Source organism: Micromonospora sp. NPDC049679 (assembly GCF_040659735.1).
In the GTDB taxonomy this organism is placed as follows: Bacteria; Actinomycetota; Actinomycetes; order Mycobacteriales; family Micromonosporaceae; genus Micromonospora_I.
This window is the reverse complement of the sequence record NZ_JBFANZ010000028.1, coordinates 1-57,325: the sequence shown is the minus strand read 5'-3', so window position 1 is coordinate 57,325 and position 57,325 is coordinate 1. Positions and strand designations below refer to the sequence as shown.

The window sequence follows — 57,325 nt, the reverse complement described above, 5'->3', positions numbered from 1 at the left end:
CCGAGAGCCGTCGATCGACCTGGCCACGATCACCGCCGACGACCTGCTGCTCGACGCGCTCGCGGCGGGTGCCCTCCACCCCGGCGACGACGCGCCAGCCGGCGATGACATGACGGCGATGCTGGCGGCGTGGCGTGCCGAGATCAGCGCCGACGAACCGTCCGCGGAACGCGACGCGGAGCTGATCCGGGCGGCCATCGCCGTCGCCGAAGAGACGCGGCTGCCCGCGCGGCCCCAGTCCGTCCGGATCGGACGGCGACTCCTCGGGGCCGCCGCCGCGGTGGTCATCGCCGCCGGACTCGCGCTCGGCGGCAACCATGCCGGACCGACCAGCCCACTGTGGCCGATCGCCAAGGTGGTGAATCCGCAGCAGGCCGAGGTACGCGCCGCCGAGTACGCGATCGAGCAGGCCCGTGCGGCCGCGCTGGCGGGACGGCTCGACGCGGCCCGGCGCCTGCTCGACGAGGCGCGGACGCACGTGACCCGGGTCAGGGACCCCGCCGTGGCGACCCGGCTCCGCACCGATATGGAGTCCGTGCTGCGCGACGTGCCCGGCATGACGCCGCCATTGCCCGTCGCCACACCGCCGGCGCCCGTCGCCACACCGGCGCCACCCGCGGGCCCGGTCGGCACGCTGCCCCCCGGGGCCGTGCCGCCACCCGTACCCGGCGGCGCCCCCGCGACCACCAGGATCACCCCCGCACCGGAGGCGCCCGCCCCCGATCGGCGGGTGAACCCGGAGAACGGGCCCGCGCTGCCCGTTCCCACGCTGCTGCCCGCACCGGAGCCGTCGTCGTTGCTGTCCTCGCTGCCGGACCTGCCGCTGCCGACCCGCCTGCTCGGATAGCGCGCCGGTCCGGCGCACCCGGGTCGCAGCACGCCGGCGATCGCGACGAGCCCGGCTCGGCCTGTCCGGCGGGCCTCTTCGCGATCACCCGCGACCGGTGGCCCTACCGGGCGACCAGCGCGGCGACCGCGTCAGGGACCGGCACGTCCGCGGGCAGGAGATCCACCGCCGCGACGGCGGCGACCGGCAGCGCCCCGTAGATGTGCGGGAAGAGGGCGCCGCCCCGCGACTCCTCCCAGCGCAACTCCTCCCCCAGCCGGTCCGGGTCGACCGTGAGCAGCACCAGTCCGGTCTCCCCGGCGAAGTGTCGGGCGGCGGTCTCCACCACCTGCTCCCGCCCCGAGAGATGGATGAACCCGTCCCGCCGGTCCACCGCGGACCCCTCGTAGCCACCGGCCGCCTCCGCCGCGGACCACTCGGTCGCCGGCAACAGCTTGTAGATCATGTGGTGTCACTACCGGCCGTCTTCGCGGCCCGGCGCGCCATCCGATCACGCGACACGCATCCGCTCCCCGTCCACCGTGACCACGTCGCCGCGGCGCAACTGCCGCCCACGCCGCACATCCACCTCGCCGTTGATCAGGATCTCGCCGGCCGCGATCCGCGTCTTGGCCTCGCCACCGGACTCCATCACCCCGATCAGCTTGAGGAACTGCCCGAGCCGGATCGAGTCCCCGTCGATGATGACCTCTCTCATGAGCTCATCATGCCGGTACGGCCGCCGACCCCCACGGCCGGCGGCTGACGCGCGGCACGCGGCGCGTACTCCCGCAAGCGACCCCGCTGCCGACCCCGGACGCCGACGCGGGCCGCTTCCGCCGAGTTTCGCCCGCTCCGCCACCCGGGCGACCGTGACGGCCTACGCTGTGTACCGCACCCCCGTGTACGAGGAGGACGGGTGCGCCAACCACGACCGTTACGCGGCACCGCCACCGATGAGCCGTGGTTGATCATCGATCACGAGGTCCTCCGTGGGGTGTCGTTCGCCGGCGCGAAACTACTGACCTTCACCGCGGTCGGGTCGCGCTTCGACAACTGCGTGTTCGAGGGCGTCAGCGTCGACGACGCGGAACTGGCCGCCGGCGCCGACCGCTCGGAATACACGGACTGCGTGTTCGAGGGGGTCCGACTGGGCCGGATCCACGCCGGGGTCGCGCGTTTCATCCGCTGCTCGTTCCGGAACGTGCGGCTGCGCAACTGGCGATGGGGGGCGGTGGACCTCATCGACTGCACCTTCAGCGGCGTGCTGCGCAGTTCACTGATCTCGGGGCGGGTGCCCGACGAGCATCGCAGCGCCGTCGGTCGGGACAGCACCGTCATCAGCGGCAACGACTTCCGTAGGCTGACGATGCCGGGGGTGGAGTTCGTGGGCGGCGTCGACCTCTCCCGGCAGCGGATGCCCCGATCCTCTGCCTACCTCTACCTCCGTGACGCCGCATCGGCCCTGTCGATAGCCGAGACCGCGCTGCAGGGGTGCCCCGCGGAGCTCCGCGACGGGGTGGGGCTTCGGCTGCGCCGGATCAGGAACCTGCTCGACGGGGGCCAGCGACAGGTGTGGATCACGAGTAAGCGGTTCTTCGGCGGGCGACCGGACGCGGCCCGGTGGTTGGTCGGCCTCTGGCACGCGGCAGGGCAACTGCCGGACCCGCCGGACGAGCCGGCATACGGGCGGCCCCGGTCCGCCGTGCCGATGCATCTCATGAGCTGACGCGCGGACGCTCACACCCCGCGCCATGGTGGGACCGTCTCCGGCTGCGACCGGGCGCCCCGACTGGCTGCCGTGGCCCGACCATTACCCCTCCGCCCGAAGGGGGCGACGGAGATGCGCCGCAGTCCGGGGCACGACACGCATGCCGGGCACGACCCGGAGATGTTCCGGCGGCGGTTCTGGCTGTGCCTGGCGCTGACGCTGCCGATCGTGGCCACCAGTCACATGGTGATGGACCGGCTGGGTTACTCGCTGCGCTTTCCCGGCATGTCCTGGATCGGACCGGGCCTCGGTTCCGTCGTGTTCTTCTACGGTGGCCGGCCGTTCCTGGTCGGCGGTGTACGGGAGCTGCGCGATCGGGCGCCGGGCATGATGCTGCTCATCGGCATGGCGATCTCGGTGGCCTACCTCGCCTCCCTCGCCACCACGTTCCGGGTTTTCCAGCTGGATTTCTGGTGGGAGCTCGCCGCCCTGGTCACCATCATGCTGCTCGGACACTGGCAGGAGATGAAGGCGATCGGTCAGGCGCAGGGCGCGCTGGCGGCGCTCGCCGCGCTCCTGCCCGACGAGGCCGAACGCGTCACCCCGGGCGGTGGGGTGGAGCGGGTCCAGGTGAGCGGCCTGCACGTCGGTGACGTGGTTCTGGTCCGTCCCGGCGCCCGGGTGCCGGCGGACGGCCACCTCGTCGAGGGCGCCGCGGAGCTCGACCAATCGATGATCACGGGGGAATCGCGTCCGGTCGCCCGGGGCGTCGGCGATCGCGTCGTCACCGGCAGCGTGGCGACGGATTCGGCGATCCGCCTTCAGGTCGACGCGGTCGGTGAGGACACCGCTCTGGCCGGCATCCAACGGCTCGTCGCCCAGGCGCAGCAGTCCCGGGGGCGCGCCCAGCTCCTCGCCGACCGGTTCGCCGCCGTGCTGTTCTACGTCGCCACCGCGACCGCTGTGGTCACCTTCGTGGTCTGGTCGGCGCTCGGCGACCTCAACCAGGCCGTCGTCCGTACCGTGACGGTGCTGGTGATCGCCTGCCCGCACGCCCTCGGTCTGGCCATCCCACTGGTGGTCGCGCTCTCCACCGCCGTGGCCGCCAGGGCCGGCGTCCTGATCCGGGACCGGACCGCGCTGGAACGGATGCGCACGATCGACGCCGTGCTCTTCGACAAGACCGGCACCCTCACCAAGGGGTCCCACAGGGTGACCGCCGTCGCGCCCGCCACCGGTACCGCCGAGGACGAGCTGTTGCGGCTGGCCGGCGCGGTGGAGGGCGACAGTGAGCATCCGCTCGCGCGGGCGATCGTGACCGCCGCCGGGGAGCCCGGGCGCGAACCGGGGGCGACCGACTTCCGGTCGTTGCCGGGGCGCGGGGTTCAGGCGAGGGTCGACGGCGCCGGCTACGCGGTCGGCGGTCCGTCCCTCCTGCGTGACCTGCGCGCCGAGTGCCCTGACGAGCTCACGACGCGCGCGCACGAGTGGTCGGCGCGCGGTGCGGCGGTGCTCTACCTGGTGCGGCTGGACGAAAACGGCCCGGCACGGGTGCTCGGCGCGATCGCGCTGGAGGACGAGGTACGGCCGGAAGCGGCACAGGCGATCGCGCAGCTGCGTCAGCAGGGGGTGCGGAAGATCGCGATGATCACCGGTGACGCCCGGCCGGTCGCCGAGGCGGTCGCCGCCCAGCTGGGCTTCCGGCCGGGCGTGGACGAGGTGTTCGCCGAGGTGCTGCCGGCGGACAAGGACGACACCGTCGCGGAGCTGCAGGCCCGCGGCCAGCTCGTGGCAATGGTCGGCGACGGGGTGAACGACGCTCCGGCCCTGGCCCGGGCCACCGTCGGGATCGCGATCGGCGCCGGCACCGACGTCGCCATGGAGTCCGCCGGGGTGGTCCTGGCCTCGTCCGACCCGCGCGGCGTCACCGCGATCATCCGCCTGTCCCGGGCCGCCTACCGCAAGATGATCCAGAATCTGGCCTGGGCCGCGGGATACAACGTCGTCGCGCTCCCGCTCGCCGCCGGGGTGCTGGCCCGGGCTGAAATCGCACTCAGTCCGGCGGCCGCCGCCGTGCTGATGTCCGCCTCGACCATCGTGGTGGCGCTCAACGCTCAACTGCTGCGCCGGGTCCAGCTCGCGCCGACCGAGCAGGAGCCCGGGTTTGCGGGCCGTCACGGCGGGTAGGCGGGGCGTCTCCGGCGACGGGCGCAGGGAAGAGGGCAGCAGAGATGCAACCTGACGAGTTCGAGGCGTTCCAGGACCGTCGGGAGGCCGGACGAGCCCTCGCCCGGCAGGTCGCCGCCCGTCTCGAGGAGGTCGACGGCGCGGGCCGGCCGCTGGTGCTGGCGCTCCCACGCGGTGGTCTGCCGATCGGGCAGGAGATCGCGACGCGGGTGGACGGCGAGCTGGACATCGCCGTGGCACGCAAGATCGGGCTGCCGGACCAGCCGGAGTTCGGGATCGGGGCGGTGACCGCCGACGGACCGCCGCTGTTCAACGAGGCGGTGCTGCGGCAGGTCGGCCTGACGGAGTCGGATCTGGTTCCGCACGTGGCGCGCGAGCGGGAGGAGGCGCGGCGCCGCCTACGGCGTTACCGCCACGATCGTGAGCTGCCGCGGATCGCGGACCGCACCGTCATCGTCGCCGACGACGGACTCGCCACGGGGGTCACCGCGATGGCCGCGCTGCGCGAGGTACGCGCCAAGGGGCCGAGACAGTTGATGTTCGCCGCTCCGGTCTGCGCCAGGGAGGCCACCCAGCTGCTGTTGCGCGAGGCGGACACGGTGCTCTGCGTGCACGTACCCGAGCGGTTCTCCGCCGTCGGCGCCTGGTACCACGACTTCGAGCAGCTCAGCGACGACGAGGTCGAGGCGGCGCTGGCGGAGGCGTAAATCGGGGCGCCCGGTGGCGTCGAGCCGCGACGCGGTCATTGGCGTCCGTGCCGACACGGCAGCTTCAGCGACGGCTCCCCCGCGCGGCGTACGCGAGGATGCCCACCGTCGCGCGCCGGAGTAATTCAGGTCATAACGCGGATCCGTCGGGCGGCGGGTGGTCACCGGGCGGGGCCGTGGGCGAGACCGACGGGCGGGGCGTGCCGCGCAGCATCCGGAACGTGATCGAGTACCGCAGGTCGGTGACGGCCGGGATGCTGTGCTGCCACGTGGAGCGCGACGCGCCGCCGAGCACGTACGCCGAGCGGGGGGCGAGGGGCAGCTCGTAGACCCGGCGTTCCTCGCCCATCCGGCGCTGGAAGCGCAGCAGACACGGGGACCCGAGGGAAAGCCCGACGACGGTCGGGCCGAAGGCCGGCGCGTCGCGGTGCCAACCGATGACCGCTCCGGGCGGGTACCGGGTGACCAGCGCCTGGGCGAGCAGCTCGGCCTCGATCGCGACGAGCGTGGCGCACCGCTCGCGCACCCATTCCAGGGTCGGCGGGAGGGCATCGGCGCGGGTGAGCTGGAACGATCCGTAGTCGTAGTCGAAGCCGAAGTGCCGGACCGTGCGGCGGGCCACCTGCCCGTGCATCTCCACGTCGCGCAGTTCGAGCGCGGTGAGGACCGCGAGCAGGGCGCGCTCTTCGTCCGCGTCGATCAGATCCGGCTGATAGACCAGGCCTGCCGGCCGCTCCTGGACGCCGCGCATCCGTCCCATCACGCCGAGCGTAAACGCGATCCCCGGCCGGTGCGCCGCAAACGGCGGCCAGGGCGCCACACGGCGCTGACCTGCCACTGGATCAACTGGCGCAGCACGTCGGAGGTCGCCACGGCGGACGGGGACCACCCGGCGGGCTGATCGATATTGATAATCATCACCATATCGTGATGCGCTGGATTGGTCACCGAGCGCCACCTCCGGCGGTGGCGATATCGACTCCGATCCGAGGAGGACCGTGTCTCTCACCGTCCCCACCGCGCTGCTGGAGGCCGCCGAACGCGGTTCCGTCGACCACGAGGCGTTCATCGCGTGCGTCCGCGATTCGCTGCCCTACGCCTGGCAGACCGGAGCCAGGTGGTCACCGAGCTCGACTCGGCCGATGGCGACTTCGCCGACAACCTCATCCCGCCGCCGACCGAGGCCGAGCGCGGCCAACTGCTGCGCGCGCTGGCCAGCGACGCCATCCGGACCGGGCTGGAGCGGCACTTCGGCGTGAAGCTGGCCTTCCAGAACTGCCACCGCGTCGCCGCCTTCCGCCCCGCCGCCGTCGACACCGACGCCTACCGCCGCTTCATCTCGCCGCGTGGACAACTGCTCAACCAGTCCCCCGAGCTGCGTGACTGCTGACGTCGACGCGGAACCCCGGCGGGCGGAACGGGTGGCGGTGCACCTCTTCCTGCTCGCCGGGCAGTTCCCCGGCGCGACCCCCGCGCAGGCCCTCGCCGCCGCGCACGAATACGGGCTCGCCGCCGAAGCCGCCGGGTTCGCCGGCGTCTCTCCCATGGCCGCCTCGCGCTCGGGGTCGCCCGCGGCGGCCCCTGGGTGGACCTGGAAGTCTTCGGCACCGGCCTCGACCGCTACGCCGTCCCGCACGCGAGCGCGCACCTCGCCTACGTCACCGAGACGGATGAGGCGGCGACGGACGCATGACCCCCTCCATCGTTGAAGACCGACGAGGTCAGGCGATGTCCACCGGGTGCTCGGAGTGCCACGACGGGCCGGCCCCGCGCCCAGCCACGGCGGGTAGGGTTCGCTACCGGACGTGAAGGGATGACGCTGTGCACTTCGTGGAGACCTGGCTCGCGACGCTTCCGCCGGTCAACATCTATCTGCTCGTCGGACTGGTGATCGGGGTCGAGAGCATGGGCATCCCGCTGCCCGGCGAGATCGTCCTGGTCAGCGCCGCCCTGCTCGCCTCGACCGGGATGATCGCTCCGGAGTGGGTGGCCGGCGTTGCCGCCGCGGGCGCGATCGTCGGCGACTCGATCGGCTACATCGTGGGCCGACGCGGCGGACGTCCGCTGCTGGAACGCCTCGGTCGTCGCTTTCCCCGCCACCTCGGCCCCGCCCACCTCACCCGCGCCGAGCAGATGTTCGCCCGCTGGGGCGTCTGGGCGGTGTTCTTCGGGCGGTTCGTCGCGCTGCTGCGCATTCTCGCCGGGCCGCTCGCGGGCGCGCTGCGGGTGCCGTACCGGAAGTTTCTGATCGCCAACGCCGCCGGCGGCGTCGTCTGGGCGTTCGGCACCACCTACCTGCTCTTCTACGTGGGCCGCGCCGCGGAGCGCTGGCTCAAGGACCTCTCCTGGGCGGCCCTCGCGGTGGCGGTCCTCTGCGGCATCGGCAGCACCCTGTGGCTGCGTCGCCGCGCCCGACAGGCGACCGCGGACCTCGAGCCGGACGGCGAGCTGGAGAAGGTCGGGCTCTCGGGGTCGGAGAGATAGCTGCTCCCGGCGGGGCTGGGGGCCAACCGAGGATGGGCTTTTTCGGTCGGCCGGCGGGACGCGCGCGGTAGTTTTGGAGAGCCGGACCGCTAGCGCGACGACGAACCCACTGGCCAGCCCGAGCGCGAGGGAGTGCGGGTATGCCCGAGTTCTCCGTACCTGCGGTCGTCACCGTAGGCGACACGGCCAACCTCACCAATCCCGTATGGGAAAACGCCGAGCACGCGCCCGACACCGTGCAGTTCCTCCGGCACCCTCCCGGCGACAGTCCCCCGGACGGCGGCAAGGGTGACAGCGCGGGGTGGACGCATGTGACGTGCCGGCAGTTCCGCGACGACGTGGTCGGAGCGGCTCGCGGCCTGATCGCCGCCGGTATCGAGCCGGGCACCCGGATCGGGCTGATGAGCAGGACGCGCTACGAGTGGACGGTGCTCGACTACGCGATCTTGTCGACGGGCGCGGTGACCGTGCCGATCTACGAGACCGCGAGCGCCGACCAGACGGCCTGGATTCTCTCCGATTCCGGCGCGACGGCATGCGTCGTCGAAACAAAGGACCACGCCGGGCTGCTGGACGGCATCCGCGGCGGCCTGCCAGCCCTGACGCGGATCTGGCAGATCGAGGCGGGCGACCTCGATCGGCTGGCCACCGACGGCAGCCAGGTCGATCCGGCCGAACTCGAGGCGCGACGCCGCGCGATCAAGGGCGGCGATCTCGCCACGATCATCTACACCAGCGGCACGACCGGGCGGCCCAAGGGATGCATGCTCACCCACCGCAACCTGCAATCCGACGTGACCAACGCGATCCCGGCGCTGCCCGACCTCTTCAACGAGGAAGCCTCCACCCTGCTCTTCCTGCCGCTGGCGCACGCGTTCGCGCGGCTGATCCAGCTCGGCGCGGTCCAGACCCGCGCCACCTTGGGGCACAGCGCCGACATGGAGAAGCTGACCGAGGAGCTACAGGCGTTCCGGCCGACGTTCGTGCTCGCGGTGCCCCGCGTCTTCGAGAAGATCCACAGCGGGGCGGTGCAGAAGGCCCGCGCGGACGGCCGGGAGGAGACCTTCGAGCGGGCCGAGCGGGTCGCGACGGCCTACAGCGAGGCGCTGGAGCGGCGCGGCGGACCGGGCCTGCGCCTGCGGCTGGAGCACCTGCTCTTCGACCGGTTGGTCTACCGCAAGCTCCGCGCCGGCCTCGGCAACCGCTGTCGCACCGCGATGGCCGGCGGGGCCCCGCTGAACGCACAACTCGGTCACTTCTTCCGCGGCGCCGGGGTCACCATCTACGAGGGGTACGGGCTGACCGAGACCTCTCCCGCCGTCACCGCGAACCAACCGAGCGGCACCCGCATCGGCACGGTCGGACGTCCCCTGCCCGGAGTGACGATCCGCGTCGACGACGACGGCGAGATCCTCATCAAGGGTGATGTGGTGTTCCCGGGCTACTGGAACAACCCGGACGCGACCGCCGAAGCGCTCAGCGACGGCTGGTTCCGCAGCGGGGACCTCGGCGAACTCGACGGCGACGGGTTCCTGAAGGTCACCGGCCGGAAGAAGGAGATCATCGTGACGGCGGCCGGCAAGCACGTCGCGCCGGCGATGCTGGAGGAACGGATCCGGGCGCACCCGCTGGTCAGCCAGGTTGTCGTGCTCGGCGATCGGCGGCCGTTCATCTCCGCCCTCGTCACGATCGACCAAGCGGCCTGGCCCAAGTGGCTGGCCGAACATGGCCATCCACCGATGACCACCGTCGATGACCTGCGCGACGACCCACCGTTGCGAGCCGAGATCCAGGCCGCTATCGACGACGCCAACCGCACGGTCTCGCACCCCGAGCAGATCAAGACCTTCCGGATCCTGCCGGACGACTTCACGGAAGCCAAGAACGAGCTGACCCCCACGTTCAAGGTCAAGCGCGATGTCGCCCAGCAGACCAGGGCGCCGGAGATCGCCGCCATCTACGGGAGCTGACAGCTCTCGCAGGAGAGCACGACCTGGAGTTCGTGGCGGCGCCGGGCGGCGAGATCCGCCAGTAGCGCCGGGGCCTCGTCGAACGGGACGACCGCGGAGACCAGATGCTCACGGACCGTCCGGCCGTACGTGGTCAGCAGCTCCACGGTCTCCGCCGAGAGCCGGTCCCGGTCCCACAGGGGCGACAGGCCGCGCGGCACCCGGCCGATCTGCGCGCACCGCACCGTCAGGCCGTTGTGGTGGAACTCCTCACCGAGGCGGACCGCGTCCGCCCCGTCCTGGTAGAACGCCAGATCCACGACGGTCCCCTGCGGACGTAGCAGCCGTAACGCCAGGTGCAGCGCCGACGCCTGTCCCCGGCACTGGAACACCACGTCGGCGCCCCGGTCGTCGGCCCCGTGCCGCCAGCGGCTCTTCAGCACGACCGCCGGGTCCTCCGCGTTCGGGTCGAGCGTGTCGAGGCCGAGCGCGGACGCGACCGCACGCCGCTGCGGCGTCGGATCGAGAACCACCACCGAGGCGGCCCCGTGGTGACGCGCGAACAGGGCCGTCAGCAGGGCGACCACTCCCGCGCCGGTGACCGCGACCCGCCGTCCCCGTACCCCGTCGCCGAGCCCACGCACGTCCGTGCCGTGCACGTCGGCGGCGGCGTGCAGCAGTCCGTTGGCGCAGATCGGGCCCATATGCGCGACGAAGACGCCGAGCAGCGGATCGAACCCGGAAGGGAGCGGAACGATCCGGTCGACCAGCGGATCCGCGGAATATCCCGTGCGGTGGCCGTACGCCATCGCCACCGTGACGCCCTCGGCGACCACCGGGCTGCGGCTCTGCACGACCTGCCCCGCCTCCATGTAACCGAGACGTTCCAGCGGATAGCGCGTGGAGGGCTCCCCGTCGCGGAAGAGACCGAGTTCGGTGTCGAAGCGCGCCGCGAGATAGGGGTTGGTGCCCTTGACGTAGCTGAGTTCGGTGCCGGCGGAGATGCCGCTGTAGAGGGTGCGGACCCGGAACTGCCGCTCGCCCAGCGGCGCCGGGTTCTCTTCCCGGATCGCCACGTCGCCCGGGCCCCGCAGCACCACCACGCGGTCAGGCATGCGCCGTCGCCGCCAACGCGACCGGGCGCCCGGCCCCGGCCGACGCCGCGACGGCGCAGGCCAGCCGGTGCGTACGCAGGGCCTCGCCATACGGCGCGCGGATGTCCGCGCCGATCCCGCGCACCGCGTCGATGAACGCCCGGTCCACCGCCACCCGCCCGGCCTCCGGGTCGCCCGCCACCGCCTGCTGCCGGTCGCCTTCCCGCACCACCAGCGCGTCCTCGCCGATCCCGATCGCCAGTCCGTCGGCGTACACCTCCAGGCCGGCCCGGTGCTTCCACCCCAGTACGCACGCGGACGCGAGGGTGCCCACCGCGCCACTGGCGAAGCGCAACGTGGCCGCGGTGACCGCGTCGATGTCGGCTTCCTCCACCGCCGGCGGGGAACCGTCGCCGACCGCGCAGACCTCCGTCACCTCCCCGGCCAGCAACCGGATGAGGTCGAGCACGTGCGCCGTCTGCTCGATCACGGGCCCACCGGACCGGTCCCGGCGTACCCACCAGGCCACCGGCGGCACCTTGTCCAGCCAGGCACCGCTCACCAACCGCACCTGACGACCGTCGAGCACCTCCCGCGCCCGCGTCACGATCTCCAGGTACCGCCAGTGATGCCCGACCGAGGTGAGCACCCCGCCGCGCGCCACCCGGTCGGCGATCCGCTCCGCGGTGGCCAGATCCGCCGCCAGCGGCTTCTCCACGAACATCGGCAGCCCCGCGGCGACCAGCGCCTCCTCGACCGGCCCGTGCGCGAACGGTGGGACGCACACGTACACGGCGTCCGGTTCGGCGGCGAGCAGCGCGGCATGATCGGGGAAGACCGGGGCGTCGTGCGTCTCGGCGAGCTTCCGCGCCGCCTCGGGGAGAACGTCGGTCACCCCGACGATCCGTACGTCGTCGAAGCCGGCCAGCACGCGGGCGTGCCGTTGGGCCACATTTCCCGCCCCGACCAGCGCCACCCGGCAACTGCCCATGACCGCCGTCCCCCGTTCGGTTTGACGCGCTCCACACACCAGTGCCACGGCAAGGGCCGGTCAAACGTTGATCCGGGCGTTTAGCGGGGGCGCGGATCGCGTGATCAGGAGCGCCGGCGGCAGCGGTTGAACGCCGGCTGGCAGGGAAATCTCGGTCGGTCCGGCCTTATCAGATCGCATCGGGGGGGTACGACTGTGGGGCACTCGCCAACGCCTGTTTCACCCGTCGTCGAAGCCTGGTCGACCTATCGCACCAGCTCGGCCGAGAACTGGACACCGCGCCGGCTGGTGGCGGCGAAGGGCACCAGCACGGTGAGCGTGGTGCTGCCCGCCCGCGACGAGGAGGCGACGGTCGGTGCGATCGTCGGGACCATCCGGGAGCACCTGATGGATCGGCTGCCGCTGGTGGACGAGCTGATCGTGGTGGATTCGCGGTCCACTGACGCGACAGCCGCGGTGGCGGCCGCCGCCGGCGCCCGCGTCGTGAGTCAGGACGACATGACGCGGAGCATGCCGCGCCTGGAGGGGAAGGGCGACGCGCTCTGGTCCGGCCTGCTCGCGGCCTCCGGCGACGTGGTGGCCTTCCTCGACGCCGACCTGCGCGAGTTCGGCCCGCACTTCGTCACCGGCCTGCTGGGCCCGCTGCTCACCGATCCGTCGGTCGGATTCGTCAAGGGCTTCTACCACCGTCCGCTGACCTGCGCCTCGGGCGTGGAGCCGGACAGTGGCGGACGGGTGACCGAGCTGGTCGCCCGCCCCCTGCTCAACCTCTTCTGGCCGGAGTTGGCTGGTTTCGTGCAGCCACTCGCCGGCGAGTACGCCGGCCGGCGGGCGATCCTCGATCAGCTGCCGTTCGTGTCGGGCTACGGCGTGGAGACGGCGATGTTGATCGACCTGCTCGACGCCGTGGGGTTGGACGCCCTCGCCCAGGTCGACCTGGGAGAACGGCTGCACCGGCACCAGAACACCGAGGCGCTCGGCCGGATGGGCGCGCAGATCCTGATCACGGCGTGGAGCCGGCTCTACCGGCAGGGCTGGGCCACCACCCCCACACCCCCGTCCACGCTGCTCACCCAGTTCCGCCGCGGCCACGGCGGTCTCCTTCCCACCCTCGACCGGGAAATCCTGGTCACCGACGTCGCGGTCGCCGAACGGCCGCCGGTCGCGCCGCTGCGCGAATTTCTGCGCCGTTCCGCACTGAAGGAGGCCGCGGTATGGGCCTGACCGTCCTCGTCAACGCGGGTCCGTGGCTGCCCGTTCCGCCGATGGGCTACGGCGGCATCGAGAACGTCCTCGCCACTCTCGTCCCCGAGCTGCGTCTCCTCGGCGTACGCGTCGTGCTGGCGTCGGTCGGCACGAGCACCCTGCCGGTGGAGGAGCGAATCTCGCTCTACCCCGACGGGCAGTTCTCGGCACTGCAGCGGCCGTACAACCAGGTCTGCGGGATCGGGCAGGCGCACATGCAGGCGGTGGTGCGGGCGGTGCGGGAACGCGACGACATCGACCTGATCCACGACCACGTGGAGGCGATCGGGCTGGCGACCGTCAACGCGCTGGGCGCCGACGCACCCCCCGCCCTGCACACGCTCCACTGGGACCTGGGCAAACACCCCGACCTCTACGGCCATTTCGACGGCGGCGACCGGGTCCGGGTCAACGGCGTCTCCGCCGCCCAGTTGGCCCGTGCGCCCGAGGCGCTGCGGGCGCACGCGGTCGGACACGTGCACCTGGCCACCCCGCTCGCGGTGGGCGCCGCGCATCGACCGCGCGCCGAGAAAGGCGACCATCTCGTCATTCTCGGCCGCATCACGCCCGGCAAGGGACAGGACCTCGGCGCGCAACTGGCCCACCGCGTCGGTTTCGACCTGGTGCTGGCCGGCCCGGTCGGCCCGTACCACCGGCCGGAGGAGCTCGCGGCCGCGACCGGCGACCCGCTCGCGCAGCAGAACCCCGACGTGCGGTTCTGGCAGGAGAAGGTGGCCCCGCACGTGGACGGGGTCCGGGTCCGCTGGATCGGCACGGTCAGCGGCCAGCCCCGCGACGATCTGGTCGCCACCGCGAGGGCGGCGCTCTTCCCGCTGCGGTGGGAGGAGCCCGGCGGTACGGCGATCGTCGAGTCGCTCGCGCTCGGCACACCGGTGGTCTCGCTCGCCCGCGGGTGCGTGCCGGAGCTCATCGAGCACGGCCGCACCGGCCTGTTCACCGCCGACGAGGAACTGCTCGCCGATCTGGTGGTCGCCGCCGACACCCTCGATCCGGCCGATTGCTGCCAGGAGGCGGCGACTCGGTTCACGCCGAGCGTGATGGCGGAGCGCTACCTGGAGTTGTACGAACAGGTGCGGCAGCCGTCGGGGTCGGTGGCACTTCCGACATCGGCGAGGTTTGTCCCCGCGGGCGACGGGAACCCGGTCGTGGACGTGACGCGGACAACCATGTCGTTTGTGGACAGTCCGGGGTAGCGTGGCTGGAGGGTCATGAGTACGAGGACGTTCGTGGTGACCGGTGCGACGAGCGGCCTCGGCCTCGAGGTCGCGCGGCTCCTCGCCGCCGAACCCGACCGGCACGTGATCGTGCTCGGCGACGCGCCGGCGGAGGTCTCCGCCGTCGCCGCCGAACTGGAGTGTCCCGGGGTGGTCTGCGACGTGTCGCGGCACGAGCAGGTGCAGCAGACCTTCGACGAGATCGCGACGCGGTACGGCGCGTTCGACGGGCTGGCGCACTGCGCCGGCGTGTGGGCCGGCGGACCGCTGTACGAGGTCGCTCCGGACCGGATCCGCCGCGCCGTCGAGGTGAACGTGCTGGGCACGGCGTACCTCATCCGGGAGGCGGTGATCCGGATGCGGGAACAGGACCACGGCAACATCGTCTACGTGGGCGCGACGGCGGTGGACACGCCCCGGCCGGGGATTCCGGTCTACCGCGCGACGAAGAGCTTCGGGACGAGCCTCGTGGAGTCCGTCGCGCAATCGCTCGGCTCGAACAGGATCAAGCTGATGCAGATGCACCCCGGACCGATGCCGACGAGGCTGCAGGAACGCGCCGGCGCGGAGTTCAAGGACACGATCTTCGCCCAGGCGGAGCAGGTGGCCCGCGAAGTGGTGCGACTGCTGCTGCTGGACCCGGATGATCTCTACGTCACGGGCCAGAAGGTGCTGCGCGGCGACGGACGGTGGTAAACGCCGGACCCGCCACCGCCGAGCCGCCCCCGTCGGCGTGGGCGCCGCTGCGCGTCCCCGCGTACCGGAATCTCGCGCTGGCGATTCTCGCCACCAACATCGGCCTGTGGATGCAGACGGTCGGCGCGCAGTGGCTGCTCGTGCACGAGGCCAGCGCCTCGGCGCTGGTCGCCATGGTGCAGACGGCGAGCATGCTCCCCATCCTGCTGCTCGCCCTGCCCGCGGGCGCCCTGGCGGACACCTTCGACCGGCGGCGCCTGCTCCTCGCCGTACAGGGCTACCTCGTCGTCGTCGCCGTGATCCTCACGACGCTGACCGCGCTGGGCCGCATGCCCCCCGCGCTGCTGCTCACCCTGACCTTCGCGCTCGGCGTGGGTCAGGCGCTCACCCTGCCGGCGTGGGCGGCGATCATCCCGGAGCTGGTTCCGCGCCGGGAGTTGCAGTCGGCCTCCGCTCTCGGCGCGATCAGCGTCAACGTGGCCCGTTCGATCGGGCCGGCGGTCGCCGGGGTGCTGGTCGCGAAAGCCGGGGTGGCGGTGGTGTTCGCGATCGACGCGGTCGGCTTCGTGCTCTTCGCGATAGCGCTGCTGCGATGGCAGCCCGGCTACGCCCGCTCCGGCGAGGCGCCCGAACGGTTCACCGCGGCGCTGCGCGCCGGCGGCCGCTATGTGCGTCACTCGCCGGTCGTGCGTCGACTGCTGCTGCGCGCGATCCTCTTCCTCGCCCCCGCCAGCGCGCTCTGGGCGCTGCTGCCACTGATCGCGAGCCGGCGGCTCGGCATGAGCTCCAGCGGGTACGGTCTGCTGCTCGCCGCGCTCGGCATCGGCGCGATCATCGGCGGGCTGCTGTTGCCATGGGTGCGGGCCCGGCTGTCGACCAACCAATTCCTGCTCGCCGCCGCGGTGCTCTACGGCCTCACGCTCCTCGCCGTCGCGCTGACCCGCAACGTGCCGCTGGTGTTGCTGGCGCTGATGCCCGCCGGCCTGTCCTGGGTGATCGCGCTGTCGAACATCAACGCCGAGATCCAGCTCTTCCTGCCGGGCTGGGTACGCGCCCGCGGTCTCGGCGTCTACCAGGTGTGCTTCGCCGGGACGCAGGCGCTGAGCGCCATGGCCTGGGGCTTCGTCAGCCAGGCGACCGGATTGGTCGCCGCGCACCTGGCCGCCGCGGTGCTGATGTTCCTCGGCGCGCTGTCGGTGCGGTTGTGGCCGGTGCCGGACCTGCGCGGATTCAAGGGGGACCCGGCGAGCTACTGGCCGGAGCTGCGGCTGACGCTGAAGCCGGACCGGCGCGCCGGGCCGGTCCTGGTCACCGTCACCTACACCGTGCGGCCCGAATGCGAGCGGGACTTCGTCGCCGCGATGGACCTGGTCCGGGAGTCCCGGCAGCGGACCGGCGCGGTGCGTTGGGGGCTCTTCCGCAAGGGCGAGGCGGGACAGTGCTTCGTCGAGGTCTACCAACTGCCCTCGTGGGACGAACACCTGCGCCAGCACCGCAACCGGCTGACCCGAGCGGACCAGGAGGCGGAGGAGCGGGCGCGGGCGCTGACGGAGGGAGAGTCGGAGACGAGCCATCTGCTCCCCGCCGACGCCGACAGCTAAAGCGCTCGCGTCCGGCGCCGCCCCGCCTAGGGCGTCGCCGGCCCGAGGTGGGTGCGTTCCCCGTCGTGGTCGAGAATGCACAGGATCTCGGCCGCGCCGTCCTGTGCGCCGAACGCGTGCGGCACCATTGTGGAGAATTCCGCCGCCTCGCCGGTCTCGACCAGGATGGTCCGCTCGCCGAGCCGCAGCACCACGGTGCCGGACAGCACGGTGAACCAGTCCCGGCCCGGGTGCACGCGCAGGTCGGTGGGGACCGGCCGGGTGACCCGCAGCTTGGCGACCGTCACGCCGTGCGGTGCGCCCTCCCGCGACAGCAGCCAGGTGGTGATGCCACGCGTCTCGTCTCGGTGCGGGCGGATCACCACGTCGTCGTCGCCGTCCGACTCCACCAGCTGATCGAGCGTAGTGCCCAGCGCCCGCGCGATCGGCGCCAGCTGGTCGAGGGCGATCCGCCGATGGCCGGTCTCGATCCGACTCAGCGTGGAGGGACTCAGGAAACAGCGGGTGGCCAGCTCGTCCAGGGACCAGCCGCGCGCCACCCGCAGCCCTCGTATCCGCTGTCGGACAAGGGCGTCCAGCTCGCCATCTTGCTTCATACGCAAGACACTATGCTATTTACGCAAGCCGCCGTACCGTGACCGCATGACACATTCTCATCTGGGCGAGATGCTCGACCTCGACGCCGAGGTTCTGACCGAGTACCACCGCGACGTGATCATCTGGGTCGGCTCGCTCACCCCCGACCGGCCGCACATCATCGATCTGGGCGCGGGCACCGGCACCGGCGCCCTCGCGCTGGCCCGGCAGCTGCCGGACGCCGAGGTGATCGCGGTGGACGTCTCCGAGCCGATGCTCGAACACCTGCGGCAAAAGGCCCGCACGCTCGGCGTCACCGACCGGATCCGCACCGTCCAGGCCGACCTGGACCAGCCCTGGCCGAACCTCGGCCCCGCCGACCTGGTGTGGGCGTCCGCCTCGCTGCACCACATGGCCGATCCCGGCCACGCCCTTACCCAGGCCCTCGCGACGCTCCGCCCCGGCGGCGTGCTCGTCGTCACCGAGCTGGACTCGTTCCCCCGATTCCTCCCGGACGAGGCCGGCGCCGCTCTGGAGGAGCGCTGCCATGTCGCTCTCGCCGAGCTCCGGGTCGAGGCGGGGATGCACATGGGTGAGGACTGGGGTGTCCGCCTGGCCGAGGCCGGCTTCACCGTCGAAGCGGAGCGGCACTTCGACATCGCGCTGCAACCACCGCTGCCCGCCGCCGCCGGTCGCTATGCTCAGCTCTCCCTGCAGCGCATGCGGCACGGCCTCGACGGCCGCCTCAGCGCCCACGATCTGGCGACCCTCGACGCGCTCGCGACCGGGGTCCTCGGCCGCGACGACCTCACGGTCCGGACCACCCGGACGGTCTGGCTGGCTCGGCGTCCATAGACAGATGCCGGCCAGCGCCGCCACAACGCTCGCCGCAACGCGGCCGACGGCGGCGAACCAGACCGCGGTGCCGCCGACCAGCGGCGGTGCCGACGGTCAGTGGCACCGCACTACTATCCGGCAGGTGGGAGTTCTTCTGGCGCTGTTGCCGAGCCCGCTCCTCGGTCCGGCGACCTGGGCGCCGGTCGCCGCGGGACTCACCCGGCTCGGATGGGAAATCGTCACCCCACCCGTGCCGCAGCGGGCTCCGCGCACACCGGATGACGTGATGCGGTCGTTCCTGGCGGCGTTGCCCGCCGACCGCGACCTGATCCTGGTGCCGCACAGCAACGCCGGGCTCTATGTCCCCGCTCTCACCACGCGGCGCCGCGTCGCCGGCTACGTGTTCGTGGACGCCGGGCTGCCGGCCGACGGCACCAGCGTCGCCCTTGCCCCGCCCGCCTTCCGGGACTTTCTGGGCGGGAAGGCGGATGCCGACGGACTGCTGCCGCCGTGGACACGCTGGTGGGACTCCCCGGATGTCGCCGCCCTCTTTCCCGACGCGGCGGCCCGCGAACTGGTCGAACGGGAACAGCAACGGCTGCCCCTGTCGTACTTCGGTGGATCGCTGCCGGTGCCGGGCGGTTGGGATGAGCGGCCCGGCGCCTACCTGGCCTTCGGCGACACGTACGACAGCGAGCGCAAGGCCGCCGCGGCGCGCGGCTGGCGGGTAGCCACCCTGCCCGGTCAGCACCTGCACACCGTCGTCGCTCCCGAGCAGGTCGCCCGGGAGATGGACGCCCTGCTCACCGCGATCGGCGTACGCCCCGGGCGGGGGTAGTCGCTCGGCAAGTCGCGACCGGGCGGAGGTTTCCGACGGCAGGAGCGCGCACGAGCTCGTCCGGGAACAGCAGCAGACGTCCTGACCGCCGAAGCCCCGTGGCCGCACCGCCTGGTGCGATTCGCGCCGCCGACTCGCGCGCACCGCGTCGCCGCCCCAGCCTAAGATCGATTCATGTGAACAAATGCGAGAGTTGGCGTCACCTTCGGCGGTTACGGACGAGATTCGGACGAAATTCGTGTAGGGAATATCGCGACTCCGGGGCGCGAAACAATGGCCGGAATTTCGACGCCCGAGATGCGATCCCCGCGAATGTCCGAGATGATTTCTCCGCCTGGCAATAGCCGGGACAAGGCGATGATCAATGCGTGATGGCCGGATGCCCACGCCTCCAACTCCGTCGAAGGTGATGCCATGCGTCCAAAACCGGTTGGTGCTCTGCTCGTCTCCCTGCTCTGCGCCCTGGGCGCGATACCGGCGACCGGTGCGGCGGCGTCCGCCGGCACGGGCGCGGTCGCGGAGATCTCCGCCGCCGACAGCACGGTCGGGGATCGGATCCGCCCGTACGAAGCGCTGATCGAGCCCGTGACCGCGGCCTCCCGACCGCTGCCCGCGCTGCCGACCGAAGCCCTGGTGACAGCCGTGACCACGCTGTCGGCCCAGCTCGGTTTCGTCCAGTCCCCGGGTGCGAAGATCCGCGCGGCGGGGCTGCCGCCGACGGTCGCCGGAGGGCTGGCGAATCTGCTCGGGGACATCGCGACGTGCCGGGCGCTGACGGCGACCAAGTTCGCCGCGATCCCGTCCGGCCAGCTTTCCGACGTGATCAGGACCGGCGGAGGACTCGACCCGGCGCAGTTCGTCGGCATCCGGGCGTGCGCGGAGCAGATGTGGAGCGCGACGGGCGCGCTGCAGCTCGCGCTCCGCGAGCAGGCGCCGGCGGGGGCGGCGGGTGAGTGCACACCGCTGGGTACGCCGTCGCTGGACATCTGGCCGGTGCTGCGGCTGGAGGCCTCCTGCGCGGACAACATCTATCCGAACGACTACCTGCTGCTGGTCGATGCCGGCGGCAACGACACCTACCGCAACAACGCCGGCAGCAACCTCGTCGACGTCAACTTCTCCCCCGCCGGCTCCACCGTCCCCGGTCTGCGGGGCGTGGGCCCGGCGAAGGGCTGCCAGCGCGCCATCCCCGGCCTCACCGCCGCGGACTGCGTTCCGGCCGCCGCCGTCCTGCTGGACCTGCAGGGACAGGACACCTACGGGGTCAAGGAGAGCCCGGACCACGATGCCGGGTGCACCACCGATCCGGTGGTGCGTCGGATGATGACCGGCGGCGCCGGATTCCTCGGCGTGGGCATTCTGCGCGACGCCGACACCACCACCGATCACTACACCGGCAAGACCGGTTCGCTCGGCGCCGGGCACATCTTCGGGATCGGGGTCCTCTCCGACGCCGGCGGCGACGACACCTACGACGCGGTCCGCAACAGCCAGGGCTTCTCCCTCATCGGCGCGCTGGGCGTGCTGCGCGACGAGGCCGGCGACGACACGTACGGCTTCACCATGCCGGCGCCGATCAATCCCGCCGCGCCCAACCAGACCGAAGGCGCGGGCGGGGTCCGCGACGACGAGGGCGAGGGCCTGTGCGACCGGATCCCGCGCTTCACCCAGGGCACCGCGAACGTCGCCCCCACCAGCATCGGTCTCCTGATCGACGACGGCGGCCGGGACCACTACCACGGCGCGTTCGTGGTCGAGTTCACCGGACCGTTCCAGATCCCGAGCGTGCGGGCGGGGAGTCTGGGGTTCGGCAACAACCAGGGCCTCGGAGTGTTCCTGGACCGCGGCGGAGATGACATCTACCAGGTGGACGGCGAACCGCAGATCACCGGCCTGCCCCGCCGTGGCAACGGCACGACCGTCCTTCCCGGTAACGACAGCACCGGCTCCGGGGTCGGCAGTGGACTGTTCATCGACAGCTAGTCCTTGACCCCGCGGCGATGCGGCGACGGCGCTCGGGCGGGCGCGAACATCCGCCCGAGCGCGGGTCGCGGCCGACGCGGTCGCGGCGGCACCCGGTTCACCGCGCACTCCGCCACGGCTAAACCAAGCCATCGGTAACGGTGCGGCAGGCGTATCGACCGGTGCCGTTACCCCACGGCGTCGCGACTTTCAGTGCCGACGCCGACACAGATCGTGTCGATCGATCTGGCACTGTAGAGCCCATGAACGTTGTGACCCGCTCGCCGCTTACCCGTTGGAGCACCGTCGTCCCGGTGCTCGCGGCCCTCGCACTTATCGCGACATGGGGACGTGACCTGCCGCCCGTCGTCGTCGCTCTGGTCGCCGTCTTCCTGGCGGGCGCGGTGTTGGCGGCGGTGCACCACGCCGAGGTGGTCGCGCACCGCGTGGGCGAACCGTTCGGTTCGCTGGTGCTGGCCGTCGCGGTCACGGTGATCGAGGTCGCGCTCATCGTCACCCTGATGATCAGCGGCGGCGAGAAGACGGCGTCGCTGGCCCGCGACACGGTGTTCGCCGCCGTGATGATCACCTGCAACGGGATCCTGGGCCTCTGCCTGCTCTCCGGCGCGCTGCGTCGGCGTGTCGCGGTCTTCAACCCGGAGGGTACGGGTGGCGCCCTCGCCATGGTGGCGACGCTGGCGGCGCTCAGCCTGGTGCTGCCGACGTTCACGACGACGAAGCCGGGTCCGGAGTTCTCTCCGGGACAGCTCGCCTTCGCCGCGGTGGCGTCGCTCGGGCTCTACGGGTTGTTCGTCGCGATGCAGACGGTCCGGCACCGCGACTACTTCCTGCCGATCACCACCGACGGCAGCGTCATCGATGGCGAGGATCACGCAGCTCCGCCGTCGGCACGGACCGCGATGATCAGTCTCGGTCTGCTGGCCGTGGCCCTCGTCGCCGTCGTCGGCAACGCCAAGGCCGTGTCTCCCACGATCGAGAGCGCCGTCGCCGCCCTGGGCTTCCCGCACGCGGTGGTCGGCGTCGTGATCGCGCTCCTGGTGCTGCTCCCCGAGACGATCGCCGCGGTCCGGGCGGCGCGCAGAGACCGCGTGCAGACGAGCCTCAACCTGGCGCTCGGCTCGGCCATGGCGAGCATCGGCCTGACCATCCCCGCCATCGCCATCGCGTCGATCTGGCTCAGTGGCCCGCTGCTGCTCGGGCTGGGCGCGACCCAGATGGTGCTGCTGGCCCTCACCGTCGTCACCGGGATCCTGACCGTGGTGCCCGGTCGGGCGACTCCCCTGCAGGGTGGGGTGCACCTCGCTCTCTTCGCGGCCTTCCTCTTTCTGGCGGTCAGCCCCTGATCCCGCGGATCCGGAAGGGCAGCGGCACGGTACGTCTATCGATGAACTCCGCTGCGTGTATTTACTGTTAACACTCCTTACTTTATCGTGAACACACCATGCTGAACGAGCGTCGGCCGACCCCGGCACCCCCCGACTCCGGACGCCGCTGACCCAGCACACGGCTTGCACCGGACCGGCGACGGCGCACACCGAGAGCCGCTCCGGCCCGATGAAGGAGGAGCACCTCATGCGAAGACGGATCACTCTCCCGGTCCTGGCAGCCGCCGCCGTCCTGTCCGCGCTGGCGATCGCCGCGCCCGCACAGGGGCACGGCTACGTGTCGTCGCCGGCGAGCCGACAGGCGAACTGCGCCCAGGGCCGGGTCGCCAACTGCGGCGCCATCCAGTACGAGCCGCAGAGCGTGGAAGGGGTGAAGGGCTTCCCGGGCGGCGGCCCCCGGGACGGCAGCATCTGCAGCGGCGGCCTCAGCCGGTTCGCGGAGCTCGACCGGACCAGCGGCTGGCCGGCGACGTCCATCAGCGCCGGGTCCCGCAACTTCAGTTGGGTGCTGACCGCCCGGCACTCAACCACGAAGTGGGACTACTACATCACCAACAACGGTCCCAGCGTCACGCGCGGCAACCTCACCCGGATCGCGTCGTTCAACGACGCCGGCCGGCAGCCGCCCCCGACCGTCACGCACACCGTGAACGTGCCGTCCCGGTCCGGGCACCAGGTCATCCTCGCCACCTGGGACATCGCCGATACCGGTAACGCCTTCTATGCCTGCATCGACGTCCAGTTCGGCGGTGGCGGCACCAACCCGCCGCCCCCGCCGCCCCCGACCACGCCGCCCCCGGGCCCCGGCCCCACGACCCAACCGCCGCCGCAGCCCGGTGGCACCTGGGCCGCGGGCACCGCGTACCAGGTGGGCAACCAGGTGACCTACGGCGGCGCGACCTACCGCTGCCGGCAGGCGCACACCGCCATCCCGGGCTGGGAGCCGCCCAACGTCCCGGCCCTGTGGGAACGGATCTGAACCATCGTGACCGGACCCGCGTCCACCAGGGGCGCGGGTCCGCCGTCCGGTCACGATCGGGACGGGAGAAGGGCGACGGATGAAGCGATCAACATTGGCGCTGGCCATCGCGAGCCTTCCGCTGCTCGCCGGCTGCGGTGCCGATCCCTCGGGGCCGGGCAGCGTCACGCCGGGCACCGCCGCGGCGAGCCCGTCGCGGTCGGAGACCTCACCAGGCGGGACATTCAACGCGACCGACGTCATGTTCGTCCAGATGATGATCGCGCACCACCGGCAGGGACTGGAGATCGTCCGGCTCGCCCGGACCCGGCCGGCCGGCGCCGAGGTCAGGACGCTGGCCGCCGCCATCGAGGTGACCGAAACCGACGAGGCCGCGACCATGACGGGGTGGCTGCGCGGCTGGGGCGAACCGATGACCGCGGACGCGCACGCGCACGACGCGCACGGCGGGCTGCACGGTACGTCCGCAGCGGACATAGCCAGCCTGACCAAGACGACCGACGCCCGTTTCGAACGGGACTTCCTGCACCTGATGATCGCCCATCAGCACGCCGCGATCGAATTCGCCCGGATCGAGACCGGGGCGGGCGTCAACCCGCACGCCACCGATCTGGCCCGCCGGATCGACCGGTCGCGCTCGGCGCAGATCACCCAGATGCTCGCCCTCGTCGACACGCGCCCGTAGAGGTGATCCCCACCCGCCGTCCCCCGCTGGCCCGGCACCGCCGTCCCCGCGCACCACACCCGGCTGCCGTGCGGTCGTTGCGCGCCCTCCCGCACCGGGAGCGCCGCGTTTTGCGCTGGTGGAGGCGGGTAGTCCCGCAAAGCGATGCCACCGCTGGGTAGAGAGGAGGGCGCATGGCCCTCGGAGGCAGCGGTATCGAGCAGGCGGCGGGGCGGGTGGTCGCGATCGGCGGGGCGGAGCGGGCGCGCGCCGACGGTAGTCCGATCCTGCGGCGCTTCGTCGAACTGACCGGCGGCGCCCGGGCCCGGCTCGTGGTCGTCGCGACGGCCAGCACCGACCCCGAGCCGGTCGAGATCGAATATGTCGAGGTCCTCACCCGGCTGGGCGCCGGCACGGTGCGCGCGCTGCGGCTGGAGAGCCGTCAGCAGGCCAACTCCGATGCCACGGTCGAGGCGTTGAGCGACGCGACCGGCGTCTTCTTCACCGGGGGCGACCAGACGCGCATCGCCAACGTGCTGGGCGGCACCCGCGTCGACTCCGTGCTGCACACCCGACTGGGTGCTGGCGCGATCACGGTGGCCGGTACGAGCGCCGGCGCCGCGATGATGTCCGGCACGATGATCATCGACAGCGGTGAGGACGGCGGCATCTCAGCGCACTCCGTCCGCACCGGTCCGGGCATGGAGTTCCTGCCCGGTGTCCTGATCGACATGCACTTCGCCGAGCGGCACCGGCTGGACCGCCTGCTGAGCGCCGTCGCGCTCTACCCGCACGAGCTGGGACTGGGCATCGACGAGGACACCGCGATCGTTGCGGAAGGCGGCCGGTTCGAGGTGATCGGCAGCGGCGCGGTCACCGTGATCGACGCCGGCTGCGCCAACACGATCCGCACCGCGGAATACGACGGCAAGCCGCTGGCGATGATCGGCGTATGCCTGCATGTGATGCCGGCGGGCTACACGTTCGATCTCCACGGCCGCTGCCCGTCCATCACCGCAACGCCCGACGACGATCGCGAGGTGGCCTGATGGAAGTTCTGCACATCCGTCGGCTCCGCGGGCCGAACGCCTATCTGGAGCGACCGGTCGCGGTGGCCCGGGTCCGTCTCGGCGCCCTCACCGAGCGGGAGACCTGCGACTTCGCGGGCTTCACCGAGCGGCTGCTGGACAGCCTGCCCGGCCTCGCCGACCATCACTGCGCCGCGGGCGCGCCCGGGGGGTTCATCCGGCGGCTGCGCGAAGGGACGTACTTCGGGCACACCGCGGAGCACATCGCGATCGAGCTGTCCCATCTCGCCGGCCGCGAAGTCCACTTCGGTCGGACCACCTTCGCGGGGGAAGCAGGCCTCTACGACGTCATCACGGAGTGCCCGGTGCACGAGCCGGCCGACTCGTCGCTGCCGCTGGACCTGCTCGCCGCCGCGGTGCAACTGGTGACGGATGTGCTGGACGGGCGGGAGACCCGGCACGGGCCCGCGCTGGCCGCGCTGCGGCGGACCATCGAACGGGAGGCGCCCGGGCCGAGCACCGAGTCGATCATCGCTGCGGCGCAGCGCCGTCGCATTCCGGTCGAGCGGATCGGCCGGCTGAGCCTGCTGCAGCTGGGCCAGGGGCACAGGCGCAGGCTGACCTGGGCGGCCATGACCGACCAGACCGCCGCGATCGGGGTCGACCTCGTCGGCGACAAGCAGCTGACCCGGCAGTTGCTGGACCAGGCCGGAGTGCCGGTCGCGCCGGGCGGTGCCGCCGACAGCGTCCAGGAGGCGTTGCGGCTCTTCGCGGAGTTCGGCGGTCCGGTGGTGCTGAAGCCACGCAACGGCCGCCAGGGCCGCGACGTCCACCTCGCCCTGAACGATGAGGCGGCGGTCGGGGCGGCGTTCGCCGCGGTCGACGGCCCCGTCGTGGTCGAACGGCAGCTCGGCGGACGCGACTACCGGGTGCTGATGATCGGGGGCGAGGTGGTCGCGGCGGCCGAGCAGACCCCCGCCCACGTCGTCGGCGATGGGAGGAGCACGGTCGCGTCGCTCGTCGAACGAGCCAACACCGACCCCCGGCGAGGCGAGGGCCACTGCCGTTTCCTGAGCCGTCTCCGCCTCGACCAGACGGCCCGCGCGTTGCTCGCCGAGCAGGACCTGACGGAGGACGGGGTGCCGACGGCGGGACAGGTCGTCTGGCTGCGGCACAGCGGCAACCTCTCCACCGGCGGCACGAGCCGGGACGTCACCGACCGGCTGCACCCCGACGTGGTAGGGCTGTGCCGCCGGGTGGTCCGACTCGTCGGGCTCGATATCGCCGGCATCGACCTGCGGCTGCCCGACATCGCCGAGCCGCTTCCGACGCCGGATGGCCGGGACGCCGACCGCGGCGTGATCGAGGTGAACGCCGTACCGGGACTGCGCATGCACCTGGCGCCGTGTGAGGGCCAACCGCGCGACGTCGGAGCGGCGATCGTGGACGCCCTCTTTCCGGCCGGCGACGACGGACGGATCCCGACCGTCGCCGTCACCGGCACGAACGGCAAGACGTCCACGTCGCGGCTGACCGCGCACCTGCTGACGGGGCCCGGCCGGTGCGTCGGGTTGACCACGACCGACGGGGTGTACATCGACGGCCGGATGGTGCAGCACGCGGACGCCACCGGGCCCCGTTCCGCGCAGGTCGTGCTGAGCGACCCGGCGGTGGAGGTGGCCGTGCTCGAAACGGCCCGCGGCGGGATCCTGCGCAGCGGCCTCGGCTACGACGTGACCGACGTCGGCGTGATCACCAACATCACCGCCGAACACCTCGGGCAGGACGGGCTGGAGTCGATCGAGGACGTCGTCCACGTGAAGGCCCTGATCGCGGAACGGGTGCGCGACGGCGGGACGCTCGTGCTCAACGCCGACGACCCACTCGTACGGGGGCTGGTCGAGCGGCCGCGGGTTGGCGCCGACCGCAAGCGGGTGGCCTGGTTCAGTCTGCTCCCGGACCCCCCGTTCATCCAGCGTCACCTCGTCGCCGGCGGCACCGCCTACCTACTCACCGACGACTGGCTCGTCGAGGCGGTCGACGGCCGCCGCACACCGCTGCTGGCCGCGGCCGACCTCCCGGGCAACTTCGCCGGCCGGGCGTCGTACGTCGTGCAGAACGCGCTCGCCGCCGTTGCGGCCGCCCGCGCCCTGGGCGCCACGCCGGAGCAGGTCGGGCGGCGCCTGACGACGTTCGAGCCGGTGCGCGACAACCCGGGGCGGGGCATGCTGTGGCGGCACGGCGACGTGGACCTGTTCGTCGACTACGCGCACAATCCCGCGGCGATCGCCGCCGTGACGCGCAGCCTGCATCAGCTGTGGGGTGCGGACCGGTCCGTCGCCGTGGTGACCCTGCCGGGCGACCGCCGCGACGACCTGCTCGCCCAGTCGGCCCGGATTCTCGCCGACGGGTTCAGCCGGGTGGTCCTCTACGAGGACACCGACCTGCGCGGACGGACTCCCGGCGAGCTGCCCGCGTTGCTCTGCCGTGAGATCGTCGCCCGACGCCCACAGGTGCGGTGCGAGCAGACCGGCGACGCGTCGACCGCGCTGCGGCAGGCGCTGAAGCTCGCGGGTGCCGGCGAGGTCGTGCTGGTGCTGTACGAGAAGCTCGAGGATGTGGTCGCCGTACTCGAGGATTTGGGCGCGGTGCCGGCCGAACGCCCGCGGGCGCTGGCGGTCCAGCGGTGAGCCGGCCTCGCGGCGCAGGGCGTGCGCACGGCCCCCGGAGCGCGCGCGCCGTCGCCGCGTCGAGCGAGTGGATCGACGACACGGGCGTACGCCAGCCCGGCGGTGAGGTGCACGCCTGGACGCCGGGCCAGAACCAGACCGCCTGTGGGCTCGCGCTGAGCCGGTCGTCACTGCGGCGTTTTCCGCACGTGCCTTTCGACTTCACGGCCACCGACGTGCCGACGCCCACCGACGAGATCGGTTGGATCTGCCCGCGCTGCACGGCACTCACCGGCGGCCGTCGACGCCGCGCCTGGACCCGCACCTCGCCCCGTCCGTGAAGCGGTAGCGCGGGCACCCGGGGTCGCACCGTCGCCGCCCCGCCCCCGCGTGCCGGTCACCGCGCCGCGGTGAGGGTCGCCCGCGCCAACGGTTCCGGAGCCCGGCCCGCGCGGGGCGCCCGCTCGGCCGCCACGCTCAGCAGACTCCGGGTCTCGGATGTCGGAGCGACCCCCAGCTGTTCCCAGAGGAGCTTCCGGCACGCCTCGTACGCCCGGCGCGCCTCGGAGAGGTTGCCTTCCTCCACATGGATCCGGATCAGCGTCCGGTGCGCGCTCTCGCGCAGCGGGTCGATGCTCATGCAGGTCAGCGCCGCGTCGAGCGCCGGCCCGAACTCAGCCTGCCGGGCGAGGCGCGTGGCCAACTGCTCCAGCGCGTGCAGCCGCATCTGGCGGACCCGTTCCCGTTCGACGAGCAGCCATTCGTCGTCCCACCCCGGCAGCAGCTCGGAATGCCCGACCCACGGCCGGAACACCACCGGTGGCAGCAGCGACGTCGAACCGCCCTGCACCTGCCGGCGCAGTTCGTGAAGATCAACGACGACGTCATCGGTCAGCGACAGTTCACTGCCCGTGCAGCGCAGCAACGGGTACGACACGTCGCCGACCTGCGCCTGCATCCGCCAGACCGCCGTCCGGAGACTCGCCAGCGCGCGCGACTCCAGTCGGTCCGGCCAGAGCGAACCCGCCACCCTGAGCCGGTTCATGTGCCCGCGGACCGCCAGGATCGCCAGTAGCCGCTGCCCCGTGCCCGGCACACACAGCTCGCGGTCCCCGGCTGTCAGGCGGAAACCGCCGAGCAGGTGCAGCTTCGGTCTCCGGTCGTCAGTCACATGTCCTCCTCGGCTCGGCTCACCTGCGACGCCTCCCCTGGCCCGGCCACCCGCCGATCCGACATCCCGGCACACCACAGTGCGGTGACAGATCCGTGACGCCGCGAATACGCGGGCCGCGCATGCTCGCGGTCATGACTCCACGGAACACGGTCCCGGTCTGCGGTGGACGCGATGCGGTTCACGGATAGGACGATCCTCCGCCTGGCAGATCCAGCCGAGCGGTCAGTCGTGTTCACGACGTCGATAGGGGACGCCCTGCTGTCCGCCGCGTACGTTTTTGACCAGGTCGCGGTGGGAACGGTCAGTGCGGTTTCGGTCCGCGCGGTGATGCTCGCGCCGGTGGTCCACCCGCAGCGCGCGGTCGCCGCGACGGCCCGCGAGACCACCTCGGTCGACCATTGGCAGCTCACCGCGGATCTTCCGGCACAACCGGCGGTCGCGGGGCACGCCGTGGTCGAGGTGGAGCTCACCGCAGCCGTCCGCGGCGTGGTCAGCGAGGTGGTCGAGGTGACCGCGGCGGACCTGTCGGGGCTGGCCGACCTCGACGCGATCGACGCGCGGGTGGTGGCGGCGGACGGCGCCCTGCCCGCAGATCCCGCTCTGCTGGCGCGGCGTCGGTTCGAGGAACTGCTGGCCGCCATCGCCGAACACTTCGGCGAGGTGCCGTCGACCGCGGTCGCGACGACACTGCGGGACCGGGGCATTACCGATCTGGAGACGCTCCTGGCCTTTCTCGCGCCGCCGCATGCCGTGCACCGTCTCGCTCTCACGGTGGTCACCGACTCCACGGTGCCGCCCACCGAGCGCACGTACCGGCTCACGGCACTCGTGCACATCATCGATGACCTCGACGACGGGCTGGCGCCCGCGCTGACGCAGATCAGCCTGACCCGGGCCACGCTCGCCGGCGGGACCGAACCGTTGCCGGCACCGACGGGGATGTCCGCCCGGCTGGAGTACCCGGCTCTCCTCGTCGTTCCGCTCGCCAGCCTCGACGACGAGGACCTGCCGTTTCCCACCGGTCCGCCGCCGGTCGAACCGGACGCGCGGCGCGCGGCCCGGCTGGCCGAGCTGACCACCCGACTCCGGACCACCGCCGTCGTCCCGGTCGCGATCTGACCCCGCCCGGCGTTCGAGTACGTGCCCCACCCGACCAGCAGAGTCCAGTCGCCATCAGGAGACGTCGATGACCATCGCCGCCGAGTTCCCGTTCATCAGAGTCACCATCGACACGCGTGGCCTCCAGCCGGCCGCCACCCGGGCGTTCGGCAACGTCGCCGTCGTGGGGTCCACCGGCGGGTTCGGCACCGCCGTACCCGACACCCCTATCCAGATCGGCAGCGAGGCGGAGGCCCGCGCACAGTTCGCCGACGTCGACGGCTCGGGCGCCATCGCCAACGACGGCGCGGACGCCGGACCCCTCTACCACGCCGTACGGACGGTGCTCCTGCAGGATCCGGCACCCTCCCGGGTCTTCGCCGTCGCGACCGACGACAGCGACGGCTCCCCCGGCTACACCGCCGCGCTGGCCTCCCTGGCCGCCACCCCCGTGCAGTTCGTCGCGCTCGCCGGGGAAACCGATCCGGCCGCGCTGGCGGCTCTGAAGAACCACGTCGAGACGGTGAGCGCCGACGGGGACCGGCGCATCGGCGTCGCCATGGTCGACCCGGACCTCGCTGTCGCCGAGGGCAGCACCTTCGCGCAGGCGGCGGAGGCCGCTTACAGCGGTGTGAAGAGCGACGTCAGTCGGATGGTGCTGGCGGCGGCGCGGGTGCCGGTCACCGGCGGCGTTCCGGCCGCCGACGTCGCGGCCGCGGTGATGGGCGCGATGGCCGGGTATCCCCCGCACATCAGCGTGTTGATGAAGCAGATCCGTGGCGTGAGCGTCCCGCTCGCCCGCCAGTTCTCCGGTTCGGAGATCAAACAGCTGGCGGAGCAGTTCATGCTGCCCCTGATCGACCCCGAGCTGGTGCCCGGCGAGGGAATCTTCATGGGATCCGGCCGCTGCTACACCACCGACACCTCGCGCCTGTACGTCGACGTGATCCGGGTCCTCGACGACATCGAGTTCCGGCTCAAGGCGGGCCTGATCGGCACGATCGGCAACGTCCAGATCGACCGGCTCGGAATGCAGGCGCTGCGCAGCCGGATCGACGCGATCCTCGGCCCGCTCGCCACCGCGCGGGTGATCGCCGGCTATTCGACCGAAATCCCGCTGCTGCCGGTGCTCGAGCTGGAGGAGAGCCTGCGCTCACCAGGGGCGGTGGCGACGCTCACCGCCGCACGGACCAGCCGCATCGTCGAGGTGCTGCTCTCGGTCACCTACGCCGGCTCCGTGCACTTCCTCGACGTCAACCTCGCGCTGCGCGCCTGATCCGCACCCACCCGCACACCCGAACGGAAAGGCCGACCATGCCCACCTGGATGTCCACCCGGCTCGCGGTGATCGTCGACGGGGACAGCGCGAACCCACTCACCCCGATCGAGTCCTTCACCCCCACGTTCGCGCTCAACACCGAGGTCGTCCACTCCTGCGAGGCGACACATGTCGGGTGGATCGCCAACCCCGACAGCTACACGTTCAGCATGTCGGTGAAGGCGATCGGCGGCGCCGCCGCCCAGCTCACCCGAATCGCCATGGAGGGCACCGAGTTCGAGATCGGCGTCTACGAGGCGGCCGGCAGCACCGGCGAGTGGGACTTCACCCACGTCGTCCTGCGCAAGTGTCTGATCACCTCGGCGAACCCCTCGAACGCGATGGTCAACGGCGCGCCCACGGCGACGTTCTCGGGCATCAGCCGGCAGGCCGAGATCAACGACGGGGCCGCGCTCACCAGGCCGACGTTCACGGTCTGACCGTCCCGAGCCGTCCACTCACGACACGGCGAGAGGAGCCCGCGATGAACGAGCTGCCCCCGGCGACCCGCCTCGGTGCGATCGACCCCGACGCCCTGGCCCGCGACGACGCGATGGCCCGCCCGCTCGGCGGTCGGGTGGAACGGACCGGTCTCGGCCTGGTCCGGATCGGAGAAACGGTGGTCCCCAAGGCCGATTCGGCGGCACGGCTGGTCGAAACCGCGCTCGGCGTGGCACCGGCCGTCACGATCGAGGTGGCGGTGACCGTCGAGGTCGGTCCCTCCGCCGACCAGATCACCGAGGACGCGGCTGAGCTGGCCCTGCGGCGGCTGCGCGAGGCGCTGCACGCCAGGACGATCGGGTGAGACCATGTCGGCTCGGCTGAGGATTCCGGTCCGCGTACGGCTCGTCGGGGCCGTGCCGGGCGACCCGCTCACCCCGCAGCGCGTACGGGAGGCGGTGTTCCGGGCGGTGGCGGCGGGCTGCGAGGCCGCGCCGCTGGCCGCGCTCGGCGCGAACGGACCGCAGGATGTCGCGCTGACCGCGCCCACCGTCGTGGCGCCGCCCGGCCACGAGGACGTGCTCACCCCCACGGTCCTGGCCGCGCTCCTCGACGGCGCCCGCGCCGGTGCGCTGGAGACGGTCCGCGCGCGGCTGCACGATCGACCGGTCGCCGGCGGACGCGTCACCGGCACGCCCGCGGAACCCTTCGACCCGTCCCGGGTGCGCCGCCGCGGCGGGCTGACCACCTACGTGGTGCCGTTCTTCGACGGTGGCGAAACCGAGGTGCCGCTGACCGAGGAGGCGACGGCGACCGCCGCGGCCGCCGGGCCGCCACCGCCGCTGCCGGCGGCCGGCCAGGTGCTCACCCTGGTGCAGGCGCTCAGCGTCGCCTGGCTGTGGCACGTGTACCGGCACGGGCCGCGCTGGGATCCGGGCGCCCTCGGCTATCCGGGGTTCTACGGCCCGGTGCACGTCGGAGGGGCGTCGCGGATGACCCTGGTCTGGATCACCGAGGTGCGTGGCCCGGTGCCCGAGGACGGCAGTCTGGCGGCGCGCTCCTACGACCACCTGTGGTGGCCGATGCTGACGCTGGTACCCGAACGGGGCGCCTCCCGGGGCATCCAGCGCAGCCGGCTGGATCCCAGTTTCGGGGGCTACGAGCTCACCGACACCGGGGAGACCGCAACGGTGGCGACGGTCGTCACCCGGATCGAGGGCATGGTCGACCGGGGCGGTTATCCAGCCGACTTCGCGCTGCGCGACCCCGCGCGGCGGCGGGCGTACGCGGAGGCACTGCTGCGCGACCATCGTGGCGAACTGGTCGAGACGCAGCTGATCTGGAACCTGGCGGGTGGATCGCAGGAGTCCCTGGTCGTCATGCCGCCGACCATCGGGGGCACCGCGGTGCACGGGCCGATCCGGTTCGTCACCGGGACACCGACCCGGACCGCGAACGGGGAGCAGGCGGGCGACGCCGGCTCGGGTGGCACCGGCAGCGGCACCGGCACCGGCACCGGCTCCGGACGGGGCGACGGCACGGGGACCGCCACCGGTACCGGTGGGCAGGGCGGCACCGGCGGAACGGGGGCGCAAGCTGTGTCGCCGCCGCCGCGGGGCGGCCGGCTCGGTGACAGCGAGCACGGCAGGCGGCTCTGGCCGTCGACCGGGGTGGACGGTCGGCGGTTCGACGACGGGCCGTACCTCGCCGAGCCGAGGTCCGACCTGCTCGTCAACGACCATGGGCTGATCGCGAAGATGCGGGCGATCGCGGCGGCGCTCGAGGTGCCGGAATGCCCGTACCTGGGCCGGTTCGCACTCAATACCGCGCTGATGGTGGCCGGCCGGGCGCGGGGCATCGGCCTGGGCGCCGTCCGCGCCACCTCGATGACCGAGGTAACCATCCGCACCGACGGCGGCGGCAACAACGGATTCCTGGACGTACGCCCGGGAGCGTCACCGGAGTTCGACTACCTGCGGCTGCTGGCCCGCATCGCCGCCGACGTCAGCGATTTCGGCAGCGCGGTGATCAACTGCTATCTCGACGCGCGTAACGCCGGCCTGGTCCGCGTCGACCCGGACTGGGAGCCGAACGCCGCCAGTTGGGCACTGCGGTTCAGCGGCGACTTCAACGACTCCATGAAGCACGGCTTCACGCACCTCTACGCCGAGACCTGCCGCGCGCTGCTGCTGCAGCAGCTGCGGTCGTCGCGGCAGGGCATCGTGGGGCGCAAGGACCACCGGTTCGATCAGACGCTGGCCTCGTTCTCGTCTGCGCTGGACATCCTGGGCGAGACGGTGGTGCAGCTGACCACGTTGCGTCGCGCGATCCGCTACTCCGAGCAGGTGATCGCCACCGGCACCGTGCGGGAGGTGATGTCGGTGCCGCGGGAGATCGGCTCCCGGCACGAGCGGTACACGCTGCCGCCGCCGATCCAGTCCATCCCGGCCGGGATCCTCTCCGTGGTCGGCGAGGCCCGGATCGAACGGCGCGGTTCTCAGCGGGTGGCCGTGTTCCAGGGACGGGACTGGTCGGTGACCGATCTGGAGGCGTCGATCGGCACGCGACGCGGGCTGCTCAACCAGGTGGACCCGCTCTTCCTCCAGGTAAGCGACCTGGACGCGCTGTACGCCGGGGCGCAGCGGGACGCCGCACACGTCCGCCGCTACCTCACCGACCTGCTCGGGGAGATGTTCCGCGCGAACACCGAGATGATCGCGAAGAGCTCCGACGCCGAGGATGGGGCGTTCTTCGCGCTGGAGGCGTCGCAGTACGTCGAACGCGAGGGCGGCCGCGACTGGCGCGGGCTCCGGTTCGAACTGCACGGCATCCACGCGCTCGCCGACGACCAGCTGCGCCCGCACATCGGCGACGACCGGCACTACGTCGAGGGGATCAACGCTGCGATCGGCCGCAAGGCCGACTTCGACTCGTTCATCACCATCTTCTCGACCATCGGCATCATCGCGCTCGGGCTGCTCTGCGCGCCGCTCGGCGCGATCGCCGCCGCCGCGATCACCGGGATCGCCGGGCTCGCGCTGACCGCCGTCGACGTGCTGGAGGCCGATCGCAAGACCGACCTGTACCGGTCGCTGGAAGACCCGGAGCTGTTCCTGCGCTGGCAGGAGGTGCAGCTCGCCCAACTGATGGCCGGGCTCAGCATCGCGTTCAGCGTCTTCGACGTGACCGGCGTCGGCAAGGCCGCGCACGCCATCGTCGGCACGGCGCGGCAGGGGCTGCGGGTCGCCGAACGGGCCGGCGTCGGGATGGCGGTCCGGTCGGTGGCCCGCAGCACCCGGCGCGAGCTCGTCCGGAACATGACCCGGGAGGTGCTGGACCAGGCCGTGCGCCAGGCGGTGACAGAAGCGGCCGTCGTCGCGGTGATGACCGCGCTACTGCCCAGGGTGATCACGCCGGTGCTCGTGCCCTGGATGCGCCAGCAGGCCCTGGAACACGGCACCCTGCGGGAGGTGGACGCCGCCCTCGGGCCGCTGGCCGCCGGCCTGCCCACGCCGACCCTGCCGGGAGGTGGGCACTGATGGCGATCACCGCCGCCATGGTCCGCGCGGGCATGCAGCGCTGGGCGCGGGAACAATCGCAGACGCTGGAGGCGATCCAGCGCGCGCTGACGATCGTCTACCGGGAGCGGCCGGGCAGCCGATCCGTGGACGACCTCGCGCACGCGCTGCTGCTCGCCGTCGCCAACCAGCACGAGCGGCGCCTCGACGGCGCGCTGGGCCAACTCGACGGCGCGCTCGGCCGGTTGCTCGACGACATGGAGATGCTGCGCGGCGCAGCCGGCGAGGGCCGCGCGCCCGCGATGCGCGAGGCGGATCTGCACATCGTCGCCGACGCGCTGGCGGAGATGTCGACGTTCGAGGACCGGGTCCGGTTCATGCTGGACCAGAACGCCACCGACGTGCAGAGCACGATGCGCGACCTCCTCACCGCTGGGACCGGCGCGCCCACCACGTCCACCCAGGCGGCCGTCACCGGTGGCGCCAGTCCCGCGGCGCTGGCCGCCGCCCGTGAGGTGCCGCCGTTGGCCCGGTCGCGCAGCCGGGGCCGGGAGCTCCTCGACTGGGCCGGGGAGATCGTCCGGGCCTGGCAGGACGGCCGCACGCTGGAGCCGGCCGGGGTCGCCTCGGTGCGGGTGGGCTGGCCGGACCACCCGGTACTGGTGGAGCAGATGCAGCGGATGCGAAACGCCACCGAGGCGTACCGCGCGGTGATGGCCGGGCAACCGAGCCCCGCGGCGGCGGCCCGTGCGGCGGATGACCTGCAACGGGTGATTGCCGAGAGCAACGAGGTGTTGCGCAGCTTCGGGCGCCGGTTCGACTCGGGCCCCAGCAGGGACCGGGTGCCGCCGAGCCGTCCGATCCCGGCCGGTGGCACGCACGAGCCGGGATCGGCCGCGGCGGATGCGCTCGCCGTCCGCTCACGGGCCGGCGCGCTCGTCGAGCCGTCGGCCAGCGCGACCGAGATCAGCGAAGCCCTCCGCTTCGACGACGTCCGGGCCACCGCCACCGGCGTGCTGAGCGAACCGCTGTCGCGCGACCTGCCCGGGATGGGCCTGCAGGGCTACACGCTGGGCGGTCGCGCCGTCCGGGCGCTGCCCACATCCCCGGCCTGGCTGGCCGACCGGCTCGCGAACATGGTCGCCGGCTGGCAGCGGGCGCACCTGGTCGGCCCGGGCTTCGGCGGCGAGGTGTTCGCCGGGCTGATGCTGGCCCCGTGGGGGGTCAACCAGCTCGCCCAGAACAAGGGGGCCGAACACGTGCTGCGACAGCTCGCGGCCGCCGAACGCGCCACCGGTGCCACGGCTTCGGTGGCGCCGGTCGTCACCGCCCAGGGGCGGCGGCTGGCCATCCCGTTGACGAACGGCGCTTTCGAGTTCATCGACGTGCTCACGTCGGTGCGCTACGAGATCCCCCGCCCCGGCGGCCCGCCACTGCACATCGACATCCACGTCAACTCCGACGGCAGTTGGCGGGTGAGCCACGACCTGCCGGCCGGGGTCTGGCCCGACCGCGTGCCCCTGACCGGAACGAGGTGAGAGATGCCGTCGCGATCCCACGTCGACGAGTTCCAACGGCTGCCGGCCGCCCTGATCGTCGACCTTCCGCTGTTCATCCCGCTCTTCGCGGTCAGCCGGCTGACCCTCAGCGAGACGTACTCGCTGCCACCGGTCGGCGCCCAGGCGTACCGCACGGCCACCACGTCCTCGACCGACACCGTTTCCCTGTCGGCGCTGCTCGTCGGCCCGCAACGGCTGCTGTGGAAGAAGGACCTGGAGCTGCTCGCCGCGTCGAGCCGGCGCGGCGGGTCACTCGGTGCCTGGACCGGCGGCACGGTGGGCGGGCTGATGTTCGTCAGCCGGCTCGTCAGTCGGATCAACATGCAGATCAGCGACCTGTCCTTCACCGCGTCCGCGCAACGGCTGGAGACGCTGGAGGTTTCCGTGACACTGCGGCACGTGCCGCGCCCGGGCCCGGTCGACGCCCTCGTCGACCTCGGCGCCACCGCCGCGATGTCCACACTGGAGTTCCTGACATGAGCCTGCCCGACGGCTGGACCGCGCTGCCCTTCGACGCCGCACGCGGCGTCCCACAGGCCGTACCGATCGCCGGCCCGGTGCCCGGCCTGCGCGCCGTCCTCGTGACCGGCGCGGGCGACCTGCCCCGGCTGCTCTGCGCCCCCGTCGACCAGGTGGTGCACGACGCGGCGCTGCGGCGCGCACCGGTCGGGGCCACCGCTGTCGGCGTCGGGCTACCCATCCACATCGCCGCACACCGGCAGGCGGTCGCCGCGCTGACCGCACCGCCCCCGGACTCGCTGAGCACCGCCGCGACGTCCGCGGTGATCCTGGTCATCGGCCCGTCCGGGGTGCTCACCACCTGGCCGGCGCTGCCCGACCGGGCGCTGCCGGTCGCCGGTGACGGACGGCTGCTGGGCGAACTCTGGATCGACGACCTCCGGCTCGCCGCCGGCTCGCTGGTCCGCGGCGGCGAGTGCGGTTCCCGGATCAGCGTCGGCTGGCGACCCGTCGGCGGCGCCGCGACGCAGCCACGTCCCGAGGAGGAGGACCCCTATGCCGGGCTCATCTGATTCGACCGTCGGCTTCGACGCGGGCTGGCGGGCGGACTTCCGCGCCGACGGCGCCGACGGCCTCGCCGCCGAGCCGGCGCTCAGCGTGGGCCGCGAGCAGTACGACGCGGAGCTGCGCTGGGAGTCGGACGGGTCGTTCCGGGCGGCGACCTTCAGCCTGGCGGTGGACGGGCTGACCGACCCCGACTACGAGAAGCTCGCCGGCCGGCCGTGCCCGCACGTGACCGTCGCGCTCGGCTGGCGGGACACCCCCGGCACCTTCGTGTCGGGGCTGGCCAACCTGGCCGGCGCCCTCAGCTTCGGTCCCGGATCGGACGGGCTGCCCGAGGTGTTTCTCGGCCGGATCACCCGGGTCGAACGCACCGCCGGCGACTTCCGCTACCGCACCACGTTCACTGGCGTCGACGCCGCCTTCGCGCGGCTGCGCGGCACCCGGTCCCGCGCCGTCGACGTACCGGCCGGACGGCCGCTGATCGACTACCTGCGGGCGCTGTGCGGCCAGACCGAGCCGCCGGTGGAGGTGGTGGCCGAGGGCGACCAGCCGGGGGTCGACGGCCGGCTCGACGTCCCGCTGGACCTGCCGCTGGACCGGGTCATCCTGCATCTGGCCCAGATCGCGCGCGGCGGCGCGACCGACACCGGTGTTCCGCTCTTCCTGCGCGGCGGCCGGCTGCACGTGGGCACCTGGGTGGGGCCCGTCGACGGCGGGACGACCCACCCGCTGGACGCGTCCACCGGCCTGGTCGACGTGGTGCCGGTGCCGGCCGAACGGCCGGAACCCGCGCCCGACAACCCGTACGCCCGCACCGTGGTGGACGCGTTCACCGTCACCCTGCTCGGGCGTCCGGACATCCAGGTCGGGGATGTGGTGGAGCTCGCGGTGCCCGCGGTCGTGCCGACGACGAACGCGGCGGCCTCCGTGGTCGGCGCGCTGGGAGTGCTGGTCGAGCCGTTCACCGCGCTGACCGGCGCCGCCCCACCGCCGGCACCACGTCCGTTCCGGGTGCTCGGGTTGACCCATCAACTGGGCAGGTCAACCGGTTTCACGACCACGCTGCGGGTGGAGCGCCAGCAGCCGCGCGCCGCGCACACCGGGGATCCGGCGCAGACCAGCGAGGCGCACCGACTGGCCGAGGAGCTGGACACCCGGGCACGCCAGCTCGCCAGCGCCCGGCGTCCGATGGACGTCGGGCTGGTCAACCGGCAGACCACCGCGCCGCAGCAGGACGGCACGATGGCCGTACGGCCGCAACGGCTCCAGCTGCGTTCGGGGCTGGCCGACAGACCGGCGCCGAACGTGCCGGTCGACGGCGACCTGATGCCCACGCCGACCCAGCTCGTCGACAAGCCGTACCTGACGCCGTTCGCGTTCCGCGGCACCGGCCTGGTGATCCCGCACTACCCGGGCGCGCGCGTGCTGCACCTCAACCACCAGAACGACCCGCGCAACGCGGTCGTCGCCGGCTGTCTCTGGGACCGGGGCGAGGAGCCGGAGAGCAAACCGGGCGACTGGTGGCTCACCCTGCCGACCGGCGTCGGCGCCGCCGAGTCGAGCAGCGACCCGGCCGCCGAACCGGCACCCACCGGCAAGGTCTCCAGCGACCTGATCGACGCCCGCGGGGTACGCGCCGTCGCGGTCCGCGCCCTGCACATCGGCGTCGGCGAGCAGAAGATGCCCGGTGTCGGCCAGCGTCCGGCGGACGCGGCGGTCGACGAGGTCGTCATCAGCAGCGCGAAGGGCAACGCCACGATCCGGTTCGACGCCGACGGCAACATCGAGATCTCCACGTCGGCCGAGATCCGGTTCACCGCCCGCAAGGTCACATTCGACGTCGAGCAGTCGGTGGAGGTCCAGTGACGGAGACGAACGCGGTCACGGCGCGGGCGGTGCTCGGGCACGGCCTGGCGCTGACCCCGATCGGGCCCGACTCCCTCGGGCTCGACCTGCGCTGGCGGGACGGGACCGCCGGCGCCGGGATCGCCATCGTGGACGGGGTGGAGAACCTCGCCCAGGACCTCACCGTCGCGCTGCTCACCCCCACCGGGACCGACCCGTTCGACCTCGGGTTCGGCTTCGACGGACTGCGCGTGCTCACCCTGAACACGCCGCCGGCGCTGACCGAGGAGCTCATCCGGCTGTCGGTGATCCGCACGCTGACCGCGGACGCCAGGGTCCGTGAGGTGCTCGACGTGACGTTGAGTCCGGTCGGGGCGGACCGCCGGCAGCGGGTAACCGCGGAGGTCCGCACCGTGCTCGGCGAGGCACTCCGGCTCGTGCTGGGAGAGGTGGAGATCTGATGACCGACAGTGAACTCGAGCGGATTGCCCGCACGACCGCCGTGGGGAAGGCGTACGGCATCACCGAGTCCGGATTCGTGCCCAAGCCGGTGGCCCGGCTGCTCGAGGAGAAACTCGCCGCGGCCCGGGAGTTGTTCGGGCCGACCGTCGATCTCACGTCGGGAAGCGCGCTGCGTACCGTGCTCGAACTGATCACGGTCGAGGAGGCGCACGTCTGGACCCACATCGGACAGTGCTTCGCCGACACCCACGTCGCGACCGCGACCGAGGAGGCGCTCTCCCGGCTCGGCGCGGAGCTCGGCATCATACGGCCGTTCCACCGGGCGTCGGGGCAGGTCGGGATCGCCGTGCAGGCGGACCTCCCGACCGACCTTCCCCTTCTCGTGCTGCCGCGCGGATCACGGCTGAGCGCCCGCGGCGGCGCCGAGGTGTTCCTGGCCGAAACGGTCCGGCTCACCAACACCGACCGCGCCGCGACCGCGCCGGTGGTCGCGTTCCTGCCCGGCCCGGACGGCGACCTGGACCCGGCCGCCACCGTCGGGGGCGACACCCCCGGACTCATCGCGGCCTTCTCCCCCGCCGACGTCCGGGTGGCGCGGGCCGCGCAGTTACTCGCCGACGGCACGCTGTCGATCACCCACGAGATGGCCCTGTCGGGCGGATCACGGCAGTGGCCCGACGAGCTCTACCGTGACCTGTTGCTGGCCTATCCGCGCAACCTGTGGACCCCCGACGCCGTGCGCGTCGCCGTATCGCTGGTGCCCGGCGTCCGCCAGGTCGTCGTGAAGGACCTCTACGGCGGCCTGGACATCAACCAGTCCATCTTCGGCAACTTCTCCTTCGCCGAGCGGCTCTTCGCCGAGCAGCGCAGCCTCGGCAGCCCGTACTTCGTGACGATTCTCGTCGCCGCGGAGGATGGCGCGGTGTGGGACGGTCCCGGTCAGCTCGCCGACCGGGTACGCGGGGCGGTCGACGAGGTGCGGCCGATCGGGATCGCGCCGAACATCGAACGGGCGGACCCCGTGGGGGTGGGATTCCAGGTACGGCTCGTCGTCGACGGTCTTCCGCTCGCCACGGGCGCGGCGGGGACGCCCGGCCCGGAGGCGGGCGCCCTGCTGGGTCGGATCGGCGACCGGGTCCGCCGGTACGTCGATCGGCTACGGATCGGCGAGCCGGTGCGGTTCAGCGAGGTGATGTGGGCGGTGATGAACGAGCCCGGCGTCGTCGACGCCCGCGACCTGCGGCTACTGCGATATCCGCCCCGGCTGACCGACCTCGACATCACCGTCGCCGGCGCCGCCGTGACCGCGTCGGTGGCCGGCTGCGGCGAAGACGTCGCGATCGGCCCCACCGAAGTCGCTGTTCTCGTGGACGACCCCGACCGGATCACGGTGGTGTGAGATGCGCCCGATCCCGCCCCGTACGGTCGCCGGGTCCGGGTTGGAAACGGCCCTGGACCTGCTCACGCCGCCGTTCGCGGCGGCCGCGATCCGCGACGAGCTGACGCTCACCGGCGGCCGGTTCGCGGTCGAGGGCCCCCGCCGGCATCCCGCGCTGCTGGTGCGGCTGCGGATGGCGCTCGCCCGGACCGCGGTGCTGGTCCACGCGGAGGTGAACGGGGAGCAGTTGGCGCCGGTCGTCTTCGGGGCGTATACCGCCGCCGGTTCGGTGCTTCCGCTCTACGTGCCACGGCTGCCCGCCGGCTCGGACGGCACCGGTTCGTTCACCGTGCGGGCGCGGGTGTGGCACGTGGACGGCGCCGACGCCGCGGCGATCGCCCACGACGCCGAAGCCGTGCTCGTGACCACCGGTCCGCCCCTGTCGGACGCCGACGCCGCCACGCTGGTCGACGGCATTGTGCTCGACGGACTCCTCTCCCGGATGGTGTACCTGTCGACGCTGGAGAAGCAGCGGCTGCTCGCCGCCGCCCGGGAGGTGACCGCCGCCCGGCACGTCGCGCTGGCCCGCGGCGCCGCCCTCGACGCGCACGGAGCGGATCTGGCCGTGCCGCGGCTGGCGGACGAACCGGATGACCGGTACCGGACCCGGCTCGCCGTCTACTCGTCGTGGCGGCTGGCCACCCCGGCCGGTTTCTCCGCCGCGCTCAACGGGCCGGGGTCACCGGAGCAGCCCGCCGCCGGACTGCCGGCCACCGTCGGGGTGACATCGCGTTTCCGGGTGCTGGAGCAGGCCGGGCAGCTCGCGATCGCGGTCCGGCTGGTGCAGGTCGGCGCGGATGTTCCGGCCCGCGAACGGTTCGCTGGCCTGCTCACCGGCGGTCTGCTCGCCGACCTCGACGCGGCGCCGCCGACGCAGCTGCCCGCCGCCACCCGGGAACGACTCACCCGGGTCCGGGCCACCTTGACCGGGGCGCTGTCCCGCACCGGGGGCGGCACCCGGCCGAGGTACATGACGACGCTGACCGCGACGAGTCTCGCGCGCGCCGTCCTGTTGCTGGAGCTGCTGACCGGGGACGGATCGCTGTCGTTGCTGCGGGCCTGGACCGCGACGCCCGACCCGCGGCATGAACTGGGCCTGGGGGTGACCGTCCGCCGGGTCACCGCAACCCGGCTGGGCCGTGCCGTCACCGCCGCGCGCGCCGCGCGGGATGCGGCGGCCGCCGGGGAGCGGGTGCAGTTGCCCGGCGCGGACGGTGACGTCGATCCCGAACTGCTCGCCGCCATCGTCGGCGCCGAGCCGCGGGACACCGCCGATGATCCGCTCGGCGCGTGGCTCTTCTCGGCCGCGGGGATGGCCACGGTCACCGCGCCGGACGACAAAAGTGTGTACCTGTCCCCGCTCCCGTCGATGGGGCTCGTGGTCGAGGGCCCGGAGCAGGTGGCGCCGGGCGCGACCGCGGAGTTCGTCGCCCGCCTGCGCCAGGACGACAGCACGGGGCGGCACGTCCTCGTCGACGAGGCGTGGCAGCGGGCGCGGGCACCGCTCGCCGAGGCGGGCGGCAACCCGATCCTGCTCGCCCCCGAGGAGCTTCGTACCGCACTGGAAGAGCTCTCCGCCGCGGCACCGGACCTGCCGGTGGTGCTGTCGCCGCTGGCCTCCATCGGGCTCGCGCCGGCGCTGCCGGGCGAACTCGCCACGCGGATCCTCGAGGCGTACGACCTCGACCTGCTGCTCGGCGTCCACGTTGATGATCCGGTCGGGGCCGTCAACCCGGAGTCCGACCCGGCGAGGGAACTTCGGGACCGCATGATCGCCCGCTCTGACGCCCTGACCGCGGCGGGGTTCCACTCCGTACGGGTGCTGCCCGCGCCATCGGGCGACGGGGTGCTGCTGCTCGGCGCGTTGTCGGTCCTGCCCGGCGGATCGAACCGTCCCGGCGAGCCGCCGCCGGCCGCGTACCGCTGGTACGTCACGGAACTGCCGGCGGTGAAGGGCGGGGCCACGTTGGAACTGCAGCGCGGCGCCGGGGGTCGCGTCACCGTGCGCGGTCGCCGCGCCGGCCTGGCCCTGCTGGTCTGCGTGGCGTACGCCCGGCGGGGCCTCCCCGACCCGTACGAGGTGCGCGTCGAACTACCCGGAGACGACGTGCTGAGTCTCGAGCAGTACGGCTACGTGATGAACCTGCTCGAGCATCTGTGCCCGCTGGGCATCGAGATCAACACATTTGATCTACGGCGCAACCACGTCAGCGTCGACGGCGGGGAGCCCACCTTCCTGTCCAGCCGGGTCTCCCGCAGCTACACCCGGTTCCGTCGCCGCCGACCGGATGGGGCCGACCGATATCCCGACGCCGACCCGCCCAGGAGGTAGGCATGGCCAAGTTCAGCTTTGTCGACAACGACATCCTCATCGATGGCGTCTCGAGCACCAAGGTCGCCGGGACGTTGAAGCAGGCCGGTCTGGCCGAGTCGAAGATCGGCGAGATCATCGGTTTCTGGTACGTCGGCGCGACCGGCAACACCAGCCCCGCACCGTTCGACTTCGTCACGGACGTCCAGACCCACGACCCGCGCTGCGACGTCACCTACGCGCGCAGCTTCACGCATGCGGACTGGGTGGACGGCGAGGACCGGGTGCAGGCGGCCGCGACGCCCGAGGAACTCGGCTTCAACGCACGCTTCCACGGGATCGAGAACGAGTTCGATGCGATCGCCGAGCAGTTCCGCCGGCTCGGGGCGTGCGCGGCGGAGCTCCGTGCCGACCTGGTGGGCGTCGTGCGGGAGATCGAGAGCAAGCTGACGGTGCTGCAGAACGACATCTTCGAGCTCCGCAGGGAGGCGCTGCCGGAGAAGTCACTCAACGGCACCGGGCTGGGCATCGTCGGCAGCGTCAAGGTCGGCCAGAAGGACGCGTTCATCGCCAACGTCGGCGACGATTTCACGCTGGTGGAGTTCGCCGGTTCATCCCTCGGCGGCAACGTGCGGACGAAGATCCTCGATCCGGGGCCGGGCCTGGTCTTCGATCCGGCGAAGGTGCGGCCGAACGAACTCATCGACCTCTTCGCGGGGCTGGAGGACGCGATCACCGTGCCCCGCATCCGCGAGCTCGTCGATCGTCCGGACGGCGCCACGGTGGCCGAGCTACGCGCCACCGCCGGCGGGCTGGCCCTGCCCACCGGCGAAACGCTCGCGTCCGTGCTGGCGTCGATGCCGGCCGACGTCCAGCTCAAGAACGTGCCGGGCGCCGTCGACACGATCGCGGCGCACGTGGTGGGCACCCTGCCGGCCGAGACCGTCACAGCGACCACCAGCGCGGTGATCACGGAAAGCCGACTGCGGCGTGGCAGCATCACCTCGCTCCGCTCGGCGGACGCGACGGGCGTGGGGGTCGACGCGACGGTAATCGGCCTGCTCTCCGGGGCCGGGGTGGACACCTCGGTCGGCGGGCTGGCGGGCATGACCAGCACCGACCTCGCCGGCCGGGTGGCCGGCAGCGGCGTGCAGGTGAGCACGGAAGCGCTCCGGCTCGCGGTGGCGCGGGCGCGGGTCGCCACCGCGATTCGGGGCCGGTCACGATGAAGGCCGTCGCGCGGGCCGGGGACGCCGCGGCAACGGCCAGCGGCAGAACGAACTACCCGAACGACAAGGCGCCGACGGCGACCGGCGCCTGGGCGGCGGTCGGTCCGGTCGCCGAGACCCCGGTTACGGTCGCGGGCGCCGACGGTAAACGCGTCATCCGGTCGGCGTCCTGCACCTTCACCTTCACCGGCACGCTCACCTCAAACGGCAACGCGTTCACGTCGCCCCCGTCCGTCGTCACGCTCAGCCCCGGGACGCGGACGCTGAAGGTCGGCGGCAGCGACCCGCTCGTCGACGGCGACGAGACCAGTGATTCGTTCGGCAACACGGTGAGTGTGACGTCGACGGCGAGTTGGCGAACGAGCTGAGCCCGGAAATCGGGATCAGGCGCTCTCCTCGTCCTCCAGGCCGACCGCATCGCGGAGTTCCCGCACCGACCGCCGCAGTTCGCGACGGTCGTGGATGTCGGCGGTATGCGTCATCAGCTCGGCCATCGCCTCCGCGATCGCGTTGAGCTTGTCCTGCGTGGCCGCGTCGTTGCGGGTCTGGGTGTTCTGCAGCAGGGCCACGAGCAGGAACGTCACGATCGTGGTGGCCGTGTTGATGATCAGCTGCCAGGTGTCGATGTTGCCGATCAGCAGAACCGACGGCGCCCAGAGCAGCACCAGCAGGACGCAGCAGGCAAAGAACCAGGCGCGGGACACCAGCATCGCCGCCCGGGTGGCGAACCGATCAAAAACCGACAGCCGCGGTGTGACGTCGCTGGGCATGTGCGGCCGCGGGCGCTTGCGCCCGGCGGCCTCCTCGGCACTCATGCGCACCGCCCTACCCCGACGGTCGGCCACGGAAACAGCGTCGGCCTTCGCGACCCATCGACTGGTCACGAACGTGCCGAGGGGCCGGGACCCGCTGCCGCGGAGGTGCCGTCAGCTCGGCGGATACGGGCTGCCCGTCAGCAGGCGCGCCAGGTGGGCGGCGTTGGCCGCCAGTGTCCGGGTGGCGGCCCCGGTCGTATCCGGCTTCGGTCCCGCCTTGTCGTAGTCGACCGACCCCATCGCCTCGCCGACCCAGTAGGCGGCGGCCGCGGCGGGGACCGTGAAGCCCACATCGTTGAGGGCCTGCAGGACCTCGGCGGTCACGTGGTGGGCGCCGTCCTCGTTTCCGACGACCGCCACGGTGGCGACCTTGCCGTAGGTCAGCGGTCGGCCCTGGTCGTCAGTCTCGGACAACTCGGCGTTCAGCCGCTCGAGCACCATCTTGCAGACGCTGGACGGCTGCCCCAACCAGATCGGGGTGGCGATGATGAGCACCTGCGCGTCGAGCAGCTTGGCGCGGATCGACGGCCAGGCGTCGCCGTCGCCCTCGTCCGTGGAGACACCGAACTTGACGTCGTGGTCCACCACCCGGATCACGTCGCCGTCGATGTCGTGGTCGGCGAGCGCAGCGAGGACCTCCCGCCCGAGCAGCTCCGAACTGGACGACGCCGGCGACGGCTTGAGCGAACAACACAGGACCAGGGCACGCAACGTCGACATCCAACAGCTCCGATCAGACAAGGCGGTGACGTTCCGGGCTACCCCGACGTTTCGGAGCCAACCGTCGATGTGACGTGGGTCACGGTTCGCCGCGCGGACTGGATTCAGGCCTCGTGGATCGCGACGCCCGGTCATTGGGGAGCCTGTCCGTCTCCGATCTACTTCGGAGCGGCCTCGGCCAGCGCGGAGTGGGCAACGCGGCGGCCGCGCAGTAGCCGTCGCCCTTATTCGCGCGGATGGCGTCGCCCGGGCTCCGGACGCACGCCATCCGCGCGCTCAGCGCCGCACTCCGTCGTGCGGAGGGGCGCGGGATCCTTCACTCAGGGCTTGAGCAGCACCTTGACCGCGCCGTCCTTCTTCTGCTGGAAGTTCTCGTACGCCAGGGGCGCGTCGTCGAGCGGTACGCGGTGCGTCGCGAACGTCTCGACCCCGAGCGGGTCCCCGTCGCCGGTCAGCAGCGGCATGATGTCGTCGACCCACCGCCGCACGTTGGCCTGCCCCATCCGCAGCTGGATCTGCTTGTCGAACAGCACCATCAACGGCAGCGGATCGGCCATCCCGCCGTACACCCCGGACAAGGAGATGGTGCCGCCCCGCCGGACGATGTCGATGGCCAGGTGCAACGCGGCGAGCCGATCCACGCCGGCCTTCTCGATCAGTTTGGCCGCGACGGCGTCCGGCAGCAGCCCGGCGACCCGCTGGGCGAGTTTGCCGGCCGGCGATCCGTGCGCCTCCATGCCGACCGCGTCGATGACCGCGTCGGGACCACGCCCGTCGGTCAGGTCGCGGATCGCCTCGGCGACATCGTCGTGCGCGGTCAGGTCGAGCGTCTCGACCCCGTTGGCCCGCGCCCGGGCCAGCCGCTCCGGCACCAGGTCGACGCCGATCACCCGGCCCGCCCCGCGGTGCATGGCCACCCGGGTGGCCATGTCGCCGATCGGGCCGAGTCCGAGCACGACCACCGAACCGCCGGGCGGCACGGCCGCGTACTCCACCGCCTGCCAGGCCGTCGGCAGCACGTCCGACAGGTAGACGAACCGGTCGTCGGACGGGCCCTGCGGCACCACGATCGGACCGAACTGGGCCTGCGGCACGCGCAGGTATTCGGCCTGCCCGCCCGGGACGCGGCCGTAGAGCCGGGTGTAGCCGAACAGCGCCGCCCCCTTGCCCTCCTCGCGCACCTGGGTGCTCTCGCACTGTGTCATCAGGCCCTGCCCGCACATGTAGCAGTGGCCGCAGGCGATGTTGAACGGGATGACCACGCGGTCACCGGGCCGCAGGTTGGTGATGGCCGGCCCGACCTCCTCGACGATGCCCATGGGCTCGTGGCCGAGGATGTCGCCCGCGCTCATGAAGGGCCCGAGCACCTCGTAGAGGTGCAGGTCGGAGCCGCAGATGCCGCTCGATGTGACCCGGATGACGATGTCGTTGAGGTCCTGTATGCCGGGGTCGGGCACCGTGTCCACCCGCACGTCCCTCGTTCCGTGCCAGACGACTGCCTTCACCAGAACACTCCCTTCCGACCGGCCGGCGTATCGACCTGCCTGGCCTTCGCCGTACCCCCGGGGTAATCGGACGAAACGGAGTGTCCGCCGGGTGGCTGTGTCCATGCCGCATTCCGGCGGTACACAGACGACCCGGTGCAGCGGCTGTTCACGCTGTCGATGACGCGCACGCTGGTGGTGGCGATCGTCGTGGTCTCGATGGATTTCGCCGGATGGCAGTACGGCCATCCGTCGAGGGTGCGACGATGGGCCGTCTCGTCAGGCGGCCACCTGGTCGCGGCCGTGCGTCTTCGCGACATACAACTGGCGGTCCGCCGAGTCGAACAGATCCTGTCCGGTCATCCCCGGCGCCAGCGCGGCCGCGCCCAGACTCACCGTGACCCGCAGGCCGGGCGCCAACTCCTCCCAGTCACGTCCCGCGATGACCTGGCGGATGCGTTCACCGACGCGGGCCGCGCTGGCGAGGTCGGTCCGCAGGAAGAGCGCGAACTCGTCGCCGCCGAACCGGATCGGCACGTCATCGGGGCGGCAGTGCGCCCGTAGCACCGAGGCGATCTCACGCAGCACCCGGTCGCCCATCCCGTGCGAATACCGGTCGTTGATCAGCTTGAACCGGTCAAGATCGACCAGAAGCAGGACCACCGGGGTCTCCGGATCGGCTTCGATCGCGACTATCTGCCGCTCGTAGACCCGCCGGTTGCCGAGCCCGGTCAGCGCGTCCTGCCCGGCCGCACTGTCCGCACGCGCGTGCTCGGCCTCCAGCCACACCCGCCGGCGCGCCTGATGCAGCATCGACTTGCGCTCCATGCGCAGTCGCCACAGGTGGAGAGCGTGGTCGCGCAGCGCGGCGAGCATCGCCTGTGCCCCGTCGCCGGGAAACTCGACCGCGGCGAGCGCGGCCAACTCGTACTGGAAGAGCAGTTGCTGCGCGCTCTGTCCCTCCGCGGCCGACAACTCCTCGGCCGCCATGAACTCCCGTCGCGCGCCACGCAGCTCACCGCGGGTGCGCAGCGCGACCCCGTACGCGAGGTGGACCAGGCGGGCCTCGTGGTACTGGCCGGCGGCGCGCAACGGGACGATCATCGACTCGCACAGCGCGACGGTCTCCTCGACCTCGCCGATCTTCGCGAGCCCCAGCGCGAGCAACGCCGCGGCGAGCGGCGCGTCTCCGTCCGGGCCCCGCTCGCGATACATGGTGACCCAGTACCGCGCCAGGCTCGCCGCCCGGGCGAACCGGACGCTGGCCTCGTCGATCATGCCGATCTGCTCCAACCGCAGCCCCCATTCGAGGAGCAGTTCCGCGCGCTGCAGCTCCATGGCCGCCCGTTGGCCGCTGTCCGGCTCGAACCACTCCACGGCGACGCGCACGCACTCGTCGGCGTGCTCGAAGAGTTCGGCGGCGCGGGCCGCCTCACCGACCGATGCCAGGGCGGAGGCGTACCGCGGGTTGGTTTGCGGAATGAGATCCATGATCGTGCTCGCGCGCGCCAGCCGGTGCAGCCCCTCGTCGAGCCGCCCCATCCGGACGAGGACCTCGGCGATGTCCGCGAGGGCCTTCGCCTCGCTGCACCGGGCACCCGTCGCCCGATGGCGGCGCAACAGGGTCTCGCCGACGAGCAGGGCCTCCTGGAAACGCCCCAGCCCGATGAACGCGTACATGCGCACCTGGACCAGCATGGCGACCGTCCGCTCGTCGCCGAGCAGCCCGACAATGCCCTCGAACTCATCGGTCAACCGCAGCGCCTCGGTGTTGCGCCCTTTGACGGTCAGCTCGTGGGCCTGCAGACCCAGGTGCACGAAGGGTCCGAACGGCCGCATCAGTGCGGGCACACGCGGATCTCCCATGTGCGCCTCCCTACGCTGTCCTGGACGTCCCGCTGTCTCTATCGGCCGGCCAACCGCGAGAATGAGGAACGGCTTCCCGCACACCGCCCGGCGATCATGCGGTACGACACCAGTAACTAGGAGATTACGTCGGGACGCCGTGCCAGGATCACCCGACGTCGCGCCACCGGACCGTGTCCGTCGGATGGCAGGGTCGGCGGGGTGACGCGAATCATCAGCACGCTGGACGCCGAGCCGCAGCGGAGACAGCTCATGCCGAAGGCGTCCCGCACAGACCCGAGACTAGAGCGGTCGCACTGCCAGTTGCGGAGCCAGCCAGCCGGCAAACGTTCATGCCAGCGCACTGCCTAGCGGTAGCAGCGCCACCCGTACGCGTCGTCGCCCGGGTTCCGCCGTTTTGTCTTCAGCGGCCGAACCCGCCGTCAATCGCCCAGCACGGATGCGCCTTCTCATCGTAGTGATCAACGCGCTTCGGCCCGGACGGCGCGTGGAATCGGTAGAACATGTGGCTGACATCTCTCAGCTCTCCACCGCCATTGTCGATGTCATGCGTGGAGGTGTCGCCCGATGATGGCTTTCCTGGACAAGTTGCCGACGAAGCTGCGTACCGTCCTGGCCCAACTCTGCCTGGTGGGCGGGGTTGTCTGGCTGGCGGTGCTCGCCCACTCGGCCGCGACCGATGCCGCCGCGCAGTTGCCCGCGGGATCGGGGGCGCGCGAGCGCCTGGAATCCCTGGCGACGGCCGCCGTGTGGATCCCTGTGGTGCTCTGCCCACTCGGGATGCTCTTCCAGGCCTCGGTCTGGCGCTCGATCGTGCGGGCGCTGCGCATGTGCGAGGCCGTGATCACCAAGGCCGCGGCAGGCGACCTGAGCCAGCGTATGCCGGTCGTCGGCAAGGACGAGCTGGGCGCGATGGCCGTCTCGTTCAACAAGATGGCGACCCGCGTCGGCAGCACCGTCGAGGGCATCCGCGCCGCGGCGGCCGACCTGCTGGCGTCCTCGGCGGCGCTCGAAGCGACGAGCACCACCATGACGCGGGCCGCCGAGGCGACGGCGCAGCAGATGGACAGCGTCACGCTCTCCGCCCGCCAGGTGACCGGTGACATCGACGACGTGACCGCCCGTACGGAGCAGATGCGCTCCGCCATCACCGAGATCAGCGCCAACACGACCGCCGCGGCCCGGGCCGCGTCGGGCGCGGTTGGCGATGCCGGCGAGGCGGCCGAGAACATGGGCCGGTTGCGCGACTCCAGCCGTGAGATCGGCAAGGTGATCCGGACGATCACGGCGATCGCCGAGCAGACCAACCTGCTCGCGCTGAACGCCACGATCGAGGCCGCACGGGCCGGCGAGGCGGGCAAGGGCTTCGCGATCGTCGCCGGTGAGGTGAAGGAGCTCGCGCAGGCCACCTCGAGCGCCACGGAGGAGATCACCCGCCGCATCGAGAGCATCCAGGAGGACACCGAGCGGGCGGTGCGGATGGTCGCCGGCTTCGCCGACGTCATCGGATCGATCGCCGACTACCAGACCACGATCACCGCTGCCGTCGAGCAGCAGTCGGCGACGACGGGCGCGATGGCCGCCGGAGCGGACGTCGTCAGCAGGAACACGACGGCGATCGTCCGGGCGATCGACGGGGCCCATGGCGCGGCGGACGACGCCCGCGCGGCGTCCGCGCAGACCCGTACCGCCGCGGCCGACCTGACCGCGACGGCGGCGCGGCTCAACGAACTGGCCGCCGAGTTCCGCGCCTGAGCCGGAGTCGTGCCATTGATGGCACCAGCCAGATATTGAAGGGGTCAGGACCTCCCGGTAGGTGTGGAGCCACACGCAACCGCACCTGAGCCACGGGAGGTCCTCGTGCCCCACGGCCATGCTCGACCGGACGCCGGACTGGCGTCCCCACCACAGACCGCCGACGACGGTGACGACCCGGACCTGCACGCCCCCGGCCTGGCCGAGCTCGCGGATCCCGACTGGATGCGCCACGGCAGCGAGTTCGCCACCACCAGCTTCTGGGCGGTCGCCCGGCGCCTCCCGGCCATCCTGCGCGAGGCGATCGCCCTGGCCTGGCAGGCCAGCCCTCGTGACACGGTGGCGGCGATCGGACTCAACATCGCCGCCGGCGTGATGACCACGCTCGGCCTGGTCGCCACCAGCACCGTTCTCCGCGAGCTGTTCGCGTCCGCCCCGACCCCCGAGCGGGTACGCGCGGCGGCGCCCGCGCTCGCGGTGGCCGCGCTCGCGCTGATGCTCCATGGCGGTCTGACGATCGCGGCCGGGTGGGCGCAGGCGCGCATGGCCCCGCAGATCAACTATCAGGTGGAGTTGCGGCTGTTCGAGGCCACGACCGCGGTGGAACTGGGCGCGTTCGACGACGCGGGCTTCGCCGAGGAGATGGACCGCGCGCGCGACCGGGGCATGAACGACGCGGCATCCATCGTCGACGACGCGGTCAACCTCGTCACCGGCGTGGTCGGGGTCGTGGCGACCGCCATCGCGGTGACCGTGATCCAACCCCTTCTGATGCCGTGCCTGCTGCTCGCCGCCGTACCGGCAGCGGTGACCGCGGTCCGGATCGCCCGCCGCGAATATCTCGCCATGCTCGCCCGGGTCACCCGACAGCGCCGGATGCGGATGCTCGCCGGTCTCATGGCCAACCGCCACACCGCGGCCGAGGTGCGCACCTATCAGATGCGCGGCTTCCTGCTCGGCGAATACCGGCGGATCATGACCACCGAGACCAGCGCGCAACTGCGGCTGGTCGGCTCGCAGACGGTCACCCGCGTCGTCGGCGGCTCGGCCACCGGCCTCGCCACCTTCGCGGTCTACGCCGTGCTCGGCTGGCTCCTGCTCGCCGGGACGGTGCCGCTCGCCGCGGCGGCGACCGCCATGCTCGCCCTGCAGGCCGCCCGCACCCGGCTGGCCACGGCGATCCACGCCACCAACTCGCTGTACGAGGACGCGCTGTACTACCGCGACTTCCTCCGGTTTCTCGACCGCGCCGACGCACACACCCGTCCCGGCGGCACCCTGCCGGTCAACGGCTTCGACGAGATCCGGCTCGACCACGTCACCCTGCGCTACCCGGACACCGACACCCCGGCGGTGGACGACGTCAGCCTGCGGTTACGGCGGGGTGAAGTCATCGCGCTGGTCGGCGAGAACGGATCAGGCAAGACGACGCTCGCCAAACTCATCGCCGGGCTCTACCGGCCCACGATTGGAAGCATCCACTGGGACGGCATCGACAGCACCGAACTCTGTCCGGCGAGCATGGGTGCGCACATCGGGGTGATCACCCAGGACTGGTGGCGGTTCCCGTTCACCGCCGCGCAGAACGTGAGCATCGGCCGGCACGAGCGCAGCGACGGCACCGGACCGACCATCGTGGACGCGGCGACGGCCGCCACCGCGCACGACATGATCGTCGCCCTGCCGAACGGCTACGACACGCTACTCAACCGCGAGTTCAAGGACGGCCACGACCTGTCCGGCGGGCAGTGGCAGCGCCTCGTCGCGGCGCGCGGGCTCTACCGCGACGCGCGCCTGCTCATCTGCGATGAACCCTCCGCCGCTCTCGACGCCCGGGCCGAACACGCTCTCTTCCAACAACTGCGCCGTCGACCCGACCGCACCGTCGTGCTCATCACCCACCGCCTCGCGAACGTGCGCCACGCGGACAGGATCTACGTCATGCGCGGCGGCCGGCTCGTCGAAGAGGGCGACCACGGGCAACTCATCGTGCACGGCGGTCTCTACCGGGAACTGTTCGACCTGCAGGCGAGCGGATACACCGGCTGACGCGTCGCGGTCACAGCGGCCCCGTGGCGCGCCCGCACACTCGGACGGGTCGCCCGGCCGGCTGCCCGCGCTCGAGCCACCAACTGGAACTGCGTCCGTCCGCCGCCGGCGTCTTCGAGCCGGACGGTGACGAGGTCGACGGGGCGGCCGAATTCGACTTCGGACTGCGCCGCATTCTCGACGGCGTCGACGCGCTCCTGCCGTCCCGCTCCTGACCGGGGCACACCACCGGTCGCAGCAGCGGAAGTGACCGCGCGGCTTCAGGCGCCCCGGTGCCGATCGCCCGGGCGTCGACCGAACACCAGCCGGAAGTCGGTCAGCGACAGGGTCAGCCACGGCCGCTGACCGGCGAGGTAACGCAGCGGTCCCGCTGGATTGGGATGCCAGCGGGCGGCGCCGAAGCGCAGCCGGGCACTCCCCCGTACCGGGGTGCCGAGCACGCGACCATGGAGCGTCTGCGTCACCGGGAACCCGAACGGCCACCGGCCCGGCAGCCTCGTGCCCGCCGAGAGCCGCGCCTCGGCCACCGGCACGCCACCCGTCGTCGTCGCCGCGACGGTGACCGCCGAAGCCCGCTGCGAGGGGTCGGGAAACTCGAACGCCGCCAGTTCCTTCGGTATCCCCCACAGCTCCCGGCCGCCGGCCCGCGACGCTTCGCTGTCCACCCAGATGTCGACGATGCTCACCCCGGGTCGGGCCCCGACGCTGACCAGCACCGCGGAGAGCAGCTCGCGGTAGTCCAGCACCCCGCCCGACTCGTACCGGACCCAGGCGGTCCCCACGACGGCGCGACCGCCGATCAAGATCGGACGGGCCCGCTCGGCCAACCCGGGCGGCAGCTCGGGTAGCCGCGCCCGGGGCAGGAGCCACACCGACAGGTACAACTGGCCCCGCAGGTGCCACGGCTCAGGCGGGTAGGTCATCGGACGACAGTACGGCGGCACGGCGAGGGGTCGCACGAGCGTGCCGTGCCGACCGGCCCGCGCAACGACTCCGGACACACCGGCGAGGCGGCGCGGCAGCCAGGAATCGGGAGTACGGTCGCGGGGTGATCAATGGAACCCATGTGATCATCTACAGCCGGACCGCGGCAGCCGATCGCGCCTTCTTCCGCGATGTGCTGGAGTATCCCCACGTCGACGCGGGTGACGGGTGGTTGATCTTCAAGGCGCCGCCCGGCGAGGTAGCCATCCATCCGACCGGACGGCCGCAACGCTCCGCGCGGGGAAGCGCGTGATTACAGCCGGTAGCGAACGACCTGCCCTACGGCACCAACTCGCGCCACTCCGGGCGGGCACCCCGCCACGCGCCGGCCAGGATCTCCGCGGAGGAGCGGCCGGGGCATTGCTGCACCTTCGAGCGGCCGCCAACTCCTCCGGCCTGGGCCTCTACTTCCCAGCTCTCGCCATCGGTGCGTATGAAGACGTCACGACGCCCAATTTGACTGCGGTTCCCGTTCCACCAATGGCGCTCAACTCTCACCCCCCTACCGTATAGCACCACTGGCCAGCAGAAAACCTTTGCGATCTTGCCGGGAATCGGGGCGGGCCCCGTGCGACCGGTCGGCGTGGGGTGGAAGACGCGGCGATCGTCCCCCCGAGAAGCGGACGACAGATGCGAATGCTCTCATTTCTTACCCGCTCCGTCGCGGAGAGCATTCGGAAAATGCCGTTGCGTGAGTTACGACGCGTAATCAAGGGTGTGGCCATCGCGGCCCCGAACACCGCACCGCGGACGGCCCGGCGGGCCGGATCCGACCGGGTCCGAACCGCCGTCTCGACATCGGCGGGCGGCGGTGGTGGGGCCGCATCGCCCGGCGCCACTGGACAGCACCGGTACGCGGTGGCCTGACCAGACGAACCCGTGCTACGAGGACCGACGATCCGGGGCTTCCTCGGCAGGGTTCCTTCGCAGGAGGCCCCGGTTCGGGTGTTGCATTCCCGTCGATGAAACTCACGAACGCCACTATTCTTGGCCGTCGATGCACCGTGGCGACGACATCGGCAGCACTCCCCGGCCGCAAGTGGCACCGCCGCGCGCCGCATCACCACCACCCGCTCAAGCGTCGGCTCCGCACGTGGAGGAGGCGCGCGGATCGAAGAAGGGCCCGATGACCGCACGCATACTCACGCCCGCCCGGCTGGTCACCGCCGCCGCCGTCGGCCTCGCGCTGGCGGGGACGCCCACCCCCGCCCTCGCGCGCCCCGCCGCTGCGGCTCAGTGCTACGACCGCAGCGCGCCGATCACGTACGAGGAGAGCCGCATCGAGACCCCGGCGCTGCCCGGTGGCACACGCGTGCCGTACACGCTGGTCACGCTCGGGGGCTTCACCGGGTTCGTCGAACAGCTCAGCGCCGAGCTGTGCGGTGCCCGGTCCGCCGGGGCGGCGGAGCAGCTGCTGCGGCGCCGCGGGGCCGAGCTGTGGAGAACGGCGGTCGAGCGGGCGCAGGGCAAGCGCTGGATGGGGAGCATCGAGCGCTACGACGACCGTCCCCTGTACTGGACGCGACTGATGGGCACCCGCGACCTGCGCCAGTGGCGACCCGCGTTCCCGCTCTCCGACGTGCGGCGGGCGGCACTGCTGAAGACGTTCGAGTACGCCGCACGGGGGATCTCGTCGACCGACTTCCCGCGCGACAGGAAGGCCACCCGCGTGCTCGTCAGCGGGTTCGACCCGTACCAGCTCAACAACGAGATCCGCCGCTCGAACCCGTCCGGCGCCTCGGCTCTGCAGCTCGACGGTCAGGCATACGCGGTCGGCGACCGAATGGTCCAGATCCAGGCCGTGATGCTGCCGGTCACCTGGAGCGCCTTCAACGCCGGCCACGTCGAGGACGCCTTCGGGCCGCACCTGACCGCCTCGGCGAAGGAGCGCGCCGACCTGATCATGACGATCAGCCAGGGCCTGCGGGGCACGATGAACATCGAGCAGTGGGGCGGCGCCTGGCGCGGCGGCAACCCGGACAACAACAACGAGGGCACCGCGGAGCTCGTCCCCTCGGCGACGACCTGGCCGCAGCTCGACCCGAACCCCGAGTTCATCGAGACCACCCTGCCCCACCAGCAGATGGTCGCCGCCGGCACGACCCCGTGGCCCGTGCGCCTCAATCCGCGCCTCTGCGAGTGGACCGGCAACACCCGGCCCGACCCGACGAAGCTGTTCTGCCACGACAACGGGCCGTCGCCCGATGCCCAGGCCCACTCCGGTGGCGGCGGCAACTACCTGTCCAACGAGAGCATGTACCGCTCGAACCGGTTGCGGCTCGCGCTCGGCGCGACTGACGTCCCCGGCGGGCACCTGCACATCTCCGCACTGGTCTATCCGCAGGACCCGCTCGTCATCCTTGACGCGGCATTCGCGTCCGATCGGGCGCAGACCATCGAGCAGACCGTGGCGCTGGTGAAGGCCGCGGGCGCGGCCGTCGGCTGAGCCCGGATCGCGGGGCGACGTGGACGGATTGGCCGCTCTCGTCGCCGGGCTGCCGGAGCTTTCCGACGGCTCCTGATTCATCGCCGTCATGGCCCCCACCTGTTG

General features: G+C 72.2%; 51 protein-coding genes and 1 pseudogene (1 of these 52 cut by a window edge). 39 read left to right on the top strand and 13 right to left on the bottom strand.

What is annotated here, in order from left to right; translation table 11 throughout:
- Positions 1-847 carry the 3' portion of an anti-sigma-D factor RsdA gene (locus AB0J06_RS18775; RefSeq protein WP_357430135.1) on the top strand. Its footprint begins 23 nt before the window's first position, so the window shows 847 of its 870 coding nt (coding positions 24-870); its start codon lies beyond the left edge, outside the window; its stop codon occupies positions 845-847.
- Between the two features lie 103 nt (positions 848-950).
- On the opposite strand, the gene AB0J06_RS18770 is transcribed toward AB0J06_RS18775, so the two are convergent.
- Positions 951-1,292 carry a DUF952 domain-containing protein gene (locus tag AB0J06_RS18770; protein WP_357430133.1) on the bottom strand — a complete coding sequence of 114 codons (342 nt, stop codon included), beginning with the start codon at positions 1,290-1,292 and terminating at the stop codon, positions 951-953.
- 45 nt (positions 1,293-1,337) lie between these two features.
- On the bottom strand, positions 1,338-1,544 hold the full coding sequence (locus tag AB0J06_RS18765) for an RNA-binding S4 domain-containing protein (RefSeq protein WP_357430131.1): 207 nt from the start codon (positions 1,542-1,544) through the stop codon (positions 1,338-1,340).
- A 201-nt stretch (positions 1,545-1,745) separates the two neighbouring features.
- On the opposite strand from AB0J06_RS18765, the gene AB0J06_RS18760 reads away from it, so the two are divergent.
- The 3 genes from AB0J06_RS18760 to AB0J06_RS18750 all read left to right on the top strand — a co-directional run bounded on the left by AB0J06_RS18760 (position 1,746) and on the right by AB0J06_RS18750 (position 5,431).
- A complete protein-coding gene (locus AB0J06_RS18760) occupies positions 1,746-2,555 on the top strand; it encodes a hypothetical protein (RefSeq protein ID WP_357430129.1) in 810 nt (269 codons plus the stop codon).
- A gap of 114 nt (positions 2,556-2,669) precedes the next feature.
- On the top strand, positions 2,670-4,724 hold the full coding sequence (locus AB0J06_RS18755) for a heavy metal translocating P-type ATPase (protein WP_357430127.1): 2,055 nt from the start codon (positions 2,670-2,672) through the stop codon (positions 4,722-4,724).
- Between the two features lie 44 nt (positions 4,725-4,768).
- On the top strand, positions 4,769-5,431 hold the full coding sequence (locus AB0J06_RS18750) for a phosphoribosyltransferase family protein (RefSeq protein ID WP_357430125.1): 663 nt from the start codon (positions 4,769-4,771) through the stop codon (positions 5,429-5,431).
- 130 nt (positions 5,432-5,561) lie between these two features.
- On the opposite strand, the gene AB0J06_RS18745 is transcribed toward AB0J06_RS18750, so the two are convergent.
- Positions 5,562-6,191 carry an alpha-ketoglutarate-dependent dioxygenase AlkB gene (locus AB0J06_RS18745; RefSeq protein ID WP_357430123.1) on the bottom strand — a complete coding sequence of 210 codons (630 nt, stop codon included), beginning with the start codon at positions 6,189-6,191 and terminating at the stop codon, positions 5,562-5,564.
- Complete coding sequence (locus AB0J06_RS18740; RefSeq protein WP_357430121.1) at positions 6,191-6,379, bottom strand: hypothetical protein; 189 nt, start codon at positions 6,377-6,379, stop codon at positions 6,191-6,193. Before AB0J06_RS18740 ends, AB0J06_RS18745 begins: the two co-directional genes overlap by 1 nt.
- A 50-nt stretch (positions 6,380-6,429) precedes the next feature.
- On the opposite strand from AB0J06_RS18740, the pseudogene AB0J06_RS18735 reads away from it, so the two are divergent.
- The 3 genes and pseudogenes from AB0J06_RS18735 to AB0J06_RS18725 all read left to right on the top strand — a co-directional run bounded on the left by AB0J06_RS18735 (position 6,430) and on the right by AB0J06_RS18725 (position 9,885).
- Positions 6,430-6,821, top strand: a pseudogene (locus tag AB0J06_RS18735) (SCO5389 family protein).
- A 431-nt stretch (positions 6,822-7,252) separates the two neighbouring features.
- Positions 7,253-7,915, top strand: a complete 663-nt coding sequence (locus AB0J06_RS18730) for a DedA family protein (protein ID WP_357430119.1) — start codon at positions 7,253-7,255, stop codon at positions 7,913-7,915.
- Between the two features lie 140 nt (positions 7,916-8,055).
- On the top strand, positions 8,056-9,885 hold the full coding sequence (locus AB0J06_RS18725; RefSeq protein WP_357430117.1) for a long-chain fatty acid--CoA ligase: 1,830 nt from the start codon (positions 8,056-8,058) through the stop codon (positions 9,883-9,885).
- Here the strand turns inward: AB0J06_RS18725 and AB0J06_RS18720 are convergent.
- Together AB0J06_RS18720 and AB0J06_RS18715 are read right to left on the bottom strand one after the other, a co-directional pair.
- Positions 9,873-10,979, bottom strand: a complete 1,107-nt coding sequence (locus AB0J06_RS18720; protein ID WP_357430115.1) for a zinc-binding alcohol dehydrogenase — start codon at positions 10,977-10,979, stop codon at positions 9,873-9,875. The two genes, AB0J06_RS18725 and AB0J06_RS18720, sit on opposite strands and share 13 nt — an antisense overlap.
- Entirely contained in the window at positions 10,972-11,949 is a 978-nt protein-coding gene (locus tag AB0J06_RS18715; RefSeq protein ID WP_357430113.1) for a Gfo/Idh/MocA family oxidoreductase, read from the bottom strand. The genes AB0J06_RS18720 and AB0J06_RS18715 overlap by 8 nt, the downstream gene beginning before the upstream one ends.
- Positions 11,950-12,144: 195 nt before the next feature.
- Here AB0J06_RS18715 and AB0J06_RS18710 point away from each other — a divergent pair, with 195 nt between their 5' ends.
- From AB0J06_RS18710 to AB0J06_RS18695, 4 genes are read left to right on the top strand one after another with little or no spacing between them, the layout of a single operon-like run.
- Positions 12,145-13,173 carry a glucosyl-3-phosphoglycerate synthase gene (locus tag AB0J06_RS18710; RefSeq protein ID WP_357430111.1) on the top strand — a complete coding sequence of 343 codons (1,029 nt, stop codon included), beginning with the start codon at positions 12,145-12,147 and terminating at the stop codon, positions 13,171-13,173.
- Positions 13,164-14,408 carry a glycosyltransferase gene (locus AB0J06_RS18705; RefSeq protein ID WP_357430109.1) on the top strand — a complete coding sequence of 415 codons (1,245 nt, stop codon included), beginning with the start codon at positions 13,164-13,166 and terminating at the stop codon, positions 14,406-14,408. The genes AB0J06_RS18710 and AB0J06_RS18705 overlap by 10 nt, the downstream gene beginning before the upstream one ends.
- 15 nt (positions 14,409-14,423) lie before the next feature.
- The gene (locus tag AB0J06_RS18700; protein WP_357430107.1) at positions 14,424-15,125 is read left to right on the top strand and encodes an SDR family oxidoreductase; all 702 of its coding nucleotides are present in this window, start codon (positions 14,424-14,426) and stop codon (positions 15,123-15,125) included.
- Complete coding sequence (locus AB0J06_RS18695; protein ID WP_357430105.1) at positions 15,119-16,726, top strand: MFS transporter; 1,608 nt, start codon at positions 15,119-15,121, stop codon at positions 16,724-16,726. Before AB0J06_RS18700 ends, AB0J06_RS18695 begins: the two co-directional genes overlap by 7 nt.
- A gap of 26 nt (positions 16,727-16,752) precedes the next feature.
- Here AB0J06_RS18695 and AB0J06_RS18690 read toward each other — a convergent pair whose 3' ends face one another.
- The gene (locus AB0J06_RS18690) at positions 16,753-17,322 is read right to left on the bottom strand and encodes a helix-turn-helix transcriptional regulator (RefSeq protein WP_357430157.1); all 570 of its coding nucleotides are present in this window, start codon (positions 17,320-17,322) and stop codon (positions 16,753-16,755) included.
- A gap of 46 nt (positions 17,323-17,368) precedes the next feature.
- Between AB0J06_RS18690 and AB0J06_RS18685 the strand changes: the two genes are divergently transcribed.
- The 9 genes from AB0J06_RS18685 (at position 17,369) to AB0J06_RS18645 (ending at position 28,026) form a co-directional block, all read left to right on the top strand.
- Positions 17,369-18,157, top strand: a complete 789-nt coding sequence (locus AB0J06_RS18685; RefSeq protein ID WP_357430103.1) for a class I SAM-dependent methyltransferase — start codon at positions 17,369-17,371, stop codon at positions 18,155-18,157.
- Between the two features lie 124 nt (positions 18,158-18,281).
- The gene (locus tag AB0J06_RS18680) at positions 18,282-18,977 is read left to right on the top strand and encodes a hypothetical protein (RefSeq protein ID WP_357430101.1); all 696 of its coding nucleotides are present in this window, start codon (positions 18,282-18,284) and stop codon (positions 18,975-18,977) included.
- 414 nt (positions 18,978-19,391) lie between these two features.
- Positions 19,392-20,960, top strand: coding sequence for a hypothetical protein (locus AB0J06_RS18675; protein ID WP_357430099.1), 1,569 nt, complete (start codon positions 19,392-19,394; stop codon positions 20,958-20,960).
- A 242-nt stretch (positions 20,961-21,202) separates the two neighbouring features.
- Positions 21,203-22,303, top strand: coding sequence for an ionic transporter y4hA (locus AB0J06_RS18670; protein ID WP_357430097.1), 1,101 nt, complete (start codon positions 21,203-21,205; stop codon positions 22,301-22,303).
- A 229-nt stretch (positions 22,304-22,532) separates the two neighbouring features.
- A complete protein-coding gene (locus AB0J06_RS18665; RefSeq protein WP_357430095.1) occupies positions 22,533-23,324 on the top strand; it encodes a lytic polysaccharide monooxygenase in 792 nt (263 codons plus the stop codon).
- A gap of 79 nt (positions 23,325-23,403) precedes the next feature.
- The gene (locus AB0J06_RS18660) at positions 23,404-24,009 is read left to right on the top strand and encodes a DUF305 domain-containing protein (RefSeq protein ID WP_357430093.1); all 606 of its coding nucleotides are present in this window, start codon (positions 23,404-23,406) and stop codon (positions 24,007-24,009) included.
- A 173-nt stretch (positions 24,010-24,182) separates the two neighbouring features.
- Positions 24,183-25,037 (top strand): cyanophycinase, encoded by an 855-nt coding sequence (locus AB0J06_RS18655; protein ID WP_357430091.1) that lies wholly within the window; start codon positions 24,183-24,185, stop codon positions 25,035-25,037.
- A complete protein-coding gene (gene cphA, locus AB0J06_RS18650; RefSeq protein WP_357430089.1) occupies positions 25,037-27,706 on the top strand; it encodes a cyanophycin synthetase in 2,670 nt (889 codons plus the stop codon). Before AB0J06_RS18655 ends, cphA begins: the two co-directional genes overlap by 1 nt.
- The gene (locus AB0J06_RS18645) at positions 27,703-28,026 is read left to right on the top strand and encodes a hypothetical protein (protein ID WP_357430087.1); all 324 of its coding nucleotides are present in this window, start codon (positions 27,703-27,705) and stop codon (positions 28,024-28,026) included. The genes cphA and AB0J06_RS18645 overlap by 4 nt, the downstream gene beginning before the upstream one ends.
- Positions 28,027-28,082: 56 nt before the next feature.
- Here AB0J06_RS18645 and AB0J06_RS18640 read toward each other — a convergent pair whose 3' ends face one another.
- A complete protein-coding gene (locus tag AB0J06_RS18640) occupies positions 28,083-28,856 on the bottom strand; it encodes a BTAD domain-containing putative transcriptional regulator (RefSeq protein WP_357430085.1) in 774 nt (257 codons plus the stop codon).
- Between the two features lie 231 nt (positions 28,857-29,087).
- Between AB0J06_RS18640 and AB0J06_RS18635 the strand changes: the two genes are divergently transcribed.
- The 14 genes from AB0J06_RS18635 (at position 29,088) to AB0J06_RS18570 (ending at position 45,469) form a co-directional block, all read left to right on the top strand.
- Positions 29,088-29,978, top strand: coding sequence for a hypothetical protein (locus AB0J06_RS18635; protein ID WP_357430083.1), 891 nt, complete (start codon positions 29,088-29,090; stop codon positions 29,976-29,978).
- Positions 29,979-30,045: 67 nt separating this feature from the next.
- Complete coding sequence (locus AB0J06_RS18630) at positions 30,046-31,233, top strand: hypothetical protein (protein WP_357430081.1); 1,188 nt, start codon at positions 30,046-30,048, stop codon at positions 31,231-31,233.
- A gap of 38 nt (positions 31,234-31,271) precedes the next feature.
- Positions 31,272-31,715 (top strand): hypothetical protein, encoded by a 444-nt coding sequence (locus AB0J06_RS18625; RefSeq protein WP_357430079.1) that lies wholly within the window; start codon positions 31,272-31,274, stop codon positions 31,713-31,715.
- 44 nt (positions 31,716-31,759) lie between these two features.
- Entirely contained in the window at positions 31,760-32,080 is a 321-nt protein-coding gene (locus tag AB0J06_RS18620) for a hypothetical protein (RefSeq protein ID WP_357430077.1), read from the top strand.
- Positions 32,081-32,084: 4 nt separating this feature from the next.
- On the top strand, positions 32,085-35,255 hold the full coding sequence (locus AB0J06_RS18615) for a hypothetical protein (protein WP_357430075.1): 3,171 nt from the start codon (positions 32,085-32,087) through the stop codon (positions 35,253-35,255).
- Positions 35,255-36,772, top strand: a complete 1,518-nt coding sequence (locus tag AB0J06_RS18610) for a polymorphic toxin type 4 domain-containing protein (protein ID WP_357430073.1) — start codon at positions 35,255-35,257, stop codon at positions 36,770-36,772. Before AB0J06_RS18615 ends, AB0J06_RS18610 begins: the two co-directional genes overlap by 1 nt.
- 3 nt (positions 36,773-36,775) lie before the next feature.
- Positions 36,776-37,273: a hypothetical protein gene (locus AB0J06_RS18605; protein ID WP_357430071.1), complete on the top strand. Its 498-nt coding sequence runs from the start codon at positions 36,776-36,778 to the stop codon at positions 37,271-37,273.
- The gene (locus tag AB0J06_RS18600; RefSeq protein ID WP_357430069.1) at positions 37,270-37,824 is read left to right on the top strand and encodes a hypothetical protein; all 555 of its coding nucleotides are present in this window, start codon (positions 37,270-37,272) and stop codon (positions 37,822-37,824) included. The genes AB0J06_RS18605 and AB0J06_RS18600 overlap by 4 nt, the downstream gene beginning before the upstream one ends.
- Positions 37,808-39,682 (top strand): hypothetical protein, encoded by a 1,875-nt coding sequence (locus tag AB0J06_RS18595; protein WP_357430067.1) that lies wholly within the window; start codon positions 37,808-37,810, stop codon positions 39,680-39,682. Before AB0J06_RS18600 ends, AB0J06_RS18595 begins: the two co-directional genes overlap by 17 nt.
- A complete protein-coding gene (locus AB0J06_RS18590) occupies positions 39,679-40,122 on the top strand; it encodes a hypothetical protein (protein ID WP_357430065.1) in 444 nt (147 codons plus the stop codon). The genes AB0J06_RS18595 and AB0J06_RS18590 overlap by 4 nt, the downstream gene beginning before the upstream one ends.
- Positions 40,122-41,522, top strand: a complete 1,401-nt coding sequence (locus tag AB0J06_RS18585; RefSeq protein ID WP_357430063.1) for a hypothetical protein — start codon at positions 40,122-40,124, stop codon at positions 41,520-41,522. The genes AB0J06_RS18590 and AB0J06_RS18585 overlap by 1 nt, the downstream gene beginning before the upstream one ends.
- 1 nt (position 41,523) lies before the next feature.
- Positions 41,524-43,893, top strand: coding sequence for a hypothetical protein (locus tag AB0J06_RS18580; protein WP_357430061.1), 2,370 nt, complete (start codon positions 41,524-41,526; stop codon positions 43,891-43,893).
- A gap of 2 nt (positions 43,894-43,895) precedes the next feature.
- A complete protein-coding gene (locus AB0J06_RS18575; protein ID WP_357430059.1) occupies positions 43,896-45,101 on the top strand; it encodes a hypothetical protein in 1,206 nt (401 codons plus the stop codon).
- Positions 45,098-45,469: a hypothetical protein gene (locus tag AB0J06_RS18570; protein ID WP_357430057.1), complete on the top strand. Its 372-nt coding sequence runs from the start codon at positions 45,098-45,100 to the stop codon at positions 45,467-45,469. The genes AB0J06_RS18575 and AB0J06_RS18570 overlap by 4 nt, the downstream gene beginning before the upstream one ends.
- Positions 45,470-45,484: 15 nt before the next feature.
- Here the strand turns inward: AB0J06_RS18570 and AB0J06_RS18565 are convergent, their stop codons facing one another.
- From AB0J06_RS18565 to AB0J06_RS18550, 4 genes are all read right to left on the bottom strand, one after another.
- Entirely contained in the window at positions 45,485-45,916 is a 432-nt protein-coding gene (locus AB0J06_RS18565) for a low affinity iron permease family protein (protein ID WP_357430055.1), read from the bottom strand.
- 111 nt (positions 45,917-46,027) lie between these two features.
- Positions 46,028-46,636 (bottom strand): NAD(P)H-dependent oxidoreductase, encoded by a 609-nt coding sequence (locus AB0J06_RS18560; RefSeq protein ID WP_357430053.1) that lies wholly within the window; start codon positions 46,634-46,636, stop codon positions 46,028-46,030.
- A 320-nt stretch (positions 46,637-46,956) separates the two neighbouring features.
- Positions 46,957-48,141: a zinc-dependent alcohol dehydrogenase gene (locus tag AB0J06_RS18555; RefSeq protein WP_357430051.1), complete on the bottom strand. Its 1,185-nt coding sequence runs from the start codon at positions 48,139-48,141 to the stop codon at positions 46,957-46,959.
- Positions 48,142-48,399: 258 nt separating this feature from the next.
- Positions 48,400-49,986: a GGDEF domain-containing protein gene (locus tag AB0J06_RS18550; protein ID WP_357430049.1), complete on the bottom strand. Its 1,587-nt coding sequence runs from the start codon at positions 49,984-49,986 to the stop codon at positions 48,400-48,402.
- 567 nt (positions 49,987-50,553) lie between these two features.
- On the opposite strand from AB0J06_RS18550, the gene AB0J06_RS18545 reads away from it, so the two are divergent.
- From AB0J06_RS18545 to AB0J06_RS18535, 3 genes are all read left to right on the top strand, one after another.
- Positions 50,554-51,741, top strand: a complete 1,188-nt coding sequence (locus tag AB0J06_RS18545; RefSeq protein ID WP_357430047.1) for a methyl-accepting chemotaxis protein — start codon at positions 50,554-50,556, stop codon at positions 51,739-51,741.
- 105 nt (positions 51,742-51,846) lie between these two features.
- On the top strand, positions 51,847-53,790 hold the full coding sequence (locus tag AB0J06_RS18540) for an ABC transporter ATP-binding protein (protein WP_357430045.1): 1,944 nt from the start codon (positions 51,847-51,849) through the stop codon (positions 53,788-53,790).
- A gap of 23 nt (positions 53,791-53,813) precedes the next feature.
- On the top strand, positions 53,814-54,005 hold the full coding sequence (locus AB0J06_RS18535; protein WP_357430043.1) for a hypothetical protein: 192 nt from the start codon (positions 53,814-53,816) through the stop codon (positions 54,003-54,005).
- 45 nt (positions 54,006-54,050) lie between these two features.
- Here the strand turns inward: AB0J06_RS18535 and AB0J06_RS18530 are convergent, their stop codons facing one another.
- Positions 54,051-54,713, bottom strand: a complete 663-nt coding sequence (locus AB0J06_RS18530; RefSeq protein WP_357430041.1) for an acetoacetate decarboxylase family protein — start codon at positions 54,711-54,713, stop codon at positions 54,051-54,053.
- Between the two features lie 125 nt (positions 54,714-54,838).
- Between AB0J06_RS18530 and AB0J06_RS18525 the strand changes: the two genes are divergently transcribed.
- Together AB0J06_RS18525 and AB0J06_RS18520 are read left to right on the top strand one after the other, a co-directional pair.
- Positions 54,839-55,027 (top strand): hypothetical protein, encoded by a 189-nt coding sequence (locus AB0J06_RS18525; RefSeq protein ID WP_357430039.1) that lies wholly within the window; start codon positions 54,839-54,841, stop codon positions 55,025-55,027.
- Positions 55,028-55,900: 873 nt separating this feature from the next.
- Positions 55,901-57,220 carry a hypothetical protein gene (locus AB0J06_RS18520; RefSeq protein ID WP_357430037.1) on the top strand — a complete coding sequence of 440 codons (1,320 nt, stop codon included), beginning with the start codon at positions 55,901-55,903 and terminating at the stop codon, positions 57,218-57,220.
- The last annotated feature ends 105 nt before the right edge of the window (positions 57,221-57,325 follow it).

Excerpts from the sequence above, each read along its gene's own strand:
- AB0J06_RS18770 (WP_357430133.1), bottom strand. The coding sequence starts at position 1,292 with ATGATCTACAAGCTGTTGCCGGCGACCGAGTGGTCCGCGGCGGAGGCG.
- AB0J06_RS18765 (WP_357430131.1), bottom strand. The coding sequence starts at position 1,544 with ATGAGAGAGGTCATCATCGACGGGGACTCGATCCGGCTCGGGCAGTTC.
- AB0J06_RS18755 (WP_357430127.1), top strand. The coding sequence starts at position 2,670 with ATGCGCCGCAGTCCGGGGCACGACACGCATGCCGGGCACGACCCGGAG.
- AB0J06_RS18750 (WP_357430125.1), top strand. The coding sequence starts at position 4,769 with ATGCAACCTGACGAGTTCGAGGCGTTCCAGGACCGTCGGGAGGCCGGA.
- AB0J06_RS18745 (WP_357430123.1), bottom strand. The coding sequence starts at position 6,191 with ATGGGACGGATGCGCGGCGTCCAGGAGCGGCCGGCAGGCCTGGTCTAT.
- AB0J06_RS18725 (WP_357430117.1), top strand. The coding sequence starts at position 8,056 with ATGCCCGAGTTCTCCGTACCTGCGGTCGTCACCGTAGGCGACACGGCC.
- AB0J06_RS18720 (WP_357430115.1), bottom strand. The coding sequence starts at position 10,979 with ATGCCTGACCGCGTGGTGGTGCTGCGGGGCCCGGGCGACGTGGCGATC.
- AB0J06_RS18715 (WP_357430113.1), bottom strand. The coding sequence starts at position 11,949 with ATGGGCAGTTGCCGGGTGGCGCTGGTCGGGGCGGGAAATGTGGCCCAA.
- AB0J06_RS18705 (WP_357430109.1), top strand. The coding sequence starts at position 13,164 with ATGGGCCTGACCGTCCTCGTCAACGCGGGTCCGTGGCTGCCCGTTCCG.
- AB0J06_RS18700 (WP_357430107.1), top strand. The coding sequence starts at position 14,424 with ATGAGTACGAGGACGTTCGTGGTGACCGGTGCGACGAGCGGCCTCGGC.
- AB0J06_RS18690 (WP_357430157.1), bottom strand. The coding sequence starts at position 17,322 with ATGAAGCAAGATGGCGAGCTGGACGCCCTTGTCCGACAGCGGATACGA.
- AB0J06_RS18685 (WP_357430103.1), top strand. The coding sequence starts at position 17,369 with ATGACACATTCTCATCTGGGCGAGATGCTCGACCTCGACGCCGAGGTT.
- AB0J06_RS18675 (WP_357430099.1), top strand. The coding sequence starts at position 19,392 with ATGCGTCCAAAACCGGTTGGTGCTCTGCTCGTCTCCCTGCTCTGCGCC.
- AB0J06_RS18670 (WP_357430097.1), top strand. The coding sequence starts at position 21,203 with ATGAACGTTGTGACCCGCTCGCCGCTTACCCGTTGGAGCACCGTCGTC.
- AB0J06_RS18665 (WP_357430095.1), top strand. The coding sequence starts at position 22,533 with ATGCGAAGACGGATCACTCTCCCGGTCCTGGCAGCCGCCGCCGTCCTG.
- AB0J06_RS18660 (WP_357430093.1), top strand. The coding sequence starts at position 23,404 with ATGAAGCGATCAACATTGGCGCTGGCCATCGCGAGCCTTCCGCTGCTC.
- AB0J06_RS18655 (WP_357430091.1), top strand. The coding sequence starts at position 24,183 with ATGGCCCTCGGAGGCAGCGGTATCGAGCAGGCGGCGGGGCGGGTGGTC.
- cphA (WP_357430089.1), top strand. The coding sequence starts at position 25,037 with ATGGAAGTTCTGCACATCCGTCGGCTCCGCGGGCCGAACGCCTATCTG.
- AB0J06_RS18630 (WP_357430081.1), top strand. The coding sequence starts at position 30,046 with ATGACCATCGCCGCCGAGTTCCCGTTCATCAGAGTCACCATCGACACG.
- AB0J06_RS18625 (WP_357430079.1), top strand. The coding sequence starts at position 31,272 with ATGCCCACCTGGATGTCCACCCGGCTCGCGGTGATCGTCGACGGGGAC.
- AB0J06_RS18620 (WP_357430077.1), top strand. The coding sequence starts at position 31,760 with ATGAACGAGCTGCCCCCGGCGACCCGCCTCGGTGCGATCGACCCCGAC.
- AB0J06_RS18615 (WP_357430075.1), top strand. The coding sequence starts at position 32,085 with ATGTCGGCTCGGCTGAGGATTCCGGTCCGCGTACGGCTCGTCGGGGCC.
- AB0J06_RS18610 (WP_357430073.1), top strand. The coding sequence starts at position 35,255 with ATGGCGATCACCGCCGCCATGGTCCGCGCGGGCATGCAGCGCTGGGCG.
- AB0J06_RS18605 (WP_357430071.1), top strand. The coding sequence starts at position 36,776 with ATGCCGTCGCGATCCCACGTCGACGAGTTCCAACGGCTGCCGGCCGCC.
- AB0J06_RS18600 (WP_357430069.1), top strand. The coding sequence starts at position 37,270 with ATGAGCCTGCCCGACGGCTGGACCGCGCTGCCCTTCGACGCCGCACGC.
- AB0J06_RS18595 (WP_357430067.1), top strand. The coding sequence starts at position 37,808 with ATGCCGGGCTCATCTGATTCGACCGTCGGCTTCGACGCGGGCTGGCGG.
- AB0J06_RS18585 (WP_357430063.1), top strand. The coding sequence starts at position 40,122 with ATGACCGACAGTGAACTCGAGCGGATTGCCCGCACGACCGCCGTGGGG.
- AB0J06_RS18580 (WP_357430061.1), top strand. The coding sequence starts at position 41,524 with ATGCGCCCGATCCCGCCCCGTACGGTCGCCGGGTCCGGGTTGGAAACG.
- AB0J06_RS18575 (WP_357430059.1), top strand. The coding sequence starts at position 43,896 with ATGGCCAAGTTCAGCTTTGTCGACAACGACATCCTCATCGATGGCGTC.
- AB0J06_RS18570 (WP_357430057.1), top strand. The coding sequence starts at position 45,098 with ATGAAGGCCGTCGCGCGGGCCGGGGACGCCGCGGCAACGGCCAGCGGC.
- AB0J06_RS18565 (WP_357430055.1), bottom strand. The coding sequence starts at position 45,916 with ATGAGTGCCGAGGAGGCCGCCGGGCGCAAGCGCCCGCGGCCGCACATG.
- AB0J06_RS18560 (WP_357430053.1), bottom strand. The coding sequence starts at position 46,636 with ATGTCGACGTTGCGTGCCCTGGTCCTGTGTTGTTCGCTCAAGCCGTCG.
- AB0J06_RS18550 (WP_357430049.1), bottom strand. The coding sequence starts at position 49,986 with ATGGGAGATCCGCGTGTGCCCGCACTGATGCGGCCGTTCGGACCCTTC.
- AB0J06_RS18545 (WP_357430047.1), top strand. The coding sequence starts at position 50,554 with ATGATGGCTTTCCTGGACAAGTTGCCGACGAAGCTGCGTACCGTCCTG.
- AB0J06_RS18530 (WP_357430041.1), bottom strand. The coding sequence starts at position 54,713 with ATGACCTACCCGCCTGAGCCGTGGCACCTGCGGGGCCAGTTGTACCTG.
- AB0J06_RS18520 (WP_357430037.1), top strand. The coding sequence starts at position 55,901 with ATGACCGCACGCATACTCACGCCCGCCCGGCTGGTCACCGCCGCCGCC.